Annotated in this window: 45 protein-coding genes and 2 pseudogenes (2 of these 47 cut by a window edge); 31 read left to right on the top strand and 16 right to left on the bottom strand. The window is 73.5% G+C overall.

The genetic code is table 11. The features are described 5' to 3' along the window. Positions 1-341: the 3' end of an AMP-binding protein gene (locus OG802_RS27295; RefSeq protein WP_329414586.1), read on the top strand. Its footprint begins 1,273 nt before the window's first position; the window shows 341 of its 1,614 coding nt (coding positions 1,274-1,614); its start codon lies off the left edge, out of view; its stop codon occupies positions 339-341. 15 nt (positions 342-356) lie between these two features. After that, positions 357-1,169 (top strand): PaaX family transcriptional regulator, encoded by an 813-nt coding sequence (locus OG802_RS27290; protein WP_329414582.1) that lies wholly within the window; start codon positions 357-359, stop codon positions 1,167-1,169. Positions 1,170-1,432: 263 nt separating this feature from the next. On the opposite strand, the gene OG802_RS27285 is transcribed toward OG802_RS27290, so the two are convergent. Further along, entirely contained in the window at positions 1,433-3,742 is a 2,310-nt protein-coding gene (locus tag OG802_RS27285; protein WP_329414580.1) for a bifunctional salicylyl-CoA 5-hydroxylase/oxidoreductase, read from the bottom strand. Next, positions 3,727-4,554 (bottom strand): enoyl-CoA hydratase family protein, encoded by an 828-nt coding sequence (locus OG802_RS27280; protein ID WP_329414578.1) that lies wholly within the window; start codon positions 4,552-4,554, stop codon positions 3,727-3,729. Before OG802_RS27280 ends, OG802_RS27285 begins: the two co-directional genes overlap by 16 nt. Before the next feature lie 312 nt (positions 4,555-4,866). On the opposite strand from OG802_RS27280, the gene OG802_RS27275 reads away from it, so the two are divergent. After that, entirely contained in the window at positions 4,867-5,328 is a 462-nt protein-coding gene (locus OG802_RS27275) for an ATP-binding protein (RefSeq protein ID WP_329417428.1), read from the top strand. Between the two features lie 81 nt (positions 5,329-5,409). Here the strand turns inward: OG802_RS27275 and argF are convergent, their stop codons facing one another. Together argF and OG802_RS27265 are read right to left on the bottom strand one after the other, a co-directional pair. Further along, entirely contained in the window at positions 5,410-6,417 is a 1,008-nt protein-coding gene (argF, locus tag OG802_RS27270; protein ID WP_329414576.1) for an ornithine carbamoyltransferase, read from the bottom strand. 109 nt (positions 6,418-6,526) lie between these two features. Then, positions 6,527-7,750 carry an arginine deiminase gene (locus OG802_RS27265; protein ID WP_329414574.1) on the bottom strand — a complete coding sequence of 408 codons (1,224 nt, stop codon included), beginning with the start codon at positions 7,748-7,750 and terminating at the stop codon, positions 6,527-6,529. Between the two features lie 195 nt (positions 7,751-7,945). On the opposite strand from OG802_RS27265, the gene OG802_RS27260 reads away from it, so the two are divergent. Further along, positions 7,946-9,082, top strand: a complete 1,137-nt coding sequence (locus OG802_RS27260) for an SPFH domain-containing protein (protein WP_329414572.1) — start codon at positions 7,946-7,948, stop codon at positions 9,080-9,082. Next, the gene (locus OG802_RS27255) at positions 9,079-9,993 is read left to right on the top strand and encodes a hypothetical protein (RefSeq protein ID WP_329414570.1); all 915 of its coding nucleotides are present in this window, start codon (positions 9,079-9,081) and stop codon (positions 9,991-9,993) included. Before OG802_RS27260 ends, OG802_RS27255 begins: the two co-directional genes overlap by 4 nt. Positions 9,994-10,050: 57 nt before the next feature. On the opposite strand, the gene OG802_RS27250 is transcribed toward OG802_RS27255, so the two are convergent. The 4 genes and pseudogenes from OG802_RS27250 to OG802_RS27235 all read right to left on the bottom strand — a co-directional run. Further along, a complete protein-coding gene (locus OG802_RS27250; protein ID WP_329414568.1) occupies positions 10,051-12,645 on the bottom strand; it encodes a polynucleotide kinase-phosphatase in 2,595 nt (864 codons plus the stop codon). Further along, positions 12,642-14,336 (bottom strand): 3' terminal RNA ribose 2'-O-methyltransferase Hen1, encoded by a 1,695-nt coding sequence (locus tag OG802_RS27245; protein WP_329414566.1) that lies wholly within the window; start codon positions 14,334-14,336, stop codon positions 12,642-12,644. Before OG802_RS27245 ends, OG802_RS27250 begins: the two co-directional genes overlap by 4 nt. A 174-nt stretch (positions 14,337-14,510) precedes the next feature. Next, the gene (locus OG802_RS27240; RefSeq protein ID WP_329414564.1) at positions 14,511-15,524 is read right to left on the bottom strand and encodes a DUF4232 domain-containing protein; all 1,014 of its coding nucleotides are present in this window, start codon (positions 15,522-15,524) and stop codon (positions 14,511-14,513) included. 165 nt (positions 15,525-15,689) lie between these two features. Beyond that, positions 15,690-15,857, bottom strand: a pseudogene (locus tag OG802_RS27235) (LLM class F420-dependent oxidoreductase); the annotation flags it as partial. Positions 15,858-16,008: 151 nt separating this feature from the next. Here OG802_RS27235 and OG802_RS27230 point away from each other — a divergent pair. Continuing rightward, positions 16,009-16,419: a hypothetical protein gene (locus OG802_RS27230; RefSeq protein WP_329414562.1), complete on the top strand. Its 411-nt coding sequence runs from the start codon at positions 16,009-16,011 to the stop codon at positions 16,417-16,419. Here the strand turns inward: OG802_RS27230 and OG802_RS27225 are convergent, their stop codons facing one another. From OG802_RS27225 to OG802_RS27200, 6 genes and pseudogenes are all read right to left on the bottom strand, one after another. Then, entirely contained in the window at positions 16,420-18,195 is a 1,776-nt protein-coding gene (locus tag OG802_RS27225; protein ID WP_329414559.1) for a recombinase family protein, read from the bottom strand. A gap of 16 nt (positions 18,196-18,211) precedes the next feature. Further along, positions 18,212-18,319: pseudogene (locus OG802_RS27220) on the bottom strand (LLM class F420-dependent oxidoreductase); the annotation flags it as partial. A gap of 173 nt (positions 18,320-18,492) precedes the next feature. Beyond that, positions 18,493-18,972, bottom strand: a complete 480-nt coding sequence (locus tag OG802_RS27215; protein WP_329414556.1) for a DUF6099 family protein — start codon at positions 18,970-18,972, stop codon at positions 18,493-18,495. Positions 18,973-19,187: 215 nt separating this feature from the next. Further along, positions 19,188-19,517 carry a nucleotide pyrophosphohydrolase gene (locus tag OG802_RS27210; protein WP_256911853.1) on the bottom strand — a complete coding sequence of 110 codons (330 nt, stop codon included), beginning with the start codon at positions 19,515-19,517 and terminating at the stop codon, positions 19,188-19,190. Continuing rightward, the gene (locus tag OG802_RS27205) at positions 19,514-20,620 is read right to left on the bottom strand and encodes an ATP-binding protein (RefSeq protein ID WP_329414551.1); all 1,107 of its coding nucleotides are present in this window, start codon (positions 20,618-20,620) and stop codon (positions 19,514-19,516) included. The genes OG802_RS27210 and OG802_RS27205 overlap by 4 nt, the downstream gene beginning before the upstream one ends. Before the next feature lie 1,203 nt (positions 20,621-21,823). Then, the gene (locus OG802_RS27200) at positions 21,824-22,219 is read right to left on the bottom strand and encodes a cell division protein SepF (RefSeq protein WP_329414549.1); all 396 of its coding nucleotides are present in this window, start codon (positions 22,217-22,219) and stop codon (positions 21,824-21,826) included. 787 nt (positions 22,220-23,006) lie between these two features. On the opposite strand from OG802_RS27200, the gene OG802_RS27195 reads away from it, so the two are divergent. From OG802_RS27195 to OG802_RS27090, 22 genes are all read left to right on the top strand, one after another. Further along, entirely contained in the window at positions 23,007-23,363 is a 357-nt protein-coding gene (locus OG802_RS27195; RefSeq protein WP_329414546.1) for a hypothetical protein, read from the top strand. 1,481 nt (positions 23,364-24,844) lie between these two features. Beyond that, positions 24,845-26,323, top strand: coding sequence for a sugar transferase (locus tag OG802_RS27190; protein WP_329414544.1), 1,479 nt, complete (start codon positions 24,845-24,847; stop codon positions 26,321-26,323). 82 nt (positions 26,324-26,405) lie between these two features. Next, entirely contained in the window at positions 26,406-27,722 is a 1,317-nt protein-coding gene (locus tag OG802_RS27185; RefSeq protein ID WP_329414542.1) for a nucleotide sugar dehydrogenase, read from the top strand. After that, positions 27,703-28,983, top strand: a complete 1,281-nt coding sequence (locus tag OG802_RS27180) for a glycosyltransferase family 4 protein (RefSeq protein ID WP_329414540.1) — start codon at positions 27,703-27,705, stop codon at positions 28,981-28,983. Before OG802_RS27185 ends, OG802_RS27180 begins: the two co-directional genes overlap by 20 nt. After that, a complete protein-coding gene (locus OG802_RS27175) occupies positions 28,973-30,349 on the top strand; it encodes a Wzz/FepE/Etk N-terminal domain-containing protein (RefSeq protein ID WP_329414539.1) in 1,377 nt (458 codons plus the stop codon). Before OG802_RS27180 ends, OG802_RS27175 begins: the two co-directional genes overlap by 11 nt. Then, positions 30,346-31,899 carry a Wzz/FepE/Etk N-terminal domain-containing protein gene (locus tag OG802_RS27170; protein WP_329414538.1) on the top strand — a complete coding sequence of 518 codons (1,554 nt, stop codon included), beginning with the start codon at positions 30,346-30,348 and terminating at the stop codon, positions 31,897-31,899. The genes OG802_RS27175 and OG802_RS27170 overlap by 4 nt, the downstream gene beginning before the upstream one ends. 3 nt (positions 31,900-31,902) lie before the next feature. Further along, positions 31,903-33,828: an asparagine synthase (glutamine-hydrolyzing) gene (asnB, locus tag OG802_RS27165; RefSeq protein WP_329414536.1), complete on the top strand. Its 1,926-nt coding sequence runs from the start codon at positions 31,903-31,905 to the stop codon at positions 33,826-33,828. 25 nt (positions 33,829-33,853) lie between these two features. Continuing rightward, positions 33,854-36,046 carry a bi-domain-containing oxidoreductase gene (locus OG802_RS27160; RefSeq protein ID WP_329414534.1) on the top strand — a complete coding sequence of 731 codons (2,193 nt, stop codon included), beginning with the start codon at positions 33,854-33,856 and terminating at the stop codon, positions 36,044-36,046. Beyond that, on the top strand, positions 36,043-38,025 hold the full coding sequence (locus OG802_RS27155; RefSeq protein ID WP_329414531.1) for an alginate lyase family protein: 1,983 nt from the start codon (positions 36,043-36,045) through the stop codon (positions 38,023-38,025). Before OG802_RS27160 ends, OG802_RS27155 begins: the two co-directional genes overlap by 4 nt. 46 nt (positions 38,026-38,071) lie before the next feature. Further along, positions 38,072-39,601, top strand: coding sequence for a right-handed parallel beta-helix repeat-containing protein (locus tag OG802_RS27150; protein WP_329414528.1), 1,530 nt, complete (start codon positions 38,072-38,074; stop codon positions 39,599-39,601). Position 39,602: 1 nt separating this feature from the next. Further along, positions 39,603-40,853 (top strand): O-antigen ligase domain-containing protein, encoded by a 1,251-nt coding sequence (locus tag OG802_RS27145; RefSeq protein WP_329414525.1) that lies wholly within the window; start codon positions 39,603-39,605, stop codon positions 40,851-40,853. Further along, positions 40,826-42,106, top strand: coding sequence for a glycosyltransferase (locus OG802_RS27140; protein WP_329414522.1), 1,281 nt, complete (start codon positions 40,826-40,828; stop codon positions 42,104-42,106). Before OG802_RS27145 ends, OG802_RS27140 begins: the two co-directional genes overlap by 28 nt. After that, on the top strand, positions 42,103-43,338 hold the full coding sequence (locus tag OG802_RS27135) for a class I SAM-dependent methyltransferase (RefSeq protein WP_329414519.1): 1,236 nt from the start codon (positions 42,103-42,105) through the stop codon (positions 43,336-43,338). The genes OG802_RS27140 and OG802_RS27135 overlap by 4 nt, the downstream gene beginning before the upstream one ends. Beyond that, positions 43,335-44,144 carry a glucose-1-phosphate cytidylyltransferase gene (locus OG802_RS27130; protein WP_329414518.1) on the top strand — a complete coding sequence of 270 codons (810 nt, stop codon included), beginning with the start codon at positions 43,335-43,337 and terminating at the stop codon, positions 44,142-44,144. Before OG802_RS27135 ends, OG802_RS27130 begins: the two co-directional genes overlap by 4 nt. Further along, positions 44,141-44,788 (top strand): PIG-L deacetylase family protein, encoded by a 648-nt coding sequence (locus OG802_RS27125; RefSeq protein ID WP_329414516.1) that lies wholly within the window; start codon positions 44,141-44,143, stop codon positions 44,786-44,788. The genes OG802_RS27130 and OG802_RS27125 overlap by 4 nt, the downstream gene beginning before the upstream one ends. Positions 44,789-44,791: 3 nt before the next feature. Further along, positions 44,792-45,817, top strand: a complete 1,026-nt coding sequence (locus OG802_RS27120; RefSeq protein WP_329414515.1) for an NAD-dependent epimerase/dehydratase family protein — start codon at positions 44,792-44,794, stop codon at positions 45,815-45,817. Further along, a complete protein-coding gene (locus OG802_RS27115; protein ID WP_329414513.1) occupies positions 45,814-47,088 on the top strand; it encodes a DUF4910 domain-containing protein in 1,275 nt (424 codons plus the stop codon). Before OG802_RS27120 ends, OG802_RS27115 begins: the two co-directional genes overlap by 4 nt. Before the next feature lie 5 nt (positions 47,089-47,093). Continuing rightward, positions 47,094-48,392 (top strand): hypothetical protein, encoded by a 1,299-nt coding sequence (locus OG802_RS27110; protein WP_329417426.1) that lies wholly within the window; start codon positions 47,094-47,096, stop codon positions 48,390-48,392. Then, positions 48,389-49,336 (top strand): glycosyltransferase family 2 protein, encoded by a 948-nt coding sequence (locus OG802_RS27105; protein ID WP_329414511.1) that lies wholly within the window; start codon positions 48,389-48,391, stop codon positions 49,334-49,336. The genes OG802_RS27110 and OG802_RS27105 overlap by 4 nt, the downstream gene beginning before the upstream one ends. Further along, positions 49,333-50,580 (top strand): polysaccharide pyruvyl transferase family protein, encoded by a 1,248-nt coding sequence (locus tag OG802_RS27100; RefSeq protein ID WP_329414508.1) that lies wholly within the window; start codon positions 49,333-49,335, stop codon positions 50,578-50,580. Before OG802_RS27105 ends, OG802_RS27100 begins: the two co-directional genes overlap by 4 nt. Continuing rightward, positions 50,577-51,137 (top strand): dTDP-4-dehydrorhamnose 3,5-epimerase, encoded by a 561-nt coding sequence (gene rfbC / locus OG802_RS27095; RefSeq protein ID WP_329414506.1) that lies wholly within the window; start codon positions 50,577-50,579, stop codon positions 51,135-51,137. The genes OG802_RS27100 and rfbC overlap by 4 nt, the downstream gene beginning before the upstream one ends. Positions 51,138-51,300: 163 nt before the next feature. Then, positions 51,301-52,647 (top strand): glutamate-1-semialdehyde 2,1-aminomutase, encoded by a 1,347-nt coding sequence (locus OG802_RS27090; protein ID WP_329417424.1) that lies wholly within the window; start codon positions 51,301-51,303, stop codon positions 52,645-52,647. 656 nt (positions 52,648-53,303) lie between these two features. Here OG802_RS27090 and OG802_RS27085 read toward each other — a convergent pair. Next, positions 53,304-54,086, bottom strand: coding sequence for a phosphatase PAP2 family protein (locus tag OG802_RS27085; RefSeq protein WP_329414503.1), 783 nt, complete (start codon positions 54,084-54,086; stop codon positions 53,304-53,306). A gap of 445 nt (positions 54,087-54,531) precedes the next feature. On the opposite strand from OG802_RS27085, the gene modA reads away from it, so the two are divergent. The 3 genes from modA to OG802_RS27070 are packed head-to-tail and all read left to right on the top strand — an operon-like array spanning position 54,532 to position 57,382. Continuing rightward, a complete protein-coding gene (gene modA / locus OG802_RS27080) occupies positions 54,532-55,359 on the top strand; it encodes a molybdate ABC transporter substrate-binding protein (RefSeq protein WP_329414500.1) in 828 nt (275 codons plus the stop codon). Next, on the top strand, positions 55,356-56,231 hold the full coding sequence (gene modB / locus OG802_RS27075) for a molybdate ABC transporter permease subunit (RefSeq protein WP_329414497.1): 876 nt from the start codon (positions 55,356-55,358) through the stop codon (positions 56,229-56,231). The genes modA and modB overlap by 4 nt, the downstream gene beginning before the upstream one ends. Further along, positions 56,228-57,382 (top strand): ABC transporter ATP-binding protein, encoded by a 1,155-nt coding sequence (locus OG802_RS27070; RefSeq protein ID WP_329414495.1) that lies wholly within the window; start codon positions 56,228-56,230, stop codon positions 57,380-57,382. The genes modB and OG802_RS27070 overlap by 4 nt, the downstream gene beginning before the upstream one ends. 223 nt (positions 57,383-57,605) lie before the next feature. Here OG802_RS27070 and OG802_RS27065 read toward each other — a convergent pair whose 3' ends face one another. After that, positions 57,606-57,671: the 3' portion of a helix-turn-helix transcriptional regulator gene (locus tag OG802_RS27065; protein ID WP_329414493.1), read on the bottom strand. The gene runs 540 nt beyond the window's last position; the window shows 66 of its 606 coding nt (coding positions 541-606); its start codon lies off the right edge, out of view; the stop codon is at positions 57,606-57,608.

The following is a 57,671-nucleotide window of genomic DNA, read 5'->3' as shown; positions in this document are numbered from 1 at the left end:
GGTACGTCGCCCGCGCCGACGACATGATCGTCTCCGCCGGGTACAACATCGCCGGCCCCGAGGTGGAGGAGGCGCTGCTGCGCCATCCGGACGTGCTGGAGACGGCGGTGGTGGGACGGCCCGACGAGCGCCGGGGTCAGGTGGCCGTCGCGTTCGCCGTGCTGCGCGAGGGCGCTCCGCGCGACACGGAGGCGCTGCGCGCGTTCCTCCGGCGGGAGCTGGCGCCGTACAAGTGTCCGCGCGAGTTCGTCCTGCTGGACGCGCTGCCGCGGACCGCGACCGGGAAGCTCCAGAGATTCCGGTTGCGAGCAAGCGGTTGCACCGAAGGTGACCAGCAGTGATGCCGACGACCTAAGATGATCTACGTGTCCGACCAGCCCGCACCTCGGTCTCTCATCGTCACGCTCTACGGCGCGTACGGACGCTTCGCCCCGGGCCCCGTGCCCGTCGCCGAGCTGATCCGGCTGCTCGCCGCGGTGGGCGTCGACGCGCCCTCCGTCCGCTCCTCGGTCTCGCGGCTGAAGCGGCGCGGTCTGCTGCTGCCGGCCCGCACGGCGCAGGGCGCGGCCGGCTATGAACTCTCGGACGAGGCGCGTCAGTTGCTCGACGACGGCGACCGCCGCATCTACGCCGGCACGCCCGCCGCCGACGAGGGCTGGGTGCTGGCGGTGTTCTCCGTGCCGGAGTCGGAGCGGCAGAAGCGGCACGTGCTGCGGTCGCGGCTGGCGGGTCTGGGCTTCGGCACGGCCGCCCCGGGGGTGTGGATCGCCCCGGCGCGGCTGCACGAGGAGACCCGGCACACGCTGCGGCGACTGCGTCTGGACGGGTACGTGGACCTCTTCCGCGGGGAGCATCTCGGTTTCACGCCGACCGCGGAGGCCGTCGCCCGCTGGTGGGACCTGGCGGCCGTGGCCAAGGAGCACGAAGCGTTCCTCGACCGGCACGCGCGGGTGCTGGACGCCTGGCGGGAGCGGCGGGACACCCCGCCGGAGGAGGCCTACCGCGACTATGTCCTCGCCCTGGACTCCTGGCGCCACCTGCCCTACGCGGATCCGGGCCTGCCCGAGCGGCTGCTGCCGCCGGACTGGCCGGGCACCCGGTCGGCGGCCGTGTTCCGGGGACTGCACGAACGACTGCGGGACGCGGGGGCGCGGTTCGCCGGGGTGTGAGGCCCCCCGGAGCCCGTCCCCGCCCCGAGGGGGCTGCCTGGGCGTCCGGTGCGGGGTGGGCGGGCCGTCTGCGGGGATCCGACGGGACGTCAATTTGTTGGGTGCAGACGGCGTTTGAGGGTGGCTTGGCGTCCGGTGCAGGGGCGGGCGGCTGCCTGGGTGGATCCGACGGAACGTCAATTCATCAGGCGCAGCCGAGGTTTGAGGGTGGCTTGGCGTCCGGTGCAGGGGCGGGCGGCTGCCTGGGTGGATCCGACGGGACGTCAATTCATCAGGCGCACGCGGGGTTTGGGGGCGGCTTGGCGTCCGGTGCGGGGTGGGCGGCTGCCTGCTCGGTACGGTGCCGGCCAGGGTGCGCCGGGGCCGGTGTAGCCCTGTTCGGCGGCCGCGTGCAGGGTCCAGTGCGGGTCGTAGAGGTGGGGGCGGCCCAGGGCGCAGAGGTCCGTACGGCCCGCGAGGATCAGGGAGTTGACGTCGTCCCACGAGGAGATCGCTCCGACCGCGATCACCGGGACGCCCGCCTCGTGCCGTATCCGGTCGGCGAACGGCGTCTGGTAGGAGCGTCCGTACTCGACCTGCTCGTCGGAGACGACCTGTCCGGTGGACACGTCGATCGCGTCGGCGCCGTGGGCGGCGAAGGCCCGGGCGATCTCGACGGCGTCGTCGGCCGTGGTGCCGCCCGGCGCCCAGTCGGTGGCGGAGATGCGGACGGTCGCCGGGCGTTCCGCCGGCCAGACCTCGCGGACCGCGTCGAAGACCTCCAGGGGGAAGCGCAGCCGGGCGGCGAGCGAGCCTCCGTAGGCGTCGGTGCGGCGGTTGGTGAGCGGGGAGAGGAAGCCGGAGAGCAGGTAGCCGTGGGCGCAGTGCAGTTCGAGCAGGTCGAAGCCGGAGCGGGCGGCGCGGCGGGCGGCGGACACGAACTGCTCGCGCAGGTCGGTGAGCTGGGCCCGGCCGAGTTCGCGGGGTGTCCGGCTGTGCGGTGTGTACGGCAGCGCGGAGGCGGCGACGAGGGGCCAGCCGCCGTCGGGCAGCGGTTCGTCCATGCCCTCCCACATGAGTCGGGTCGAGCCCTTGCGTCCGGAGTGGCCGAGTTGGACGCCGACGGCGGTCCCCGGCGCCCGCTCGTGCACGAAGTCGGTGATCCGCCGCCAGGCGTCGGCCTGCCGTGCCGTGTAGAGGCCGGTGCAGCCCGGTGTGATGCGCCCCTGCGGGGAGACGCACACCATCTCGGTCATCACCAGCGCCGCCCCGCCGAGGGCGCGGGCGCCGAGGTGGACGAGGTGGAAGTCGTCGGGGACGCCGTCGCGCGCCGAGTACATGTCCATGGGCGAGACGACGATCCGGTTGCGCAGGGTGAGGCCGCGCAGCCGGAACGGGGTGAACATGGGCGGGGTGCCCGGCGGGCAGCCGAACTCGCGTTCCACGGCGTCGGTGAAGCGGGAGTCGCGCAGGCGCAGGTTGTCGTGGGTGACCCGGCGGCTGCGGGTGAGGAGGTTGAAGGCGAACCGGCGGGGCGGCTGGTCGAGATGGAGGCCGATGTTCTCGAACCATTCCAGGCTGGCCGCGGCGGCGCGCTGGGTGGAGGCGACGACCGGCCTGCGCTCCGCCTCGTAGGCCGTGGCCGCGGCGCGCGGATCGGGGTGTTCGTCCAGGCAGGCGGCGAGCGCGAGGGCGTCCTCGACGGCGAGCTTGGTGCCGGAGCCGATGGAGAAGTGGGCGGTGTGGGCGGCGTCGCCCAGCAGGACGACGTTGCCGTGCGACCAGCGCTCGTTGACCACCGTGCGGAACCTGGTCCAGGCGGAGGCGTTGGATCTCAGGGGGCGTCCGCCGAGCGCGTCGGCGAAGACCTTGGCGCAGCGCTCCGCCGACTCCCGCTCGTCGAGGGCGTCGAGGCCGGCCGCCCGCCACACCTCCTCGCGCATCTCCACGATGACGGTGGAGGCGTCGCGCTCGTACGGGTAGCCGTGCAGTTGCATGACGCCGTGCTCGGTCTCGGCGATCTCGAAGCGGAAGGCGTCGAAGGCGAAGCCGGCGGCGAGCCAGATGTAGCGGCAGCGGTGGCCGGTGAGCCGGGGGCGGAAGACGTGCGCGTAGGTCTGGCGGGTGGTGCTGTGCACGCCGTCGGCGGCGATGACGAGGTCGTACCGCGCGTACAGCGACGCGGTGTCCGGGGCCTTGGTGCGAAAGCGCAGGTCGACGCCGAGGGAGCGGCACCGTTCGTGCAGGATGCGCAGGAGGCGTTTCCTGCCGAGGGCGGCGAAGCCGTGCCCGGTGGAGGTGTGCCGGGCGCCCCGGTGCACGATGTCGATGTCGTCCCAGCGGACGAAGTGCCGTTGCAGGGCCGCGTAGACGTGCGGGTCGGCGTGTTCGATGCCGCCCAGGGTCTCGTCGGACAGGACCACTCCGAAGCCGAAGGTGTCGTCGGGGGCGTTGCGTTCCCACAGGGTGACCTCGCGGGCGGGGTCGAGGCGTTTCAGCAGGGCCGCCGCGTACAGCCCGCCGGGGCCGCCGCCGACGACCGCGACGCGCAGGGGCGCCCCGGCCGCCCCGGCCGCCGTCACCGTCCCCGCCATACGGGCGGGCGCTTCTCGGTGAACGCGGCGTGGAACTCGGCGTAGTCCTCGCCGTTCATGAGCAGGGCCTGGGTGGCCGCGTCGAGTTCCACCGCGGCCGCCAGCGGCATGTCCAGTTCCGCCGTGAGGAGGGCCTTGGTCTGGGCGTGGGCGAGGGCGGGGCCGTCGGCCAGGCGGCGGGCCAGGGCCCGCGCGGCCTCGTCGGCCCGCCCCTCCTCCGTCAACTGGCTGATCAGGCCGATCCGTTCGGCCTCGGGGGCGTGGACCGGCTCGCCGAGCATGAGCAGCCGGGTGGCGTGGCCGAGGCCGACGACGCGGGGCAGGAGGTAGGCGGCGCCCATGTCGCCGCCGGAGAGGCCGACGCGGGTGAAGAGGAAGGCGAAGCGGGCGCCGGGGTCGGCGACGCGGAAGTCGGCGGCCAGCGCGAGGACCGCGCCGGCGCCCGCGGCCACGCCGTGGACGGCCGCGATCACCGGGAACGGGGCCTCGCGCACGGCGCGCACGACCTGGCCGGTCATCCGGTTGAAGTCGAGGAGGCGGGCGGTGTCCATGCCGAGGGTGGCGCCGATGATCTCGTCGACGTCTCCGCCGGAGCAGAAGCCGCGGCCCTCGCCGGTCAGGACCAGGGCGCGCACGGCGCGTTCCCGGGACAGTTCGGCGAGCAGGTCGCGCAGGTCGGCGTAGGCGCCGAAGGTGAGGGCGTTGAGTTTGCCGGGCCGGGCGAGGGTGACGGTGGCGACGCCGTCGGCGAGTTCCACGTGCAGATGGCGCCAGTCGGAGGTGCGGGCGGCGGAGCCGGTGAAGGGACTCATGAGGGCGGCCTCCTCGACAGTCCCTCGAAGTTATCACCCTCTCGTGACTGCCGTCATGAGTACGCGATAGAGGGGGCGGGAAGAATCGCCGTGTCACCGCACGGCATGCCCTCGTCACACACGTCACCGGTCGTCGATAACGCGGTAACAACGGGATCGGGCGCGCGAGGGCGGGCGTTGTCCCGGGTAAGCCGACCGGCAACGGGGCGCACGTCCCGTGCGACGCCCGCCGAGCATTTCTGCCGGAGGCCGCCGTACCATTCCTGAAGCCGAAGGCAGGACCGTCCGATGTCGATCGCGGGAACCTGCGCCATGAACGGACTCGCCGTGCACGAACGCCCCTCCGACGCAGCCGCCTCCTGGCGGATCGCGCTGCCGCACTCCGCCGCGGCCGTGCCGGTGGCCCGTGCCCTGGTCCGTACGGCGCTGGCCGAACTGAAGCACGTCGCGGACAGCGACACGGCGGAGCTGCTCACCGCCGAGCTGGTGGCGAACGCCGTGGAGCACACCGCGGGGGACGCCCCGATAGAGCTGGTGGTGGAGCTGCGGCCGACCGGCTGCCAGATCGAGGTGCACGACCCGGACCCGGCGGCGCCGGGCGATCTCACCCGTCCGTCCGGCGAGGAGCCCGACCCCTGGCAGGAGCACGGGCGCGGGCTGCTGCTGATCCGCGCCCTCAGCTCGTCCTGCGGGCACCGGCCCACGGAGCAGGGCAAGGCGGTGTGGTTCCGGCTGGCCGCCGTCCCGCCCCAGCGCGGCCCCGAGCGGACGTGACCGGGTCGCCCGGGCCGTCCGGGTCCGGCCACGGGCGGGTGGTGCGCCTGCGGGGGCGGGGGCACGGGCGGCCCCGGGGTGTCAGGCGAGGGTGGCGACCAGGACGGCCTTGATCGTGTGCAGCCGGTTCTCGGCCTCGTCGAAGACGACGGAGTGGGCCGACTCGAACACCTCGTCGGTCACCTCCAGGCAGTCCAGGCCGTGGCTCTCGTGGATCTCGCGGCCGACCTTGGTGCCGAGGTCGTGGAAGGCCGGGAGGCAGTGCAGGAACTTGACGTCGGGGTTGCCGGTGGCGCGCAGGACGTCCATGGTGACCGCGTAGGGGCCGAGGGCGGCGATCCGCTCGTCCCAGACCTCCTTGGGCTCCCCCATGGACACCCATACGTCGGTGGCGACGAAGTCGGCGCCGCGGACGCCCTCGGCGAGGTCCTCGGTGAGCGTGACGCGGGCCCCGCTCGCCTCGGCCAGCTCGTGGGCGCGGTCGACGACCTCCTGGGCGGGCCAGTAGCTCTTCGGGGCCACGATCCGCACGTCCATGCCGAGGAGGGCGCCGGTGACCAGGTAGGAGTTGCCCATGTTGAAGCGGGCGTCGCCGAGGTAGGCGAAGGCGATCTCCCCGAGGGGCTTGGCGCTGTGCTCGGTCATCGTGAGCACGTCGGCGAGCATCTGGGTGGGATGCCAGTCGTCGGTGAGGCCGTTGTAGACGGGGACGCCCGCGTGGGCGGCGAGTTCCTCGACCTTGTGCTGGCTGTCGCCGCGGTACTCGATGGCGTCGTACATCCGGCCCAGCACGCGCGCGGTGTCCTTCACCGACTCCTTGTGGCCGATCTGCGAGCCGGCAGGGTCGAGGTAGGTGGTCGACGCGCCCTGGTCGGCGGCGGCGACCTCGAACGCGCAGCGGGTGCGCGTCGAGGTCTTCTCGAAGATCAGCGCGATGTTCCGGCCGGCCAGGCGCCGCTCCTCGGTCCCGGCCTTCTTGGCGGCCTTCAGCTCGGCGGCCAGGGCGACCAGACCGCGGAACTCCTCCCCGGTGAAGTCCAGCTCCTTGAGGAAGTGGCGGCCGGCGAGGGCGGTCGGGACTGTCGCCATGGGGGTCGCTCCAAAGACGCGGTGAGAACTGCCGTGAAGGGTCGCTGCGGTGACACAGACGTCGGAAGTCTATACGACCGTTGGCATTTTTATACAGACGGGTGTACGTCTATACGGCGCTCCGTTCGACCGGGCAGCTCATGCAGCGCGGGCCGCCCCTGCCCCGGCCCAGTTCGCTGCCCGGGATCTCGATCACTTCGACGCCCTGTTTGCGCAGGTGCGTGTTGGTGGTCACGTTGCGCTCGTAGGCGACGACGACGCCCGGTTCGACGGCGAGGACGTTGCAGCCGTCGTCCCACTGCTCGCGCTCGGCGGCATGGACGTCCTGGGTGGCGGTGAGCACGCGGATCTCGCTGAGCCCGAGAGCCGCGGCGATCGCGCGGTGCATGTGCTCCGGCGGATGGTCGGTGACCTTCAGCTCCTTGTCGGCGGCGCCCGGCTCGATGGTGTACGACCGGAGCATGCCGAGGCCGGCGTACTGGGTGAAGACGTCGGCGTCGACCATCGTCATCACGGTGTCGAGGTGCATGAAGGCCCGCCGCTTGGGCATGTCGAGGGCCACGATGCTCCGGGCCGAGCCCGCGGCGAACAGCTTGTGGGCGAGCATCTCGACGGCCTGCGGGGTGGTGCGCTCGCTCATGCCGATCAGCACGGCGCCGTTGCCGATGACGAGGACGTCCCCGCCCTCGATGGTGGACGGGTAGTCGGCCTGCCCCTCGGACCACAGGCGGAACGTCTCCGCGCGGAAGAGCGGATGGTGGCGGTAGATGGCCTCGAAGTGGACCGTCTCGCGCTGTCTGGCCGGCCAGCGCATGGCGTTGATGGCGACGCCGTCGTAGATCCAGGCGGAGGTGTCCCGGGTGAAGAGGTGGTTGGGCAGCGGGTCGAGGAGGAAGTCGTCCAGCTCCATGACGTGGAAGCGCACCGAGGTGGGCTCGGGATGCGCCTGGAGGAACTCCCGCTTGGTCATGCCGCCGACGAGGGCCTCGGCCAGTTCCGGCGCGGGGAGGGTCTCGAACGCGGAGCGCAGGTGGTCGGTGGCGAGCACCCCGTACTCCTTCTCGTCGAAGACGCGGTCCAGGACGAGCGCGCGGGCCGCCGGGATCTCCAGGGCCTCGGTGAGCAGGTCGCCGAAGAGGTGGACGGCGACGCCGCGGTCGCGCAGCACGTCGGCGAACCCGTCGTGCTCGGCGCGCGCCCTGCGCACCCAGAGCACGTCGTCGAAGAGGAGGGTGTCCTTGTTGCTGGGGGTGAGCCTTTTGAGCTCGAGATCGGGCCGGTGCAGGATGACGCGGCGCAGCCGCCCGGCCTCGGAGTCGACATGGAATCCCATGCCTCCATCCTGACCACCGAAGACCGTCTTCACCCCCTGCTCGGCCTTCTTGGGACCGTTTCCGCGCCGGGTCCGCCCACGCCGGTTCCGTCTTTGCCCCCGCCCTCCTTCTCGTCCCCTTGACGACAAGAGGAGCCGTCGCTATCGTTTTCTTATCGTCGCAGTGACGAGAAAAGGGAACGAGGGGGGCCTCACATGGCCGACATCACCCGGCGCCTGGGCTGGCGCCATCTGCGGGGCGCTCCGACGGCCCATGTGCGCCACCACCGCTCCGGCAGACTCGCGCACGACGGGCCCGGGCTCAGCTTCTGGTTCCGCTCCCTGAGCGCCGCCCTCTCCGAGGTGCCGGTGGACGACCGCGAGCTGGCCATGACCTTCCACGCCCGCACGGCGGACTTCCAGGACGTGACGGTGCAGGCGACGGTGACCTACCGCGTCAGCGACCCGGCCCTGGCCGCCGCCCGCCTCGACTTCTCCATCGACCCCGACACCGGGATCTGGCGCGGCGCGCCCCTGGAGCAGCTCGGCACCCTGCTCACGGAGACGGCACAGCAGCACGCGCTGGACGTCCTCGCGCGCACCTCGCTGTCGTCGGCCCTGGTGGACGGCGTGACGGCGGTGCGGGAGCGGGTCGCGGCCGGGCTGGCGGCGGAACCGCGGCTGCCGGCCACCGGCATCGAGATCGTGGCCGTCCGGGTCGTCGCTCTGCGCCCGGAGCCCGAGGTCGAGCGGGCGCTGCGCACCCCGGCGCGCGAGCAGATCCAGCAGGAGGCCGACCGGGCCACCTACGAGCGGCGGGCTGTCGCCGTCGAGCGGGAGCGCACGATCGCCGAGAACGAGCTGGCCAGCCAGATCGAACTGGCGCGCCGCGAGGAGCAGTTGGTCGAGCAGCGGGGCACGAACACCCGCCGTGAGGCCGAGGAGCACGCGGCCGCGGACAAGGTGCGGGCGGAGGCCGAGGCCCAGCGGTCCGTGCGGCTGGCCGAGGCGGAGGCCGCGCGCTCGGTGAAGCTGGCCGAGGCGGAGGCCGACCGGCAGGTGCGGCTCGGGGAGGCGGAGGCCCGGCGCACCGAGCGGCTCAGCGAGGCGGAGGCGGCGCGCACGGTGCGGGTCGCCCGCGCCGAGGCGGTGGCGGCACGCGAGGTCGGCGAGGCGCGGGCGCAGGCGCAGGAGGCCTGGCTGCGGGTGCACGGCGACGTCGACGTGGCGACGCTGCACGCGCTCACCGGGACGCGTCTCGCGGAGAACCTGCCGCACATCGACAGCGTGACGATCTCGCCGGACGTGCTGACCGGCCTGCTGTCCAGGCTCGGGGCCGGGGAACGGCAGTGAGCCTGGCCCCGCGGGCCGTGCTGGTCCACCGCACCACGGAGTACGAGGAGCTGGTGGCCCGGCACGGCACGCACGGCCAGGCCGCCTTCTTCCTCTCCTCGCGGGGCCGGGACATCGAGGAGGTCGCCGAACGGCACCGGCGCACGAGACGCGCCCTGGCGGAGGTGACGGCGGCGATCCCGCTGACCTGGCGGCAGAGCCGGGTGGAGCGCGCCGACCTGGACCGCTTCCTGTTCGCCCCGGAGGACGTGGTGGTGGTCGTCGGCCAGGACGGGCTGGTGGCGAACGCCGCCAAGTACCTGTCCGGGCAGCCGGTGGTGGGCATCGACGCCGACCCGGGCCGCAACGCCGGCGTCCTGGTCCGCCACCGGCCGTCGGACGCGCCGGTGCTGCTGCCCGGCGCGCTCGCCGCCGGCACCGGCACGACCGAGCTGACCATGGTCGAGGCCGTCGCCGACGACACCCAGCGCCTGCTGGCCCTGAACGAGATCTACCTCGGCGCCGCCGGCCACCAGACCGCCCGCTACCGCCTGGGCCTCGACGGCGACGGGGGTGCCGTCGAGGCCCAGGCCTCCTCCGGGGTGCTGGTGGGCACGGGGACGGGGGCGACCGGCTGGATCCGGTCGGTGTGGCAGGAGCGGGGCGGCGCCGGGGCGGACGGCGGTCCGCGCCTGCCGTCCCCGACGGAACAGCGGCTGGTGTGGTTCGTGCGGGAGGCCTGGCCGTCCCCCGCCACCGGCACGTCGCTGGTGGCGGGCGAACTCGCGGCCGGCCGCCGGCTGACCCTCACCGTTGAGTCGGAGCGACTCATCGCCTTCGGCGACGGCATCGAGACCGACGCGGTGGAGCTGACGTGGGGACAGCGGGTGCGCGTCGGGGTGTGCGAGCAGCGGCTGCGGCTGGTGGGGTGAGGCGGGGCCGGGTCGCGCGCCGCCGGGCCCGCGCCGGGGCACGGACCGGGCGGCGTCTCACAGCCGCGGGTCGACCGGCTCCGACTCCAGCGCCAGGACGCCGAACACCGCCTCGTGGACGCGCCACAGCGGCTCGCCCTGCGCCAGCCGGTCCAGGGCCTCCAGGCCGAGGACGTACTCGCGCAGCGCCAGCGACCGCTTGTGGCCGAGGAAGCGGCCGCGCAGCCGGGCGAGGTTCTCGGGCCGGGTGTACTCGGGACCGTAGATGATCCGCAGGTACTCACGGCCCCGGCACTTCACGCCCGGCTGGACCGGTCGCCCGTCCTCGCCGCGGACCAGGGCGCCGAGCGGCTTGACGACCATGCCCTCGCCGCCCCGGCCCGTCATCTCCAGCCACCAGTCGACGCCGGCCGCGACCGACCCGGCGTCGCCCGTGTCGACGTACAGGCGGCGGGTGGTCCGCAGCAGACCCGTGTTGTCGTGCTCCACCAGGCGGTCCAGGAGCGACAGCTGCTCGTCGTGCGGCAGCGCCGCGAGGCTGCGGCCCTGGACGGCGAGGATCTGGAACGGGGCCAGCCGTACGCCGTCCAGGCCGTCGGTCGTCCAGCAGTAGCGGCGGTAGGCCTCGGTGAACGCGGCCGCGTCCGACGCGCGTTCACGCTGGCGCGACAGCAGGTCCCCGACGTCCACGCCCCTGGCCGCGGCGGACTCCAGGGCCGACAGCGCACCCGGGAGGACCGCGCCCGACGCGGCCCCGACCGCCGCGTACTGCGAGCGCAGCAGTCCCGACGCCTTCAGCGACCACGGCATCAGCTCGGCGTCCAGCAGCAGCCAGTCGGTGTCCAGTTCGGCCCACAGGCCTGCCTCGTCCACCGCCGTGCGCACCCGGCCGAGGACCTCCTCCGTCACCGTCCCGTCGTCGAAGAACGGGCGGCCGGTACGGGTGTAGAGGGAGCCGGTGGGGCCTCCCCCGCCGTCGGCCGCGCCCGCGTCGCCGGCGCCGCCGACGCCGAAGCGCCTGCGGGCCGTCTCCGCGTCGCGGCAGACCAGGACCACCGCACGGGAGCCCATGTGCTTCTCCTCGCACACCACCCGGGCGACGCCGTCGCCGGCGTACTGCGCGAACGCCTCCGCCGGGTGCTCCAGGTAGCCGTCCACGCGGCTGGTCGCCGTGGGGGCCATCGTCGGGGGCAGGTAGGGCAGCAGGCGCGGGTCGACGGCGAAGCGGCTCATCACCTCCAGGGCGGCCGCGGCGTTCTCCTCGCGCACGGAGACCCGGTTGTGGCCCTCGTAGCGGGTCTCCACGACGCGCTTGCCGTGCACGTCCGCCAGGTCCAGCGGACGGCCGTCGTGGCCGCCGGGCGCCTCGGAGCGCAGCGGCTTCGCCGGCTCGTACCAGACCCGCTCGGCCGGCACGTCGACCAGCTCGCGTTCGGGCCAGCGCAGCGCGGTCAGCCTGCCGCCGAAGACGGCTCCGGTGTCCAGGCAGATCGTGTTGTTCAGCCAGGTCGCCTCGGGAACCGGCGTGTGCCCGTAGACGACGGCGGCGCGACCCCGGTAGTCCTCCGCCCATGGGTAGCGCACCGGCAGGCCGAACTCGTCGGTCTCGCCGGTGGTGTCGCCGTAGAGCGCGTGGGAGCGGACCCGGCCGGAGGTGCGGCCGTGGTACTTCTCCGGCAGGCCGGCGTGGCAGACGACGAGTCGGCCGCCGTCCAGGACGTAGTGGCTGACCAGTGCGTCGATGAACCTGCGCACCTCGGCGCGGAACTCCTCGCTCTCGCCCTCCATCTGCTCGACGGTCTCCGCGAGCCCGTGGGTGTGCTGCACGTTGCGGCCCTTGAGGTACCGGCCGTACTTGTTCTCGTGGTTGCCGGGGACGCACAGGGCGTTCCCGGACGCGACCATCGACATCACCCGCCGCAGCACTCCGGGGCTGTCGGGCCCCCGGTCCACGAGGTCGCCGACGAAGACGGCCCGGCGGCCCTCGGGGTGCACGCCGTCCGCATAGCCCAGCTTGCCCAGCAGCGACTCCAGTTCGGAGGAGCAGCCGTGGACGTCGCCGATGATGTCGAAGGGGCCGGTGAGGTGGGTCAGGTCGTTGTAGCGCTTCTCGGTGACGACCGAGGCGCTCTCGACGTCCTCGACGCCCCGCAGGACGTGCACCTTGCGGAAGCCCTCGCGCTCCAGGTGGCGCAGCGAGCGCCGCAGTTCGCGGATGTGGCGCTGGATGACCCGGCGGGGCATGTCGGCGCGGTCGGTGCGTGCCGCGTTGCGTGCGGCGCACACCTCCTCCGGCACGTCCAGGACGATGGCCACGGGCAGCACGTCGTGCTGCCTGGCCAGGTCGATCAGCTGCTTGCGCGCGTCGGACTGCACGCTCGTGGCGTCGACCACCGTGCGGCGGCCGGCGGCGAGCCGCTTGCCGGCGATGTAGTGCAGGACGTCGAACGCGTCCCGGGTCGCGCTCTGGTCGTTCTCGTCGTCGGAGACCAGAGCGCGGCAGAAGTCGGAGGAGATGACCTCGGTGGGCTTGAAGTGACGCCGCGCGAACGTGGACTTGCCGGAGCCGGACGCGCCGACGAGCACGACGAGGGAGAGATCGGTGACGGGCAGGACGCGGCCCGCCTTCGCGGATACCTGGATGTCGTTCATGCCGCCTCCGCCTCCTTCTCGCCCTTCTCGCCCGTCTCGCCCGTCTCGCCCGTCTCGCCCATCTGGTCCGTCCCGCCCATCTCGTCGGTCCCGCTCGTCTCGTCGGTCCCGCCCGTCTCGTTCATCCCGGTCGTCGCAGCCTTCCCGGTCGTCCCGGTCGTCCCGGTCGTCGCAGTCTTCGCGGTCTTCGCGGTCGTCCCGCCGCGGTTCCCGGCGTTCCCGCGCCGCGCGGCCTCGTTCTCCGCGCCGGCCGCCTTCCTCTCGAAGACGGCCATCTGGGTGGGCGGGCCGACCTCGGGTTCGTCCGGTCCGACGGGCAGGAACGCGACGTCGTAGCCGTGCCGCCCGGCGACCGCGGCCGCCCAGGCGCGGAACTCCCGCCGGGTCCACTCGAAGCGGTGGTCGCCGTGCCGGACGTGGCCGGCCGGGAGGCTCTCCCAGCGGACGTTGTACTCGACGTTCGGGGTGGTCACCAGGACCGTGCGCGGACGGGCCGAGCCGAACACGGCGTACTCCAGCGCGGGCAGCCGGGGCAGGTCGAGGTGTTCGATCACCTCGCTGAGCACGGCCGCGTCGTAGCCCTTGAGCCGGCTGTCCGTGTACGCCAGCGAGCCCTGAAGCAGCTGGACGCGGGAGGCCTGCCGCTCCCCCATGCGGTCCAGCTTCAGCCGGCGCGCGGCGACGGTGAGCGCGCGCATCGACACGTCGACGCCGACGATCTCGGTGAACCGCGGGTTCTTCAGCAGCGCCTGCACCAACTGGCCCTGCCCGCAGCCCAGGTCGAGGACGCGGGCGGCTCCGGCGCGGGTCAGCGCCGTGACGAGCGCCTCGCGGCGCTGCTCGGCCAGCGGCGTCGGCCTCTCCTGCGTCTCGGCGTCCGCCGCGACGGCGTTGTCGATGTCCTCGACCTCGCTGTCGTCGGCCTCGGCGAGCCGGACCAGCTCCAGCCGCTCCATCGCCTGCCGGGTCAGCGACCAGCGGCGGGACAGGAACCGGCTGGTGATCAGCTTGTGCTCGGGGTGGTCGGGCAGCCAGCCCTCACCGGCGCGCAGCAGCTTGTCGACCTCGTCGGCCGACACCCAGTAGTGCTTGGCGTCGTCGAGGACCGGCAGCAGGACGTACAGCTGACGCAGGGTCTCGGCGACGGTGAGCTTCTCCGACTCCAGCGTCAGGCTCACGTACCGCGAGTCGCCCCACTGCGGGAACCGCGCGTCGAGGGCCACCGGTTCGGCGCTCACCCGCCAGCCGAGCGGTTCGAACAGGGCGTGCACCAGGGCGGGCCCGCCGCGCGCGGGCAGGGCCGGTATCTCCACCCGCAACGGCCGCGGTTGCGCCGGCAGTTCGGGCCTCGCCGCGCACACACCGCGCATCGCGCTGGAGAACACGCCGCTCAACGCGACCGCGAGCAGCGAGGAGGCCGCATAGGGGCGGTCGTTGACGTACTGGGCGAGAGCCGCGTCGGGAGCGCCGCCGCGGCCCTTGCCCTTGCCGCGCCGGACCAGCGCCACGGCGTCCACCTCCAGCAGCAGCGCCGCCGTGCAGCGCTCGGCGTCGGCCTCGGGGTAGAGGACGTGGGCCGTTCCGTAGGAGGTGGAGAACGCCTGGGACTTGCCGGGATGCTTGTGCAGCAGGAAGCCCAGATCGGTCGCGGGGCGTTCAGGGGTGCCGGTGGTGCCGATGGTCAGGAACACGGTGGGCGCCTAGGAGAGGTGGGATGGGAACGGGAGCGGCAGCGCGCTCGCCCGTCCGCACAACGTACCGAGAACCGGCCTGCGGCACCCGGGAATTTCCGGCCGCCGGGAGCCTGTCCGGGCTGGTCGGACGCGGTGTGGGCGGCGGAGGGAGGGGGCGGACGGGGACGGTCGTCAGGGGGAGGCGGTGGCGCGGGTCCCCTGCGGCTCCGCCGCCGCGCGCCAGGCGCTGACGGCGAGCTTCCCGGTGGTGCCGAGGTCGAGGTGCGGGGTGATCATCACCGGCGCGGCGTCCGGCCTGGCGCGCACCCTGACGTACGGGACGCCCACGGCCGTGCCGAAGCCGGTGGTGTTGCGCCACATCAGGCCGGATGTGGCCCGCTCGCCGGGTGCCAGGGTCACGGTGCGCGGCGGGTCGTCGAACCCTGTGACGGTGGCGATGCCCCCGCCGCCGTGGACGATCGTGACGCCGTCGACCGGCTGGCGGTCGTCGTCCAGCAGGGTCAGCCCCGGGTAGCCCTTGACGGTGTAGTCCCGGTCGCCGCAGTTCTCCAGGAACAGTCCCACCACGCGCAGCCCCATGGCGGCGTCGCCGTCGTCGGCCGTGACACGGATTCCGGAGGGCGGGCAGGCGTCCGCCTCGGCCGGCGCCTCGGCCGCGGGGACGCTGGTCACCTCGGCGACCTTCACCCCGGTCACCGGCGGCGCTCCCGGCGGCAGGGGTTCCGGTCGCACCGTTCCGCGCACCGTCCGGCCCGGCCCGACCGGGCCCACGGTCACCTTGCGGTTGCTCATGGCTCCGCCGTCGTCCGAGGTGAAGACGAAGAGCACGGTGTAGGTCAGGGCTCCGGCGGTGGAGTTGACGACCTCGTAGTCCGCCGAGACGCCCGAGCCGGCCGAGCCGGCCGGGGTTCCGGTGGGCAGGGGCTCGGCCCGGACCATGCCGCCCCCGGCACCGGGGCTCGCGGAGACGGAGTGAGAGGCGGAGGCGGAGGCGGAGGCGGAGGCGGACGGGATGGTCACCGAGGTGATCCGCACTCCGTGCACCGCGGGCTGGGAGACAGCGGTCCGCGGCGCCGAACCGCTCGCGCCGACGCCGCCGTCGTGGGTGCCGGCACGTTCCGCTCCGCACGCGGTGAGCAGCAGGGCGGCGGTGAGGGCCGGGAGGAGAGGGGCGGTTCTGCGCATCCGGCCACCTCATCAGGGCCCCGGCCGCACGACTGTGACGGAAGCCATAGTTCCGGTCACAGCCGTGTCACAGAGCCCGTGACGCGGACGTCCTCCGGGGGGCGCCCCGTCTGTCGTCCACCTTCCACCGTCCGCCGTCCGCCGTCCGCCGTCCGCTGCGTCGCGCTACGGCAGGTGGGCCTGTACCTGGGCGGAGATCAGCTCCAGGTGGTCCAGGTCGTGCAGGTCGAGGAGCTGGAGGTAGACCCGCTCCACACCGATCTCGGCGTAGCGGCCGATCTTGTCCACGACCTCGGCCGGGGAGCCCGCCAGCCCGTTGGTCCTCAGCTCGTCGACCTCACCGGACGCGCCTGTAGGCCCCGCTCCGCGGAGGCAATCGCCTGTGCGCCCTGAACCTGTGCGTCGCGTACCTTGGCCTGCGCGTCGGCGACGGCGCGGGACTGGTCGGCAACCTTCCGTTCGCCTCTGCGACGCGCTCCACGGCATGCTGAACCTGTTTGTTGCCGTCGACGCCGGCCTTCCTGGCATCGGCGACGGACTGTGTCAGCTCGCGGTTCTTGGCCTTCTGCTTGTCAGCGTTGCGAAGGGCCTCGTCCAGGGAGAGCTTCGCGCGCTCCCGCTCCAGCTCCGTAGCCTTCGGGTCGGCGAGAGTCTTGTTCAGTTCCTCCCGCGCTTCCTTGACGCGGAGAGTCGTTTCGCGCGCGTCGAGCATGCCGTCAAGGAGTTGGTCGTTCAGATCCTTGAGTTGCTGCGTCGCGTCCTTGCGCGCCTGCGTGAGGTCCGCCTCTGCCTGGCGGGCGCTTCGCTTAGCGTCGGAGAGAGCCCGCTCCGCGTCCTCTACCTGACGGTTCGCCTGCGCTACGCCCTGCGCGGCCTGGCGGTGAGCGGAGGCTAGCTAGCCTGTTACCGATTCGTTATCGGAATCGCTCTCTGCGGGCGTCGCCCACTCGATTTCGACCCGCCCGTTCACCCGCTCCCACGCCGTCCCGCGTCGCGTTGTATTCGGATTGACTGTGACACGGTCGACGAAGAGGGCCAGGAACGAGCGCCGGTCCTCGATGCTCCATCGGCTCCAGAGGCCTCCCGGCTCCATCGGGTCGCTGTTGTCGGAGTCTGCCGCCCACTCGTCGAGGGGGAGGCGGGTAGCGGTGGTGGCTGCGGCCCTCAGCTCGTCGATGCGCGCCGCACAGGCGGACTCGTGAGCCTGATACTTGAGGATCGTGTCCTTGAACGCCTGACGCCCCGTGGCCCCTTCATACAGGCCGTCTTTACGGTCGGCGTAGAGCTCTTTCATGCTCTTCTGCACGTGCTCAAATTGCGCTTCCTGCTCAGCGAGCTCCGCAGCCGCCTCCGGGTCCGCTCCCTGGACGGCAAAGCGTTCTGCGGCGGCAGTCAGTAGGGCTACGTCGTTGTCGTCCTCCGGGTCGAGCGTTGCCACCTTCGCCCACAGGCGTGCGGCGACAACGGCGTCCGTGTCCGCCATGCTGATGCCCAGAACGTGTTTCGGCGCGTCGCCAACGCTGCGGCGCAGGTTGCACACGTACACCCCGTCAGTGTTGGCGACGGTCATGCCGGACGCGCATGTTCCGCAACGCAGGACACCCCAGGAACCGAGGAAAGTCATTGAGCCTCCACGGGATCGCTTGTGGGTCCGCTTGCGGCCGTCGACGAGCGCTTGAAGGTCATACCAGCGCTTCGGCGTGATGAACCCCTCGTGCGGCTGCACAGGTTGCCCCTCGCTGTTGCGGAGGATCTCCCTGCGCTTCGTCTTCTGGTCGACGGGTCCGATGGCGAAGCCTGCAAGGCGAGGGTCCCGGAGGATGCGAAGGACGACGGTCGACGACCACTCGTAATCCGCGGTGTCCCCGTCGCCGCCCTTCCTGCGCTGCTTCGCTGCCTTTCGGCGTGCTTCCGCGGCTTCGTCGTCCAGGCTTCCGAGGGGAGTCTTCACACGCTTGTCAGTGAGCTGTGACGCGATGGCGTTGGCCGTTGCTCCGCCCTCCGCCTCTTTGACGATATACATCACTGCGTCAGCCGGCGTGGATTTGGGACCGATCTCCGCGTCGCTCGTCACTCCCGGCTTCAGCTTCCGAATCGTGATCTTGTCAACCTGGACGGGCTCCACGTCGAATCCGAACGGTACGGGTCCGGCGGAGTGGGAGCCGCGCGACTGGAGTTCGGCGAAGGCGTCGCGGATGAATTTCGATTTGTTCTTGGACTCCTGATGCGCGAGACCCGCGATAAGCGCGAAGAAAGCCACCCCGAACGGGTTGTCATCGGACGTGTTGATGAACGGCTCTTGCGTCGAGACGAGGGCGACTCCATGGTTCGCCAACTCTTGTTGAATCCTCATCGCCTCCGCGGCTCCCTGACGGGTGAGCCGGGACAGCATGTAGATCACTACGACGTCGAACTTCCGGGCGCGCGCGTCTTCCATGAGCCGCTCGAAGTCGGGCCGGTAGACGTTAGGGTCGTACCCGGAGAGGCCGACGTCCTCGTAGTGCCCGGCGTGGGTCCAGTTGTCCTGAGAGTTGATGTACGCAATCCCCTTGTCGCGCTGCATCTTTGGGGACGCCTGACTGTCGGTCTCGCTCTTATGGCTCTGCCGGCCGTACGTGACTGCCCTGACCATGTCCGCGTGGTCCCTGTCCCCCAGGGAGATGAGCTCCATGGGTAGATACGGTACCGGTTCTGAAGAAGGCGTCGAAGCCGAGGTCCTCGGTGGCCTTCGCCACGGTGAGGAGGGTGTCGTAGGTCGCGCCCTGCTGGGGCTCGGTGAAGATGCGGAGATCCATGCGTTCCATCCTGCACGCCGAAGCCGGTGGCCGTCCCGGCGGGCCTGCGCCGGGACGTCACCCGTCCCGGGCCTCGCCGTGAAGGCCGGGGGCCGGAGGCCGAGGAGGCCGTCATGGTCGAGATCGACGGTGGCGGGGCGGGCGAAGCGGGCGGGGCGGGCTGAGGACGCCGGTCATCTCTCCGGCAACGCGCCCTCCCGCTCCTCCCGTTCCTCTCGCGCCGCCAGCTTGCGCAGCATCTCCAGGACCCGGTCCCTGGACTCGTCCGCCGCGTCGATGGCCTCCATGCACTGCCAGTAGGTGCCCTGGTCGTCGACCGAGCACGCCAGGCCGACCAGGGCGATGCCCACCTCGCCGAGCAGGCCGCCCAGGTCGAGCAGGGCCCGACGGGCGTCGTCCAGATCGGTGAGCCGGGCGGCCAGCAGGTCCCCCGGGTCGAGGTCCGGCGAGCCCAGGACGCCGCAGCCCCGGCCCGCCAGCTCCGTCAGCCCCAGCGCCTCGCCCCGCAGTTCGGGCGGGCCCGAGACCGCGAGCCGGCTGCCGATCGCCTGTGCCAGGGCCTGTGCCTGCCAGACCTCCGTGAGAATCTCCGTGCGTCCGCCGCTGCCGGCGAGCGCGCGCCTGCTCGTCAGGATGAGCCGCACCGCGTCCATGCGCCGCCCCCGTCTGCCCGGCGTGCTTCCGGCACGCCACCCGAACATGACTGTTCACTACCCAGAGTGAGGGCCTGCGGGGCGAAAAGCCAGAGGTGGACCGAAATCTGTGGACAACAAATCGATTTCGGTCCGTTCCTCGACTGCGGAGAGTGAAAACGGATCGAGTCCCTCCTGTCCTGCCGTCCCCACCGCCGAGCGGCGGACCGCGGGCCTCAGGGCGCCGGGAACCTGAGTTCGTTGCGGTCGATCTTCGCGGCCAGTGCCGTCAGCGGGTCGACGCCGAGCACCTCGCACAGTTGCAGCAGGTAGGCGAGGACGTCGGCGACCTCGTCCGTGACCCGGTGCGCGGTGTCCGGGTCGTCCATCACGCGCGCGGACTCCTCCGGCGTCAGCCACTGGAAGATCTCGACCAGTTCGGACGCCTCCACGCTGAGCGCGGCGACGAGGTTCTTGGGGGTGTGGAAGGGCTGCCAGTTCCGCGCGGCCGCGAACTCGGCCAGCCTGCGCTGTAGTTTCGCCACATCGAGGTGTTGTTCTGTCACGGCCCCAGGTGTACCACCGTCACGCCGTCGGTCCGGGCGGCCCCGCTGCCGTCGCCGACCGCGCCGACGCAGCGGATGTGCCCGCGCCCGGCCATCCGCACGGCCAGCCTCAGGAGTTCGCCCGCCTGGCGCTCGTCGAGGCCGCGGTCGAGGCCGTCGGCGAGCAGGGTGAGGGTCTGCATCGCGGCCGGCACCTCGCCGGCCGGGTCCACGTCGAGGACGCCCGGTCCGGTGAGCAGCACCAGCGCGAGGGCGACGTAGCGCAGTTCGCCGTATCCCAGCCGGGCCAGTTCGGTGCGGCCGTCGGCGCGGTCGAGGACCGCCCGGACCGTGCCGTCGGCGAGCGGTTCGGCGCGCAGGTCGACGACCGGTGCGCGGGACCCGGCGGACAGCGCGGCGACCAGTTGCGCGTGCCGCCTGCCGCACTCCTCCCGGGTGCGCCACAGGACGTCGGCGAGGTTGTCGCATCCGGTGAGCAGCCGGCCGGTGCCCGTGGGCACGGGGGCGCCCATCCAGTCGGGCTGGGGGTCGCAGGGGAACACCGACCGCAGCGCGACGACCATCTGCTCGGCCGCCGCCAGCACCTGACGCTGGCCGTCGGTCTTCCCGGCGACGCGCAGCGGCAGCAGCGCGGTGCCGAGCCGGTCGTCGGGCAGCGGCGCGCGCGTGACGGGCGCGGGGCCGCCGGTGTGCCAGGCGGCCTGCACCGTGCGACGCCCGGGGTCGCGCAGGGCCGTCTCCAGCAGGACGACGCCTCCCGCGCTCAACCGCTCCCCCACGATGCGCAGTTCGGGCTCGGCCTGTACGGCGACGTCCAGGCGGACCGGGCCGCCGGGTCCGTCGGCCGTGCATCCGATGCGAAATCCCCGGCGGCGCTGGGCATCGGGCCGCGCGCCCTGCGGCACGCACGCGACCGGATCGGGGAACACCTCCCCCAGCAGAGCCCCGCCGCCGAGCCGCGCCAGCGCTTCGTAGGCGCGCAGCGCACTGCTCTTGCCGCTGCCGCTGGGCCCGGCGAACACCGTGACGGCCCCCAGCGAGAACCGGGCCCGGCGGTGTCCCGCGAACGCCGACAGCCGCAACTCGGTGACGCACGGCCGCACATGACGTGCGGGGACGGCGGTGGCACGGGGCTCCTGCCCGGCGCCCGACCGCGTCGCGCCTGACCGCGTTGCGTCGGATCGCGTCGCGCCGGGGGGCGGCTCGACGTCCGACGAAGGCGCCGGAGTGCGGGCCGCGGCACGACCCGCCGCCGACGGCGAGCCGGCATTCCCCGCGGAGCCCGGCGGGACGGGTGCCGGCACGACGGGTGCCGGCACCCGGTGCGGCTCCGGGCCGGACGCTCCACGTGGATCGGCGCCGCACGAGGCGCAGCGCACCGGGGAGGACGGCGCCCCACCGGTCGCCGTCGTGCCGAGGGGACCCGCGGACGGACGGCCGGGCCGGTCCTCCGGCGGCGACGCCTGAGCGGGCACGGTGGGAGCGGAGTGCACGGGCGCACGACGACCGTCGGACGCGGACGAGCGGGACGGAGAAACGGCGGAGGACGCCGGGGCGGAAACCGCAGGGACCGCAGGGCCCGCGGGAGTCGCGGGAGTTGGTGGAGCCGCGGGGGCGTCGGAGGGGAACGGAAGGAGCGGGGCCGAGGGAGTCGAGGGCGCGGGGGTCGGCGGCGACGTGGAAGGAGCAGCCTGCGACGGAGTGGAGGGAGCGGTCTGCGACGGAGTGGAGGAGGGGGGCGAGGGCATATGCGGACGGTAGGACTCCGCCGCCGGGCGAACCGTTCCGCCCGGACAAGCTTCCTACGATCGGGGGATCACGCGAGCCGCGCCGACCCCCACACGGCAGCGGCGCGACGACGCGTGAGTCCGACGACGATGCACGGTGCCGACGGCGCGCCGTCCGCCGGGCGACCGGACCGCCGGGCCCCTCCGGTCGGCCCGCGGAGTCGCCGGACCTTCTGATCGCCGGACCCCGGACCGCCACATCGCCGGACCTCAACGCGACCGGACCGCCGGGCCCCTCCGGTCGGCCCGCGGAGTCGCCGGACCTCCTGATCGCCGGACCCCGGACCGCCACATCGCCGGACCTCAACGCGACCGGACCGCCGGACCCCGGACCGCCGAATCGCCGGACCTCATCGCAACTGGACCGCCGGGCCCCTGCCCCCGAAGTCGCCGGGCGTCCGCGCGGGCGGACCGCAGAGCCGCCGCGCGGCCGCGTCGCCCGCGGCAGGGCACGCGGCGCGGCGCGGTGGTCCGGCGGCGCGGCGGACGGTCCGCCGAGGGCGGTGGGTCGTCCGCGGCTCAGATGCCCGGTGCTCCGGCCCCCTCCATGAGTCCGCTCACCTCGGTGCCCGGCGGGGTGAGGAGGAAGACGTTGCGGTCGACCCGGTGCATACCGCTGGCCAGGCCGAACACCACCCCGGTGGAGAAGTCCAGGACGCGTTTGGCGGTGTCGGTCTCGGCTCCCGTCAGGTCGAGCAGCACGGGTATGCCCGACATCAGCGTCTCGGCGACCTCGCGGGCGTCCGCGAAGACGTTGACCCGCAACACGACGAAGCGCCGCCTGGTCTCCGTCTCGGCGTCCGGGAGCGAGCGGTGGTCCACCGCCGACGGCCACGCGTCCCGCCCGCGCAACGGAACGACCTGAGCGAGCCCTTCCCACTGTTCATCGGTGACGTCGTAACGGTTCACCGGCACCCCCCGGACTGACTCGCCTTCAATGCATGCACCAGTCATTCTTACGCCAAGTCACCCGTTCGGCCCAACAGCGACACGGTCCGCCACAGGACGGGACGTCGGCCGCCGGTCCGGGATGCCAGCGTGCCGGGCCCGCCGCACGGTCGAGGGGCCCCGGCGTCGTGCTGACACCGGGGCCCCGAAGGAGCTGTTACACCATCTGCCGGCCTTGCTCACGCACCGGCCTGTTGTGTCCGCGGGCCCGACCGAGACGCTGTCGGGGGCGCGGGGATCGCTGCTGTTGCCTGACCGGAGACCACCTCACTGTCGATGTCCTGCGGTACCCGGGCCGACACTGCCGCCCGGGCGATCCTGATGGCGCTGACGTCCTCCGCTCTTCCCTCTGAACCGATCACTTGCCTGTACCGCTGTCGGCGGCCCCTGATCACCGCGGGCCGCCCGGTGCGGTCGTCAGTCCCGTCGCCGTCCTGCGAGAACCCTGGCTTCGGAACTCCACCACCGCACCGCCTTGCTGACTACCGAACGCAGGTACTGCCTCCCCGGCGCTTCGTCACTGCCGGGCCCTGCTCGATCTCTCGGCTACGAGTGAAACCATAACCACCGCCCTGCACAATGTCTACTACGACGGCTACAGATTTCCGCGCGCTGGAGGATGAGGTAAACCGTCGCGGCCGGCTCCTCCGCGTCCCGGGCCGACGGCCCCCTCGACGGCCCCTTCGACGACCCCTGCGCCCCGGCGGGGGCCACCGGCCGACCGCGCGGACGCACGGTGAATACAATCTGTCCCGTGTCGAAGCCTGACGAACTGCTGGTCGCCGTCGCCGCCCTGGTGGAGTCCGAGCAGAGCAACCAGATGTCCCTGACCGTGGTCACCGGTGGCGCTGTCATCACCGGTCGCTTGGCTCCCGAGGCGGTGTGGAGACAGCGGGTGTCCGAAGTGCTGACGGATTCGGCCCGCCTGGGCGAGTTCTCCGCCGTCTTCGCCCCTCCCGGACCGAAGGGGCCGCCGACGCATCTGCACTTCCACGTCGCCCGGATCCTCCAGGGCACGGTGGGGATTCCGGAGACGGGCGGCATGTACCGCGTCGCGATCGAGGACGTGAGCGCCTGGACGGTGGGCGACTTCAGCTACTCCGACCGCTGAACGGCCGTCGGCCGCGCCCGCGACGCGGCCGACACCCTCCCCGCGGCCCGGCACGGCGCGGCCCGGCGCGGCGCGGCCCGGCACGGCGCGGTTCGGCGTCCGTCGCGGCGGGCTCCGACAGGCGCGCGCGGGCCGGACCCGCACCGCCGTCGGTCACGGCGTCGGGCCGCGCCGCCCATGACCAGCGCCCACGACGGGCGCCCACAGGCCGGACGCCGACCCCACCGAGGACCGTCCCCTGCGGCGCGCCCGACGCCCCTCGGCCACGGTCCCGCCGACGACCGCCGTCTCGCCGTCTCGCCGTCTCGCCGTCTCGCCGTCTCGCCGACAGTCGCCGGTCGCCGGTCGCCATGCAGGTCGGCGGACGTCAGCCGCCGCGTCACCGCCAACGGGTGGCGGCGCGCCACCGTCGAGCGTGCGCGGGTCTGTTGGCGCTCGCGCCCCTCGTCTCGCCGACGTGCGGACGCTCGGCACCGGGGCGTCCGCGCGACCCCCGGGAAGAAACGTCCGCGCCCGCCCGTCGCCTTGCGTCTCGTCTGCCTGGCGCCTCCTTCCGCTCCTTTCCCCTCCCTCCCGCCTTCTTCCCACCCTCTTTCCGCCGGTCACAGGCTTGGGCCGGCCAAAGAGACGATCTTGAATTCGGGCTCGTCGAGGCGACGTCCACAGCGTTATGGAATATGACGCATACATATCCAGAAATGGCGTCCGCGCGCGAAATGGCCGCGCATTCCACGGGGTGAATCCGCGGATCAGACCGCATTCGGCGGCTTTTCGGCCAGGATCACGATGCGTTCGGGCCAGGTTCCCAACGCGGCGTCGCGGCAGGCGTCTTGGGCCGGACGATGCCCGGCGGCACCGGGCCGCACCGGGCGGTGGACGCGGTCGCGCGTGACCGCGTGGGGCCGTCGCACCGGGGCCCGGCGGACTGCTGGAACGCGTGGTGACGACGAGGTGGCCACATGCGGTCACCGACGATGGATCAAGAATCAAAGCTTAAGCACAAATTACACACATCCTCTCTTCATACTGGCCGCGATGGTCTAGATTGACCTTGCTTCAGCCGTTCGGACATGAGGCGACGCGTAAATGATCAATAGGTCCGGCACCGGGGAAAGCCCTTAGTCGCTTTTCCGGCGTCAGACACCAGGGGGAGTCACTTCACGGGACCCGAGGCGGCCTTGAGTGCGGGGAGCACGCGAGGCCGTGAAGGGGTTCCGCGCATCTCGGGACTCGGACGGCACAGGCATGCCCGTTGCCGTGGGAGGGGCTTGCCCGAGTGGCTCCGCACCGGCCGGTATCCGGTTTGTCGTGCACGGGAGGCGGGGGCCTCCCGGGGGAGGGACAGCGCGGCGCGGGAGGCGGGGGCCTCCCGCGGAGCGACAGTGCGGGAGGCGGGGGCCTCCCGAGGGGAGGCACAGTGCGGGAGGCGGGGGCCTCCCGGCGGCGAACACGTCGACATCACTGGGAACCTGGGGGGTTCTGTGCGGCAAGGGGAATTGGTCAGCCCGTTTCCGGCGCGCGGCGGTCGTCTGGCGGACGGGGCGGTCAGCCGGCCCGCGAGCGACTGGGAGCAGCGGTACCGCCGTACCGTGATCACCAGCGACACCGTGACCACCGCGTTCGTGGTGGCGGGGATAGGCAACTTCTTCGGGGCCCGCGACGCGGCCAACTGGCACGAGAAGTGGGGGATTCTCGCGTTCGGCACCGAACTGCTGGTGCTGGGGTCGCTCGCGGTGAGCCGGGCCTGGACCCCGGCCGTGCTGGGCCAGGGCGCGGAGGAGTTCCGCCGGCTGGGGCGCTCGCTGTTCGCGGCGACCGTCGTCCTGGCGCTCGGCGGGATCGCCCTCACCTCGCGCAACATCAAGCTCTGGATCTTCGTCGCGATCCCGGCGATCGCGCTCGTCACCATGACGGCCAGGTACGTGCTGCGTCTCGGGCTGCACAAGCAGCGCAAGGAGGGGCGGTGCCTGCGGCCGGTGCTCGCCGCCGGCAGCCCGGACACCGTCCGCGATCTGATCACCCGTACCCGCAAGTTCCCGCACCTCGGGTGGCGGGTGGACGCGGTGTGCACGACGGACGGCGGTGTACTCGACGGCGACCTGCTGGACGGGGTGCCGGTCGTCGGCCGGCTCACGGACGTCGCCAAGCACGTGCACGCCGACGGCTACCGCGTCGTCGCGGTCACCCCGGACCCGCACTGGTCGCCGCACCGGTTGCAGCGGCTGGCCTGGAACCTGGAGGGCAGCGACGCCGAGATGGTCGTGGCGCCCGTGCTGATGGAGGTGGCCGGCCCGCGGCTGCATATCGACGCGGTGCTCGGCATCCCGCTCCTGCGGGTCAGCATGCCGACGTTCACCGGGGGCCGCCGGGCGGTCAAGGGCGTTGTCGACCGGCTGGGCGCCGCGGTCCTGCTCGTCGTGTTCGCTCCGCTGATGGCGTTCGTCGCGCTGCTCGTGCTGCTGGACAGCCGCGGCGGGGTCTTCTACCGGCAGCGCAGAGTCGGCAAGGACGGCGGCGAGTTCACCATTCTCAAGTTCCGCACCATGGTCGCCGACGCGGACCGGGCGCGGGACCGGCTGGCCGCCCTCAACGAGGGGGCCGGCCCGCTGTTCAAGCTGCGCCGCGATCCCCGGGTGACCCGGGTGGGAGCGGTGCTGCGCCGGTACTCCGTCGACGAGCTGCCGCAACTGTTCAACGTGCTCACGGGATCGATGTCGCTGGTCGGTCCGCGGCCCCCGCTGCCGGAGGAGTCCGCCTCGTACGGCCCGGACATCCGGCGGCGGTTGCTGGTCAAGCCGGGGCTCACCGGGCTGTGGCAGATCAGCGGGCGCAGCGACCTGTCGTGGGAGGAGGCGGTCCGGCTGGACCTGCGGTACGTGGAGGACTGGTCGCTCGCTCTGGACACGGTGATCTTGTGGAAGACGCTGCGTGCGGTGCTCTACGGGCAGGGGGCCTACTGATGGGCCGGAAGCGGCAACTCGACGTTTCCGCCGGTGCGCGGACGGCAGGCCCGAGCGGGTCTGCCCGGGGGAGGAACGGGTCATGAGGGTCAGCGTTTTCGGGCTCGGCTACGTGGGCTGCGTGTCGGCCGCGTGCCTGGCCGGCATGGGGCACGAGGTCGTCGGCGTCGACGTGAACCAGGTGAAGGTCGACCTGGTCAACGACGGCAAGGCTCCGGTGGTCGAGGAGCGGATCGGCGAGCTGATCGCCGAGGTCGTGGGCGCCGGAGCGCTGCGCGCCACCGCCGACGTCCGCGAGGCGATCATGAACAGCGAGATCTCGCTGGTCTGCGTGGGCACGCCGTCGGAGCCCAACGGCAGCCTGTGCACGACGTATCTGGAGCGGGTCACCGAGGAGATCGGCGCGGCCCTGGCCGAGCGCGGCGGCCGGCACACCGTGGTGTTCCGCAGCACCATGCTTCCGGGCACCTGCCTGAACCTGCTGGTGCCGATCCTGGAGAAGTACGTCGGCGGCACGGCCGGGGTGGACGTCGGGGTCGCGGTCAACCCGGAGTTCCTGCGCGAGGGCACGAGCGTGCGGGACTTCTTCGACCCGCCGAAGACGGTCGTCGGCGAGCTGGACCCGGCGAGCGGCGACGCGGTGCTCGCGCTGTACGAGGGGCTGCCCGGCGAGGTGTTCCGGGTGCCGGTGCCGACCGCCGAGGCCATCAAGTACGCGGACAACGCCTTCCACGGTCTAAAGATCGGCTTCGCGAACGAGCTGGGCGCGGTGTGCCAGGCGCTCGGGGTGGACTCACATCAGGTGATGGACGTCTTCCTCGCCGACCGCAAGCTGAACATCAGTGCCGCCTATCTGCGGCCCGGCTTCGCCTTCGGCGGCTCCTGCCTGCCCAAGGACCTGCGCAGCCTGGTCCACGCCGCGCAGCGGGCCGACGTGTCGGTGCCGATCCTGTCCCATGTGCTGCCCTCCAACTCCGACCATCTCCAGCGCGCGGTGGAGCTGGTCGAGCGGACCGGGAAACGGCGGGCGGGCCTGTTCGGGCTGTCCTTCAAGCCCGGCACCGACGACCTCCGCGAGAGTCCGCTGGTCGAGCTGGCGGAGCGGCTCTTCGGCAAGGGGTACGACCTGAAGATCTACGACGCGAACGTGAGCATGTCCCGGCTGCTCGGCGCGAACCGCGAGTACATCGAGACGCGGCTGCCGCATCTCGCGCAACTGCTCGCGGACTCCGTCGAGGAGGTGCTCGACCATGCCGAGGTGTGCCTGGTCGGGACGAAGGATCCGGCCGTGCTGTCGGCGCTGCCGCACGGCGACGCCCCGGTGATCATCGATCTCGTCCACCTTCCCGACGCCGACGCGCGCCGGGCCGAACAGGGGTATGTGGGCCTTGCCTGGTGACGCGGGAAGCGGCGGCCGGCCGGGCCGGCGCGCGCTGATTCTGGTGGAGAACCTGTCGGTGCCGTTCGACCGGCGGGTGTGGCAGGAGTGCACGACGCTGCGCGACGCGGGCTGGACGGTGCACGTCATCTGTCCGCAGGGCGGCAAGCGGGACACGGAGCCGGAGGCCGTGATCGACGGGGTGCGGATCCACCGCTACCCGCTGCGCGCGGCCACCGGGGGTCCGGCCGGCTATCTGCGGGAGTACGGGACGGCGTTGTGGCACACGGTCCGGCTGGCCCGCAAGGTCGGACCCGTGGACGTGGTGCACGCCTGCAACCCGCCCGACCTGCTGTTCCTGCCCGCCCTGTGGCTCAAGCGGCGCGGGGCGCGGTTCGTCTTCGACCAGCACGACCTGGTGCCCGAGCTGTACCTGTCCCGGTTCGGCCGCGGCAAGGACCTGCTCTACCGCGCCGTGTGCGCGCTGGAGCGGCGCACCTACCGGGCCGCGGACGTGGTGATCGCCACCAACGAGAGCTACCGGGACGTCGCGGTGCGCCGCGGCGGCAAGCGTCCCGCGGACGTCTTCGTGGTGCGCAGCGCGCCCGACGTCGACCGCTTCCACCCCGTGCCGCCCGAGCCGGAGCTGAAGCGGGGCAAGCCTCATCTGCTGTGCTATCTCGGCGTGATGGGCCCGCAGGACGGGGTCGACTACGCACTGCGGGCCCTGGCGAAGCTGCGCGACGAGGTCGGGCGCAGCGACTGGCACGCGGTGTTCGTCGGCGGCGGCGACACCTTCGACGCGATGGTGGAACTGGCCGGTCGGCTCGGGCTGTCGGAGCAGGTGCAGTTCACCGGGCGCATCCCGGACGCCGACCTGGTGCGCTACCTGTCCACCGCGGACGTGTGCCTCTCCCCCGACCCGCACAACCCGCTCAACGACGTCTCCACCATGAACAAGGTCCTGGAGTACATGGTGATGGGCCGGCCGATGGTCTCGTTCGAGCTGCGGGAGGCGCGCGTCTCCGCGGGCGAGGCCGCGCTGTACGCGCCGGCCGACGACGAGAGCGAGTTCGCCCGGCTGGTCTCCGTGCTGCTGGACGATCCGGAGAAGCGGGCCCTGATGGGCAAGACCGGTCAGGAGCGGATCGGCGGCGCGCTGTCGTGGCGGAACTCCCAGCGCGCGCTGCTGGCCGCCTACGCCGCAGCCGTCCGCGACCGGTCCGCGGGGGCGGCCCGGGACCCGGACCCGGCAGGGGAAGGCCGCACCATTGAGCGATGACACGATACGTCTGGTCACCATCGGGCGGATCGTCCGCCGGCGTCTGAGGCTGCTCGCCCTGGTCGCCCTGGTGGGCGCGCTCGCCGGATACGGCGTCTCCGCGCTGTTCCCGCCGCGCTACACGACGTCGGCGTCGGTGCTGCTCCCGGGCACGTGGGAGGAGCGCGAGCTGCTGACCCAGACCGAGGTGGCGACCAGTTCGGTGGTGGTCGACCGGGCGGCCGCCAAGCTCGGCTGGGCCGGGGTGAGCGGCAGCGACCTGCGGGACCGGGTGGGCGCCAAGGCCACCGACGGCAACATCATCAAGATCTCCGGCACGGCCGAGTCCCCGGAGCGTGCGCAGCGGCTCTCCGACCAGGTGGCCGGGGAGTTCGTCTCGTACGCCACCCGGATCGCGAAGGACACCGCCGATCCGGGGGCGGCGGAGGAGCTGGCCGCGCTCCAGAAGTCGGTGCGCGACACCAGCCGGCGCATCAGCGAGCTGGCCGACTCGACCGATCCCGGCGACACCGTGGAGAGCGTGCAGACCCGCACCGAGCTGGAGAAGCTGCGCACCGCGCTGCGGGAGGCCATCACCACCATCAAGCAGGCCGACCCGGCCGACGACGAGGCGAAGAACATGGTCGTCATGGGGGCGGCGGCCCGGCCGGCGGGCGAGGCGCCCCCGACGAGGACGCAGCTCGTCGCGGGCGGGGCGCTGCTGTTCTTCCTGGTCGCGGTGCTCGGCCATCTCACCGCCGCGCGGATGAGCCGCCGGCTGCGCGGCGAGGCGGAGATCACCGCGGCGCTGGGCTCGGCGCTGCTGGGCACGGTCGACGTCCCCGTCGAGCGGGGCGCGCTCCGGACGCCGGGCCGTGGTCCGGCGGTGCTGCTGCGCAGGCTGCTGGGCACGGACGTCCGGTGGGACATCCCGGCTCCGCAGACGTCCGGCGACGAGGCCAGCCGGCGGATCCGCTACCGGCGGGTGTGCTCGCGCCTGCGGGAGCGGTTGCCGGCCCCGCAGCGGCTGCTGGCCGTCTTCCCCGACGGTGACGAGATCGCGCGCCGGGCCGCCGGGCAGCTCGTCGCGGAGGCCGGGAAGGACCCGGGGCTGCGCGCGGTCGCGGTCCCGGTGTCCCGGCCGATGGTGCCGGACCGCGGCCATGAGGCCGGGGCCCTCGTCGTGGTGAGCGCCGGCCACTGGACGGCGGCGGAACTCGCCGGCCTCGCCGAGGCGTGTGCGGACGCCAAGCACGCCGTCGTCGGGGTCGTCCTGGCCGGTCCGGTGCGCGCGGTGCGGCCGGCCGGCCGCTCGCGGGGGGCCGCCGCGCCTGCGCTGGAGAGCCTCGACGGCGAACGGGACGAAGCGACGGGAGTCACAGGGTGACGACGAGTACGACCGCGCAGTCGTCGGCCGCCACGCCGCTGCTGGATCTGCAGGTGCTGGTGGCGGCGGTGCGCAGACGGCGCCGTCTGTGGTCGTCGCTCGCGCTGCTGGGGCTGCTCGCCGGCGCGGCGGCGGGTCTGCTGATGCCGCGGCCGCCGACCGCGGTGACCAAGATCCTGGTCGCGCACGAGGAGGACCAGCCGAACGACCCCGGCACGCTGATCCGCACCGACGTGGCCCTGTTGCAGACCACGCGGATCGCCGGGCAGGCACTGAAGGCCCTCAAGTCCCCGGAGAAGGCAGAGGACTTCATGCGGGACTACAGCGGGACGGGGCTGACCAACAACGTGCTGCAGATCACCGTGACCGGCGACAGCGACGCGGAAGCGGTGGCCCGTGCCCAGGCGTTGGCCGACGCGTTCGTCGCGGACCACGTGCAGCGGATCCGGGAGTCCTCGAAGGCCGAGTCGAAGGCCCTGCTCGACCAGCGCGACCAGCTGAAGGCACAACTGGCCCAGGTCAACAAGGCGATCGGGGACGGAACGGGGCAGAGCGGGCCGGAGTCGTCGGCGGACCTGGAGTCCCTGTACGCCCGCCGGGCCGAACTCACCTCGCAGATCACCGACTTCAGCCAGCGCGCCGGGGAGGCCGGCATCGGCGCCCCGCGGCTCGTCGTCGGCACGCAGATCGTGGACGCCCCGTTCGCGGTGCACACCTCGCTGCCCAGGACCGCCGCCGCGGACGCCGCGATCGGGCTGTTCCTCGGGCTCTTCCTCGGGCTCGCGGCGGCCGCGGTCGGCGCGGTCGTGGCGGACCGCCCGGTACTGCGCCGGGACATCGCCGCGAACCTGGGCGCCTCGGTGATCGCCGAGCTGCCCCACCGGCTGGGCGGGCGGTGGCGGCGCCGCCGGGCCGGGGCGGCGCGCGAACGGCTCGTCACGTCCCTGACCCGCATCGTGCGCGGCTCCGCGGAGCCCGTGTCGCTGCTGGAACTGGGCTGTGCGCGCGAGACGGGCGTGATCGCGCTCGCTCTCGCCGGGGCGCTGGCGGCGGACGGGCCGGTGACCGTCGTCGACGGGCTGCCCGGCCCGCAGCTCTCCGGCCGCCGCCCGAAGCCGGGCGACCCGGCGGTGGTCGGCGGCGAGCGGGCCGCGGCCCTGCCGCCCGAGGAACGCCGGCTGGGCGTGGGCTCCGTGACGCCGGGCACGGCGTGGACCGACCTGCGCCACCTCGGCACGCGGACCGTGCTCGTCGTGCGGGCCGGGCACGGCAGCGCCGCGTGGCTGCACACCGTGGCACGGCAGCTCGCGGACCAGCGCGTCGCGGTGGCCGGGGTGGTGCTGATCGACCCCGACCCGCGGGACCGGACCGACGGCACGCTGTGGAACGGGCCGCACACCGCGCTGCGCGGCCACGGCGAGCGGCCGACACGGCAGAGCGGCGGGGGTGTCTCCCCCGCCGTCCAGGCGGTGGGCGAGGGACGGCGGGGGACGGAGCGGTCGCCGACGTGGGCGGCCCGGGTCCCGGACAGCGACCAGGAGGCGCGGTAGCACATGTGTGGCATCGCAGGCACATACCGGTGGCCGGACGGGAAGGCCGTGACGGACCGGCTCACCGAGACCCTCGCCCACCGAGGCCCGGACGGGGCGGGCCGTTACGGCCACTCCCTCGGCGACGGCGAGGTGCAGCTCGGGCACCGACGGCTGGCCATCGTCGACCTGTCCGCGACGGGCGCCCAGCCGATGGTCTCGGACGGCCTCGTCCTGACGTACAACGGCGAGCTGTACAACGCGCCCGAGCTGCGCAAGGAGCTGGCGGCCGCCGGGGTGCGCTTCCGCGGCACCTCCGACACCGAGGTGCTGCTGGAGGCCTGGCGGCGCTGGGGCACGGACTGCCTCCCCCGGCTGCGCGGCATGTTCGCGTTCGGCGTCTTCGACGAGCGCACGGGCGAGCTGGTCCTCGTCCGCGACCAGCTCGGCATCAAGCCGCTTTTCCTGGTCCGGCGCGGCGAGGGGCTGGTGTTCGCGTCCGAGCTGAAGGCGCTGGCCGCCGTGACCGGCGGCTCGCTGGAGGTGGACCACGCGGCGCTGGTGGCGTCGCTGCTGTACTACTGGGTGCCCGACTCGCGGTGCGCGCTGCGCGAGGCGGAGAAGCTGCCGCCGGGGACCTGGCTGCGGTGCCGGCCCGACGGCCGGGTGGAGCGCGGCCGGTTCTGGAACCTGCGCGACGTCGCGGCCGAGGGCGCGGAGCGCGCCCGCGCCGGTGAGCGGCCGGACATCGCGGCCGTCGTCGAGGAGTCGACGCGGCGCCACCTGCTCTCCGACGTTCCCGTGGCGACGTTCCTGTCGGGCGGTCTCGACTCCAGCTATCTGACCGCGCTGGCGGCCCGCGACCGGCCCGGGATCTCCGCCTACACGATCGGGTTCCGCGCCGAGGACGCCCGCTTCGAGGCGATGCCGGACGACCTGCGCTACGCCCGGCAGGTGGCCGAGCGGTTCGGCGTCGACCTGCACGAGATCGAGATCGCCCCGGACGTCCTCGACCTGCTGCCGCGGATGACGTACCACCTGGACGAGCCGATCGGCGACCCGGCCGCGATCAACACGTTCCTGATCTGTTCGGCCGCCCGGGAGGCCGGGGTGAAGGTGATGCTGTCGGGGATGGGCGCCGACGAGCTGTTCGCCGGGTACCGCAAGCACCTGGCCAACCTGCTGGCGGTGCGCTACCGGCGCGTCCCGCGGCCGCTGCGGCGCGGCCTGTCCGCGGCGGTGGACCGGCTGCCGGTCGCCTCGGCCCGCCGCGGGTACCGGTCGGTGCGCTTCGCCAAGCGGTTCCTGTCCTTCGCCGACCTGCCGGAGGAGGCGGCGTTCCGGCGCAGCTACACCATGTACGACCGGGACGAGCTGATCGGCCTGATCGACCCGGACCTGGCCGGGACGGTCGACGACGTGCTCACCGAGCACGCGGACGTCTACCTCGACAACGAACTGGACGACTTCGTCAACCGCATGTGCCTGGGCGACTCCCGGATGTTCCTGCCGGGCCTGAACCTCGCCTACACCGACCGGTCGAGCATGGCCGCGTCGACGGAGGTGCGGGTGCCGTACGTGGACGTCGACGTGGTGCGGGCGGCGTTCGCGGTGCCCGGCGACCGCAAGATCGCCGGGCGGCAGGGCAAGGCGGTCCTGAAGGAGGCGGCCTGCTCGATCCTGCCGCGGGAGATCGTGTACCGGCCCAAGGGCCTGTTCAGCGCCCCGCTGCGGGCCTGGATGAGCCGTGATCTGGCGCCGCTGGTGCGGGAGGTCGTCAACGACGGCGTGCTCGTCCGCTCCGGGTTCCTGCGCCGTGAGGCGCTTCAGCGGCTCGTCGCCGAGGACGCCGCCGGACACCGGGACCACTCCAAGCATCTGTGGCATGTGCTGACCCTCGAGTACTGGTACCGCGGCGCGACCTCCGGGTCGGCCCGGACCGCACCCTGACGGCGTAGAGACAAGAGGACTTCGGGTGAAACAGGTTGTGCAGAACTACAAGAGCGGCGAGCTGGCCCTGCTCGACGTGCCCGAGCCGGGGTGCAAGCCGGGCGGTGTGCTGGTCCGGAGCGCCTTCTCGCTGATCTCGACGGGCACCGAGCTGATGAAGGTGTCCGAGGCGGGCATGTCGATGGTGGGCAAGGCCCGCTCCCGGCCCGACCAGGTGGCCAAGGTCGTGCAGAGCGTCGCCGCCAACGGGGTGCCCGCCACCTACCGCAAGGTGATGGGCAAGCTGGACTCCTACACGCCGCTGGGCTACTCGCTGTGCGGGGTGGTCGAGCAGGTCGGCGCCGGCGTCGACGACGTGAAGGCCGGCGACCTGGTGGCCTGCGCCGGCAACGAGCACGCGCTGCACGCCGAGCTGAACTGGGTGCCGAAGAACCTGTACGCCCCGGTGCCGGACGGGCTCGCGCCCCGGCACGCGGCGTTCGGCACCGTCGGGTCGATCGCGTTGCAGGGCGTGCGCCAGGGCGAGTCGCGGCTCGGCGAGGTGGCGCTGGTCGTCGGGCTCGGGCTGATCGGGCAGCTGGTGGTGCAGTTGCTGACGGCGTCCGGGGTGCGCGTCGTCGGAGCCGATCCCGACCCGGCGCGCTGCGAGCTGGCCGAGCGGCTGGGCGCGGCGGCGTGCGGCGATCCCGGCTCCGCGGCCGTGGAGGGGGCGGTCGCCGAACTCACCGGCGGGCACGGCGTGGACCAGGTGTACCTGGCGGCGGGCGGCGGCAGCAACCAGCCCGTCGAGCTGGCCGCCCGGCTGAGCCGGGACCGCGGCCGGGTCGTCGACATCGGCAAGTGCCGGCTGGACCTGCCGTGGAACGCGTACTACGAGAAGGAGCTGGACGTACGGTTCTCCCGCAGCTACGGCCCCGGGCGCTACGACCCGGCGTACGAGCTGGAGGGGCGGGACTACCCGATCGGCTATGTGCGCTGGACCGAGCGCCGCAACCTGGCGTGCTTCCTCGACCTGGCCGCCCGCGGCCGCGTCGACGTGGAGCCCCTGATCTCCCATGTGGCCGGCTTCGACGACGCCGTCGAGACGTACCGGAGCCTGAAGGACGGCGAACTCAAGGCCGTGGCCGTGCTGTTCGAGTACCCCGGGCGGCCGGGGGCGGCTGCCGGGGCGCGGGCCCCGGCGGTGACCGTGCCCGCGGTCGTGCGCCCCGGCGGCGCGCGGCCCGCCGCGGCCCGCGCCGTCAGGTCGCCGGTGCGGCTCGCGTTCGTCGGCGCGGGCAACTACGCGTCGTCGATGCTGCTGCCGCACCTGGCGCAGCGCGAGGGCGTGGAGCTGTCCACGGTCGTCACCACGACGGCGCTGTCCGCGGCCAACGCGCAGCGCAAGTTCGGCTTCGGGCGGGCGACCACCGACCTGGACGCCGTGCTCGGCGACGACGCGGTCGACGCCGTGTTCGTCGTGACCCGGCACAGCTCGCACGCCGAGCTGACCCGCAGGGCGCTGCTGGCCGGCAAGACGGTGTTCGTGGAGAAGCCGCTCGCGCTCGACGAGGACGAACTGGCCGGTGTGCTGGCGGCGGTGGAGGAGTCCGGCAACGACCGGATCCAGGTGGGCTTCAACCGCCGGTTCGCGCCCCTCCTCCAGGAGGCCGGGAAGCGGTTCGGCGTGCGGACCGGCCCGGCGAGCCTGCGCTACCTGGTCAACGCGGGCCGCCTGGACCACGGCAGCTGGTATCTGCGGCAGGGCACCGAGGGCTCGCGGTTCGCGGGCGAGGGCGGCCACTTCGTCGACACGGCGAGCTGGCTGCTGGGGGCCGATCCGGTGTCGGTGTACGCGGTCGCCACGCCCGGCGACGAGGACCTCCAGGTCGTGCTGCGCTACCCGGACGGCTCGACCGCCACGATCAGCTACGTCACCACCGGCGCGTCCGGCTTCCCCAAGGAGACGCTGGACCTCGTCGCGGACGGCAAGGTGCTGCGGCTCGACGATTTCGTCCGCGCGTCGGTCCACAGCCGCAAGCGGTGGGTCAGCTCGCGGCTGCCCAAGGCCCGCGACAAGGGTCAGTCGGCCGAACTCGCCGCGTTCGTGCGAGCGGTGCGGACCGGTGGCCCGATGCCGGTGCCGCTGGAGTCGCTGGTCGCCACCACGGCGGCCACCCTCGCCGTGCGGACGGCGCTGGCCGCCGGCGCGCCCGTGACGCTGGCGCGGCCGCGATGACGGTCGCCTCGGGAAGCCCCGGCTGGTACCTGCGCCGGCTGTCCCGGATGGGTCCGCGCGAGATCGGCGGCCGGGTGGGCGACACCGTGCGCAGGCGGCGGTGGCGGCGGTCCGCGCCGCCGGACGCGCCGGCCGTGAGCGGCGCACGGTTCACCGCGGTGCTGCCCGCGGGCGCGCTCGACGCGGTGGAGCCGGACGCCGTGAAACGCCTCGTCGCGGAGGCGGACCGGCTGATGTCCGGGCACGCCGTGTTCTTCGGGGTGCGGCGCGACGACATGGCCGACCCCGACTGGTGCCACGACCCGAAGACCGGGCGCCGCGCCCCCTGGGGCTACGCCTTCGACGTGCCGTACCGCGACGAGGACGCCGTCGGCGACGTCAAGCAGATCTGGGAGCCGTCGCGCCACCAGTACCTCACCGTCCTCGCCGCCGCCTACGCGCTCACCGGCGACGAGCGGTACGCGGAGCGGGTGGCCGCGCACCTGCGGTCCTGGTGGGCGGCCAACACGCCGCTGCGCGGGGTGCACTGGACCAGCGGCATCGAGCTGGGCATCCGGCTGCTGTCCTGGGTGTGGATCCGCCGGCTGCTCGACGGCTGGCCGGGCGCGGCCGCCCTGTTCGAGCACAACCCGGCGGCGCTGAACCAGATCTGGCACCACCAGCGCTGGCTGGCCGCGTTCCCCAGCCGGGGTTCGTCGGCGAACAACCACGCCGTCGCCGAGGCCGCCGGGCAGTTCGCCGCGGCCTGCGCGTTCGGGTGGTTCCCGTCCTCGGCGCGCAGGCGGGCCGACGCCCTGCGCTCGCTGGAACGGCACCTGCGCGCCAACACGTTCGGCTCCGGCCTCAATCGCGAGCTGGCCACCGAGTACCACGGGCTGGTGCTGGAGCTGGGCCTGGCCGCGCTGGCCGAGGCCGACGCCGCGGGCGTCGCGGTGCCCTCGGCGGTGCGGCTGGTGCTGCTGCGGATGACCGACGCGCTCGCCGCCGTCGTGGACGACCGGCTGCGGCCGCCGCGCCAGGGGGACGCGGACGACGGGCACGGTCTGGTCGTGGACGGCCCCGGCACCGACCGCTGGGCCTCGCTGCTGGCCACCGGGGACGCCGTGTTCGGCCGGCTCGACTGGTGGCCCGCGGTGAGCGGCGCCGATGTGCGCACCCCGCTGCTGGCCGCCCTCGTCCGCCCGTACGCCAGGGGCGCGGCGGCGTCGGCGGTGCCGCGTCCGGCGAGCCGCCCGGCGCACTTCGCCGACGCCGGCCTGACGATCCTGCGCGGTCCGGACGGGATGTGGTGCCGCTGCGACGGCGGTCCGCACGGGTTCCTGTCGATCGCCGCGCACGCCCACGCGGACGCGCTGTCCGTGGAGGTCCGCCACGACGGGGTCGACGTGCTCGCCGACCCGGGGACGTTCTGCTACCACGGCCAGCCCGGGTGGCGGCGCTACTTCCGCTCGACGCTCGGCCACAACACCCTGGAGCTGGACGGCGCCGACCAGTCCGTGTCCGGCGGCCCGTTCCTGTGGACGCGGCAGGCCCGCAGCCGGGTCCTGGCCGTGGACACGTCCGGCGCGCCGGGCGGGGGGACGGTCCGCTGGGCCGCCGAACACGACGGCTACCGGCCCTCGGTGCACCGGCGGCGGGTGGAACTGGCGCCCGCGGGCCGGGAGCTGAGGGTGGTCGACGAGGTGCGCGGCGGCCCGCGCCGGGCCGTGCGCCTGGCGTTCCACCTCGGCCCGCGGATCACGGCCGAGCTGACCGGGAACCGCGCGCTGCTCACCTGGACGCGGGACGGCGAGGACCGCTCCGCGGTGCTCGACCTGCCCGGCGCGCTGTCCTGGACGGCGCACCGCGGGGAGAGCGAACCGCCGCTGGGCTGGTACTCCGCCGGGTTCGGGCGCAGAGAGCCCGCCACCACGCTGGTCGGCACGGGCTTCACCGACGGCACGGAGGGCTTCACCACCGTGCTCGGGTTCCAGGGTTAGGGAGGAGGGAGGACGCATGGGAACAGGGCGCGTGGGGACAGGGCGCATGAGGGCCGCACGGCGGCGGGCGCTGCCGGCGGCGGCGCTGGCACTGGCGCTGGCGGCGGCGACCGGCTGTGACGACGGCGGCACGACGGACGCGACGCCCGGACCGACCGCCGCGCCCTCCGCTCCCCCGGCGTCCGCGGCCCGCCTGTGCGCCGAGCCCGCCGCCGGGCCCGCGAAGGCGCCGGCGGGCGCGGTGACGGTCGACCCCGCCGTCCCCGGCGACCTGGCCGCGAAGAGCGAGAGCAGCCCGCCGCACACCACCTTCTGGCTCCGGCCGGGCCGGCACACCCTCCCGTCGAACCGCTACGACCAGGTGATCCCCAAGGAAGGGGACGTCTACCTCGGCGCGCCGGGCGCGGTCCTCGACGGCCGCCGCAGCAACCACTACGCGTTCGGCGGCTCCGCGCCCGGCGTCGCCATCCGCTATCTGACCGTGCGCGGGTTCGTCGCGCCCCGCGACGAGGGCGTGGTCAACCACGACTCGGCCGACGGATGGGTCGTCGAGCACTCCACGATCCGCGACAACTCCGGCGCCGGGCTGATGGCCGGCTCCCGTCAGCGGGTCCGCGCCAACTGCCTGCGCGACAACGGCCAGTACGGGATGAACGCGTACAAGGAGGGCGGCGTCCGCGGCCTGGTGGTCGAGGGCAACGAGATCACCGGCAACAACAAGGACGACTGGGAGCGGCAGCGGCCGGACTGCGGATGCAGCGGAGGCGTCAAGTTCTGGGCCGTCGACGGCGCGGACGTGCGCGGCAACTGGGTGCACGGCAACCGCGGGACCGGGCTGTGGGCGGACACCAACAACAACGACTTCCTCATCGAGGGCAACCTGATCGAGGACAACGACGGCGCCGCGCTGATCTACGAGATCAGCTACAACGCGGTCATTCGCAAGAACACGATCCGGCGCAACAACTGGGTCGAGGGCCGCGCCTACGCGGCCTCCGGCGACACCTTCCCCTTCGCGACCGTCTACCTCTCCGAGTCCGGCGGCGAGCCGCGCGTGCGGGCCCGCACGGACCGCATCGACGTCTCCGGCAACGTCCTGGAGAACAACTGGTCGGGGATCACCCTGTGGGAGAACGCCGACCGGTTCTGCAACAGCCCGGCCAACACCTCGTCCGGCGACTGCACACTGCTGGTGAAGGACATCCGTCGCTGCGCGCAGCCCGCGATCGCCGGCCCGCCGCTGTACTCCGACTGCCGGTGGAAGACCCAGCGGGTGGACGTCCACGGCAACCGCTTCGTGCTGGACGGGTCCGTCCCCGCGTGCGCGGGCAGGTGCGCCCGGATGGGGGTGCTGTCCAACTACGGCACCTATCCGGACTGGTCGCCGTACCAGGGCGAGCGGGTCGCCCGGGCGATCACCCAGGACCAGCACAACAGCTGGCACGACAACGTCTACGTCGGCCCGTGGACCTTCGTCGTCCACGACGCGAGCCGCGCGGTCGGCTTCGAGCAGTGGCGCGAAGCCCCCTACCGGCAGGACGCGGGCAGCACCCTGCGCGCGAAGGACGGTGGCTGAGATGACGCCCGCGAACACCGGCACGGACCGCACGCCGAAGATCGTCGGGGCGGTCTGGGGCCTGCTCGTCCTCAACACCCTCGGCTCCGCCGGGGCCGTGACCATCGTCCCGCTGCCGCGCTCGCTCATCCAGATGGTCACCATGGGCTCGCTGGCCGCCGCGTTCGCGCTGGCGCTCCTGGCCAACCCCCGGGTGCGCCTGCGGGCCAGCTCCTACGTGTTCCTGCTGACCCTGCTGCTGGTGCCAAGCCTGATCTCCAGCGTGCACCAGGGGGCCGGGTTCGGCGCGCTGTTCCGCTGCGGCCGGCTGGCCCTGTTCGTCGCCACGCTGTGGCTGCTCAGCCGCTGGTGGGACGGCGGCACGACGTTCGTGCGGCACCACATCCGGATGTACTTCGCGGTGCTCGGGTCGGTCGCGGCCGGCCTGGTCGTCTCCCCGGGCGCCGCCCTGCCCGACCTGTACGGCGGGCGGCTGGTCGGCGCGCTGTGGCCGCTCACCCCGCCGCAGATCGGACAGTACGCCGCCGTCATCACCGGGCTGACCGTGCTGCTGCTCCTGGGCCGCCGCACCGACGGCAGGAGCGCCGCCGTGGTCGTCGTGCCCTCTCTCGGCCTGCTCGCGCTGACCCACACCCGCACGGCCACGCTCGGCCTGATCGTCGCGCTGGTGCTGGCGATCACCTCCCTCGTCCTGACCAGCGCCGCCGCCCGCCGGGTCTTCTCCTGGGGCGTGCTGTGCTCGGCGGTGGCGGCGGTGGGGTTCAGCTCCGCGCTCCAGGCGTGGTTCCTGCGCGGGCAGAGCCAGGAGAACTTCGCCAGCCTCACCGGCCGGGCCAAGGTCTGGCACGCCCTCCTGGCGGCGCCCCGCACGACGTCCCAGCACCTGTTCGGCACCGGTCTGGGCGACAAGTCGTTCGGCGGGCTCCCCATCGACAACAGCTGGCTGGCCGTCTACAACGAGCAGGGCGTGACCGGCATCGCCCTGGTGGCGGCGATCGTCGTCGTGCTGGGCGGCGTCGCGCTGCTGCGGCCGCCGTCGCTGTCGAGGGCCTGCGCGATCTTCCTGATCAGCTACTGCGCGATCGCGTCGTACACCGAGGCCGGGCTGGGCGACGCCTCGCCGTATCTGCTGCACCTGGCCGTGGCCGCCTCGCTGCTGGCGGTCCCCGCCGAGGCCGAGGCCGCTGTGGCGGTGCCCGAAACCCCTCGACGACACGTCCCGCGATGGGCCCGGACAACGGAGGTGACCTGAGCGTGGACGCCCTTCACGTGCTGGTGGTGCACAACCGCTACGGCTCGGCCCAGCCGAGCGGCGAGAACAAGGTCGTCGACCAGGAGGTCGCGCTGCTGCGCGCGGCCGGCCACCGGGTCGACGTGTTCGAGCGGCGCAGCGACGACATCGCCGCCCGGTCGCTGCCGGGCAAGGTCGCGGTGCCGCTGCTGGTGCCGTGGAACCCGGCGGTCCGCTCGGAGCTGGCCGCGAGGCTGCGCGCCGGGCGGCCGGACGTGGTGCACGTCCACAACGTCTTCCCGCTGCTGTCGCCGGCGGTGCTGGCGGCGTGCGCGGACGCCGGCGTGCCCGTCGTGGCCACCCTGCACAACTACACGCAGGTCTGTCCGCCCGGCACCCTCCAGCGGGACGGCCGGCCGTGCGCGGAGTGCGTGGGGTCCTCGCCGCTGCCCGCCGTGCGGCACGGCTGCTACCGGGGCTCCCGGCTGGCGACCGTGCCGCTCGCGATCGGTCTGGCCGTCAACCGGCGGCGGTGGTGGTCGGGCGTGGAGCGGTTCTTCTGCATCTCCGCGGCGCAGCGCGACGTCCTGGCCGGGGCCGGGATGCCGGCCGGACGGCTGGCGGTCAAGCACAACTTCGTGCCCGAGCCGGGCGTGCGGCGCACGGGCCCCGGCGAGCACGTGCTCTTCCTGGGCCGGCTCGCGGAGGCCAAGGGCGTACGGCTGCTGATGGCCGCGTGGGACGAACTCGCCGCGGGCGGCGGGCCGGGCGTGCCGCTGGTGATCGCCGGCACCGGGCCGCTGGAGCCGGAGGTGACCGCGTGGGCGGCGGGCCGCGACGACGTGCGCTACGTCGGCCTGTACGACACGGCGCGGTGCCGCGAGGCGATCGCGCGGGCGACGGCCGTGGTGGCGCCCTCGACGTGGCTGGAGGCGTTCGGCCTGGTGGTCGTGGAGGCGATGGCGGCCGGGGTCCCGGTCGTCGCCGCCGGTCACGGCGCGTTCACCGAACTCGTCGAGGACGGGGTGACCGGGCTGCTGCACCGGCCGGGCGACACCGCCTCGCTGGCGGCCGCGCTGCGCCGGATCACCGCCGACCCGGCGCTCGACCGGGAGATGGGACGGGCGGCCCGGCGCCGGTACGAGCAGGGCTTCAGTCCGGCCGTCGGGCTGGAGCGCCTGGAGGAGGGGTACCGCTCCGCGATCGCGGGTCGGTCAGTACCGGCTCACGGCGGGGACACCCGCGTGAGCAGGGGGGATGGGGACAGCACATGACACGATGCCGACTGTGCGGCTCGGAGGCGATGGCGAGCGTCGTCGACCTCGGGGCGACGCCGCCGTGCGAGAGCTTTCTCGCCGCGGACCGACTGGACGATCCCGAGCCGGCGTACCCGCTGCACCTGCGGGTCTGCACCGACTGCTGGCTCGCGCAGATCCCGCCGCTGATCTCGCCGCGGGAGACGTTCGAGGAGTACGCCTACTTCTCCTCCTTCTCGACCTCGTGGGTGGAGCACGCGCGCACGTTCGTCGCCGACGCCGTGGAGAAGGCGGGCCTGGGGCCCGACGCGTTCGTCGTCGAGGTCGCGAGCAACGACGGCTATCTGCTGCGGCACGTGGTGGACCGCGGGATCCGCTGCCTGGGCGTCGAGCCCTCGGTGAACGTCGGCGCGGCGGCGCGGGAGGCGGGCGTGCCCACGCTCACGGCGTTCCTGGACCCGGACACCGGCGCCGCCGTGCGCGCCGAGCACGGCCCGGCGGACCTGGTCGTGGCCAACAACGTGTACGCGCACATCCCCGACGTGACCGGCTTCACGCGGGGGCTGCGGGCGCTGGTCGCCGACGACGGCTGGGTCTCCGTCGAGGTGCAGCACCTGCTGACCCTGATCGAGGAGAACCAGTACGACACGATCTACCACGAGCACTTCCAGTACTACACGGTCGCCTCCGCGATCCGGGCGCTGGACAGCGGCGGACTCGCGCTCGTGGACGTCGAGCTGCTGCCCACGCACGGCGGCTCGATCCGGCTGTGGGCCCGGCCGGCCGAGGCGGCCGGCGAGCCCACCGCGCGGGTGGCCGACGTGCTGGCCCGCGAGAAGGCCGCCGGACTCCAGGAGCTGTCCGGGTACGCCGAGTTCTCCGCCCGGGTCGCCAAGGTGCGCCGGGACCTGCTGAAGTTCCTCGTCGAGGCGGCCGAGCGCGGCGAGACGGTCGTCGGCTACGGCGCCCCCGGCAAGGGCAACACCCTGCTCAACCACTGCGGCATCCGGCCCGACCTGCTCGCGTACACCGTGGACCGCAACCCCTACAAGCACGGCAGGTTCACCCCGGGCACCCGCATCCCGGTCCTGGCGCCCGAGCAGATCGCCGCCGACAAGCCGGACTACGTCCTCGTCCTGCCCTGGAACCTGCGCACCGAACTGGTCGAGCAGCTGTCCTACGTGCACGAGTGGGGCGGCCGGCTGGTCTTTCCCATCCCGGAACTGAGCATTGTCGAGGTCACGCGATGAAGGTCGTCCTGTTCTGCGGCGGTTACGGGATGCGGATGCGCAGCGGCGCCGCCGACGACGTCCCCAAGCCGATGGCGATGGTCGGCCCCCGGCCGCTGATCTGGCACGTCATGCGCTACTACGCGTACTACGGGCACACGGAGTTCATCCTGTGCCTGGGCTACGGGGCCCACCACATCAAGAACTTCTTCCTCACCTACGAGGAGACGACGTCCAACGACTTCGTGCTGCGGGGCGGACGGACCGAGCTGCTGTCCACCGACATCTCGGACTGGACGATCACGTTCGCGCAGACCGGCATCGAGTCGCCGATCGGGGAACGGCTGCGCCGGGTGCGCGAACACCTGGACGGCGACGACATGTTCCTCGCCAACTACGCCGACGTCCTCACCGACGCCCCGCTGCCGCAGATGATCGACTCCTTCGCGCGGCGCGACGCCGGCGCGTCGATGATGGTGGTGCCGCCGCAGTCCTCGTTCCACTGCGTGGACCTGGGCGAGGACGGCCTGGTGGGCGGCATCACCGCGGTGAGCGAACTGCCCCTGTGGGAGAACGGCGGCTACTTCGTCCTGCGCCAGGAGGTCTTCGACCACATCCCGGAGGGCGGCGACCTGGTCGCCGACGGCTGCGCCCAGCTCGCCAAGCGCGGACGGCTGGTGGCGCACCGGCACCGCGGGTTCTGGAAGCCGACCGACACCGTCAAGGAACGGGCCGCGCTCGACGAGGCGTACGCCCGGGGCGACCGGCCGTGGGCCGTGTGGGAACACGACGGCGCCCCGGCGCCCGCCCCGGCGAGGACCGCGTGATACGTCTCGGGGCCGGGCGCCCCGACCGGATCGTCGCCGTGGGCGCGCACTGCGACGACATCGCCATCGGCGCCGGCGGCACGCTGCTGACACTGTGCCGGGCCCGGCCGGGCGTCCGCGTCGACGCGCTGGTGCTCTCCGGTGGCGGAACCGAGCGCGAGCAGGAGGAACAGGCCGCGCTCGCCGCGTTCTGCCCCGGCGCCGACCTGCGCCTGACCGTGCACAAGCTGCCCGACGGCCGGCTGCCCGTGCACTGGGACGAGGCCAAGGCCGCCGTCGAGGAACTGCGCGCCCGGACCGAGCCGGACCTGATCCTCGCCCCGCGCACCGACGACGCGCACCAGGACCACCGCGGCCTGGCCCAGCTCGTTCCCACCGCGTTCCGCGACCACCTCGTGCTCGGCTACGAGATCGTCAAGTGGGACGGCGACCTCGGGCGCCCCACGGCCTACCAGCCGCTCCCGGACGGGGTCGCCGAGCAGAAGGTGCGGCTGCTTCAGGAGCACTACCCCTCGCAGCGGCACCGGCCCTGGTACGACCGGGAGGCCTTCCTCGGGCTGGCCCGGATCCGCGGCATCGAATGCCACGCGCGCTACGCCGAGGCGTTCGCCGTCACCAAACTCACTCTCGATCTGGGGGAATGACCTGTGCGCGTACTGCTGACGGGACACCAGGGCTACCTGGGCACCGTGATGGCCCCCGTGCTCGCCGCCGCGGGACACGAGGTCGTCGGTCTCGACGCCGGCCTGTTCGCCGACTGCGTCCTGGGGCCGGAGCCCGCCGACCCCGACGGCCACCGGGTGGACCTGCGCGACGTCACGGCCGAACACGTGGCCGGCGTGGACGCCGTGATCCACCTGGCCGCGCTCTCCAACGACCCGCTGGGATCGCTGGCGCCGGAGCTGACCTACGACATCAACCACCGGGCGTCGGTGCGGCTGGCCCGGCTGGCCCGCGACGCCGGGGCGCGGCGCTTCCTGTACGCGTCGACCTGCTCGGTGTACGGCGCCGCCGGCGGCGACGAACTCGTGGCCGAGGACGCCCCGTTGCGCCCGGTGACCCCGTACGCGGAGTCGAAGGTGCGGGTGGAGGACGACGTGCACGCCCTCGCCGACGGCGACTTCAGCCCGGTGTACATGCGCAACGCCACCGCCTTCGGGTACTCGCCCCGGCTGCGCGCCGACATCGTGCTCAACAACCTGGTGGGGCACGCCCTGCTGTCCGGCGAGGTCCTGGTCCTCTCCGACGGCACGCCCTGGCGCCCGCTCGTGCACGCCGCCGACATCGCGCGCGCCTTCGCGGCCGCGCTGACCGCGCCCCGCGAGGCGGTGCACGACCGGGCGTTCAACATCGGCAGCGAGGTCAACAACGTCACCGTCGCCGAGATCGCCGGGCAGGTCGCCGAGGCGGTGCCCGGCTCCGAGGTGGTGATCACCGGGGAGAACGGCGCCGATCCGCGGTCCTACCGGGTGGACTTCTCCCGGTTCCGCGCCGCCGTCCCCGGCTTCGACTGCGAGTGGACGGTCAAGCGCGGCGCGCTCGAACTCGCCGACGCCTACCGCACCCACGGACTGACCCGGGAGGCCTTCGAGCAGCGCTTCACCCGGCTGGCCGTGCTGCGCACGGCGTCCGAGGCCGGCTCTGTCGACGACACCCTGCGGTGGCGCCGATGACCGCGCCCGGCGACGAGATGCACGCGCTGGTGCGGCGGATGTACCCGCTGTGCCGCAGCATCACCGGCGACGGGGTGCGCGCCACCCTGGACATCGTCGGCGAGTACCTGCCGCTGACGGTGCACGAGGTGCCGACCGGAACCCGGGTCCTCGACTGGACGGTGCCGCAGGAGTGGAACATCCGCGACGCGTACATCGCCGACGCCGCCGGGAGGCGCGTCGTCGACTTCGCCGCGTCCAGCCTGCACGTGCTCGGCTACAGCGTGCCGGTGTCGGCGAGGATGCCGCTCGCCGAGCTGCGCGAGCACCTGCACACCCTGCCGGAGCACCCGTCCTGGGTGCCCTACCGCACCAGCTACTACCAGCCGCAGTGGGGGTTCTGCCTGTCCCAGGAGACCCTGGACGCGATGCCGGACGGCGAGTACGAGGTGTGCGTCGACTCCACGCTCGCCGACGGCCACCTCACCTACGCCGAGCACGTGGTCCCCGGCGAGGTCACCGACGAGGTGATCGTCTCCTGCCACGTCTGCCACCCGTCGCTGGCCAACGACAACCTGGCCGGCGTCGCGGTGGCGGTGTTCCTCGCACGGGCGCTGGCCGAGCGGAGGCCGCACTACACCTACCGGTTCATCTTCGCGCCCGGCACCATCGGCGCGGTCACCTGGCTGGCCCGCAACGCGGAGCGGGTGGAGCGGGTCAGGCACGGCCTCGTGCTGGCCTGCGCCGGCGACCGGGGGCGTCTGACGTACAAGCAGAGCAGGCGCGGCGACGCGGAGATCGACCGGGTGCTGCGCCATGTGCTGGCCTCCTCCGAACGCCCCCACGACATCAAGGAGTTCACCCCCTACGGCTACGACGAGCGGCAGTACTGCTCCCCCGGGTTCGACCTCGGCGTGGGCTCGCTCAGCCGGACCCCCTACGCCGGCTACCCCGAGTACCACACCTCGGCCGACGACCCGGACTTCGTCACGCCCGAGGCGATGGCGGACACCCTGGCCGTGTGCCGCGAGGCGTTCGCCGTCCTCGACCGCAACCGCAGGTACGTCAACCTCAGCCCCTACGGCGAACCGCAGCTGGGCCGGCGCGGGCTCTACGACTCGCTCGGCGGCCGCAGCGACGCCAAGCAGGCCCAGCTGGCCATGCTGTGGGTGCTCAGCCTCTCCGACGGCGAGCACACGCTGCTGGACGTCGCCGAACGGTCCGGGCTGCCGTTCGACGCCGTCGCCGCCGCGGCCGACGCGCTGCGCGACGCCGAGCTGATCAAGGCGTGAAGCCGGTGACCGCCGAGGGGGAGAATCCGCGGACGACGGCGCCGCCGGCCGGATCCGCCAAGCGCGCCCTCCTCGGCCGGCTGTCCTGGGGCCTCGCCGACCAGGCCGCCTCCAGCATGTCCAACTTCGCGGTGGGCATCTACGTGGCCCGCTCGCTGGGGGTGACCGCGTTCGGCGTGTTCAGCCTGGCCTGGGTGACCTACGGCGTCGTGCTCAACGTCTCCCGCGGACTGGCCACCGACCCGCTCGTGGTGCGCTTCAGCGGACCGCCGGACGCGTCCTGGCGGGGGGCGGTGGCCCGCTCGACGGGCACCGCGCTCGGCGTCGGCACCGGCCTCGGCGCGGCCTGCCTGGTGATCGGCCTCGCGCTGGGCGGCCGGGTGGGGCCCGCGTTCGCCTGCCTCGGCGTCATGCTGCCGGGGCTGCTGCTCCAGGACGCCTGGCGGTTCTCGTTCTTCGCCGCCGGCGCCGGCCGCAAGGCGTTCCTCAACGACCTCGTGTGGGGCGTCGCCCTCGTCCCGGCCATGGTCGTCGCGGCCCGCGTGGGCAGCGTGGCCGCCTTCGTGCTCGCCTGGGGCGCGTCCGCCGCCGCGGCCGCCGCCTACGGCTGCCTCCAGTCCGGCATCCGGCCCCGGCCGGGCGGGGCGCGCGGCTGGCAGCGCGAGCAACGCGACCTCGGATACCGCTACCTGGTCGAGAACGTCAGCCTCAGCGGCGCGAGCCAGCTGCGGGCCTACGGGCTCGGCGCGATCGTCGGCGTCGGCGCGGTCGGCGCGGTGCGCGGCGCCGAACTCCTCCTGGGCCCCTTCCTCGCCGTCCTGATGGGGCTGTCGCTGGTCACCGTCCCGGAAGCGGCCCGGGTGCTGCGGCGGGCCCCGCACCGGCTCGGCGCGTTCTGCCTCCTCCTCGGCGGCGGCCAGGCCGTCGGCGCGCTGTGCTGGGGCGGGGCACTGCTGCTGATGCCGGACCGGTTCGGCGCGGCCGTGCTCGGCGCGGTCTGGCACTCCGCCGCCCAGCTCGTCGTGCCCATCACCCTCGGCGTCGCGGGCGCGGGGCTCGGCACCGGCGCGGCCGCCGGGCTGCGCGCCCTCGGCGCGGCCCGGCGCAGTCTGCGCTCCCAGCTGTTCGCGTCCGCCTGCTACGTCGGCGGCGGACTGGGCGGGGCGGCCCTGGCCGGCGCGGTCGGCTCGGCCTGGGGCGTCGCCGCCGCGACCGTCAGCGGCTCGGCCGTCTGGTGGCTGCAACTGCGGTCCGCCCTGGGCGAGCGGCACCACCACCCCGTTCCCGAAGTGAGGACCACATGAGCGACCGTCCCAGGCTGAGCATCGGCCTGCCCGTGTACAACGGCGAGGAGTACCTGGCCGAGTCCCTCGACGCCCTGCTCGGCCAGAGCTACGAGGACTTCGAGCTGGTCGTCTCCGACAACGCCTCCACCGACGGCACCGAGGACATCTGCCGCCGGTACGCGGCGAAGGACTCGCGCATCCGGTACCTCCGGCTGCCCCGCAACATCGGCGCCGCCCCCAACCACAACCACGTGTTCGCCGAATGCCGGGGCGAACTGTTCAAATGGGCCTCGCACGACGACCTGTACGCCCGGGACCTGCTGCTGCGCTGCGTCGAGGCGCTGGACGAACGGCCCGACGTGATCCTCGCGCACAGCGGCCAGGCGGTCATCGACGGCGACGGCCGGGTGACGGTCCCCTACGAGTACACCCTCGCCACCGACTCGCCGCACGCGCCGGAGCGCTTCCGCAGCCTGCTCTTCGAACCCGGCGGCGACGACTTCTACGGGGTGATGCGCGCCGACGTGCTGCGCCGGGTGAAGCCGCACGACAGCTACCACCACGCGGACCGCACGTTCGTCGCCGAGATCACCCTGCACGGCCCCTTCCACCAGGTCCCGGAGCTGCTGTACTTCCGCCGCGACCACCCCACCCGCGCCGAGCGGGCGAACCCCTCCAAGCGCTCCCGCTGCGTCAACCTGGACCCGCGCCGGGCAGGCCCCCTGCACCCGACGCCCCGGCTGCTCGCCGAGTACGTGTGGGGCTTCGCCTCGGCGATCCGGCGGGCGCCGCTGTCGCCCGCCGACCGGCGCGCCTGCTACCGCCACCTGGCCGCATGGCTGACCAGTCGCTCCCGGCCGGGCGCCGGCGAACGGGTCGAGGACCGCGCCCCGGTCGTCCCCGAGGGACTCGCCGTGTCCGTGGACGCCCTCGTCCCCGGCCGCGAGGGGAGGCGGACATGACACCGGCGGACGCCGCGCCCGTGCGCGTCGGGGTGTTCGGCCTGCTCGGCTCGGGCAACCTCGGCAACGACGGATCGCTGGAGGCCGTCCTCGGATACCTCCGCGCCGAGCACCCGGAGGCCGTCGTGGACGCGCTGTGCGGCGGACCGGAGGCCGTCACCGCCCGGTACGGCATCCCCGCGACGCGGCTGCACTGGTACCGCGGCGAGTACCGGACCGCCTCGCGGGCGGGCGCGATCGCCGGCAAGGGCCTGGGCAAACTCGCCGACGTCTTCCGCACCGCCGCCTGGGTGCGCCGCCATGACGTGGTGATCGTGCCCGGCATGGGCGTCCTGGAGGCCACCCTTCCACTGCGGCCCTGGGGCTTCCCCTACTCCCTGTTCCTGCTCTGCGCGAGCGGCCGGCTGTCGGGCGCCAGGGTCGCGCTGGTCGGCGTCGGCGCCGCCGGGATCGGCAACCGGGCGACCCGCACACTGGTGCGCTGGTCCGCGCGGCTCGCCGCCTACCGGTCCTACCGCGACGCCCCGTCCCGCGAGGCGCTGCGCGCGATGGGCGTGGACACCTCGCACGACGAGGTCCACCCCGACCTCGCCTTCGCCCTGCCGGCGCCGCCGGCGGGCGCGCCCACCGAACCGCCGGGCCGGGTCTGCGTGGGCGTCATGGCCTTCCACGGCGGCGACGACGACCGCGCGCGGGCCGAGGAGATCCACCGGCGCTACCTCGACGGCACGATCCGCTTCGTGCGCGCGCTGGCCCAGGAGGGCAGGCAGGTCCGGCTGCTCACCGGCGACGCCTGCGACGCGCCGGTGGTCGCCGCGATCCTCGACGCCGTGGACTCGCCCCTCGTCACCGCCCCCGAAACGGCGTCGCTCGCCGACCTGATGCGGGAGACGGCCGCCGCCGACGCCGTGGTGGCGACCCGCTACCACAACCTGATCTGCGCGCTGAAGGCCGGCACGCCGACCCTCGCGGTCAGCTACGCGGCCAAGAGCGACGCCCTCATGGCCGAGATGGGGCAGGGCGCGTTCTGCCACCCGGCCCGCGAGGTCGACGCCGACCGGCTGCTGGAGCAGTTCCGGACGCTGGAGAAGAACGCGGCGGACGTCCGGCGGACCCTCGCCGAACGCAACCTGGTCGCCACCGAACGCCTGCACCACCAGTTCGCCGTCCTGACGGCGGCCCTGTTCCCGCCGCCCGACCCCCATCACGCCCAGCCCGCCCACCCCGCCCGGGAGAGCGCATGAAAGCCACCGAGGTCCCGGCCATCGCCGGCGCGTACCTGTTCGAGCCGACGCCGTACGCCGACGAACGCGGCTTCTTCAGCCGCACCTTCGACGCCGACGTCGTCCGCTCGGCGGGCCTCGACCCGGACGCCTTCGTCCAGGACAGCCTGTCCCGCTCGGTGAAGGGCGTGCTGCGCGGCCTGCACCTGCGCTCCGGCGCGGGCGAGGCCAAGCTGGTGCGGTGCTCCTACGGGCGGGTCTTCGACGCCGTCGTGGACCTGCGCCCGGACTCGCCGACCTACCGCAACCTCGCCACCTTCGACCTCTCCGACGACACGCAGCTGACCCTGTACGTCCCGGCGGGCTGCGCGCACGGCTTCCAGGCGCTGACCGACACCGCCGACGTCTCCTACCGGATCGACCGCCGGCACGACCCGGCCGAGGACGTGACGATCGCCTTCGCCGACCCGGAGATCGCCGTGCCCTGGCCGCTGCCGGTCACCTCCATGTCCCGGCGGGACCGGGAGGCGCCGAGCCTCGCCGAGGTCCTGAAGCACCTGCACCAGAAGGAAGGCTGAGGCCACCGTGGACACCACACACACCCCGGCCGCCACGGCGGCCACGTCCGCCGCCGACACCGCGGCAACCGCGGACACCGAGGCCGTCACAGGCCCTGAATCCGCCGCGACCGCTGAAGCCCTCGCGGACGCCGGCGCCGCAGACACCGCGGGCGCCGCAGACATCGCGGGCAGCGCTGCCGACGCCGACTCGGGAGAACTCCGCCTGCCCCGGTCGCGGCAGGCCAACGAGCGGCTGCACGCCATGGTCCCCGGAGGCGCGCACACCTACGCCAAGGGCGACGACCAGTACCCGGAGAACCTGGCCCCGGTCATCAGCCACGGCCGCGGCGCCCACGTGTGGGACGTCGACGGGAACCGCTACATCGAGTACGGCTCGGGCCTGCGGTCGGTCAGCCTCGGCCACGCGCACCCGCGGGTGACCGAGGCGGTGCGACGCGAACTCGACCGCGGCAGCAACTTCGTCCGGCCGTCCATCGTGGAGGTCGAGGCCGCCGAACGCTTCCTGGCCACGGTGCCGACCGCCGAGATGGTGAAGTTCGCCAAGAACGGCTCCGACGCCACCACCGCAGCGGTCCGCCTCGCCCGCGCCGCCACCGGACGTCCACGCGTGGCCCTCTGCGCCGACCACCCCTTCTTCTCCACCGACGACTGGTTCATCGGCACCACCCCGATGGCCGCCGGCATCCCGGCGGCCACCACCGACCTGAACCTCTCGTTCCCCTACGGGGACCTGGCCGCCGCGGAAGAACTGCTCACCCGTCACCCGGGTGATATCGCCTGCCTGATCCTCGAACCCGCCACCCACACCGAACCGCCCCCCGGCTACCTCGCCGGCCTGCGCGACCTCGCCGACCGGCACGGCTGCGTCCTGATCTTCGACGAGATGATCACCGGCCTGCGCTGGTCCGAGGCGGGCGCCCAGGGCCTGTACGGCGTCGTCCCGGACCTCTCCACGTTCGGCAAGGCCCTGGGCAACGGGTTCGCCGTCTCCGCGCTCGCCGGACGCCGCGACCTGATGGAGCGGGGCGGACTGCGCCACTCCGGCGAGCGGGTGTTCCTGCTGTCCACCACCCACGGCGCGGAGACACACTCCCTGGCCGCGTCGATGGCGGTGCTGGCCACCTACTCCGAGGAGGGCGTCACCGCACGGCTGCACGCCCTCGGCGAACGGCTGGCCGCGGGAGTCCGCGGGGCCGCGTCCGCCATGGGCGTCGGCGACCACGTCGTGGTCCGGGGCCGCGCCAGCAACCTGGTCTTCGCCACCCTCGACGAGAACCTCCGGCCGTCGCAGGAGTACCGCACCCTGTTCCTGCGCCGACTGCTGGCGGGCGGCGTGCTCGCCCCGTCGTTCGTGGTGAGCAGCGCGCTCACGGACGCCGACATCGACCACACCGTCGACGCGGTGGCCCAGGCGTGCGCGGTCTACCGCAAGGCGCTGGACACCGCCGACCCCACCCCCTGGCTGGGCGGCCGCCCGGTGAAACCGGTCTTCCGCCGCACAGCGTGAACCGCACCGCCGCCCCGGCACGAGCGGGGGCGGCACCCGGCAGCCGCCGCCGCGGCACGGCGTACGGCGAGCGCGGTGGCGGGCCGTCTCGCTCACTCCCTGACCGTCCCATCCACCGCCCGCCACGCCGTCCGATCCACCGCCCGCCGCGCCGTCCGGCCTGCCGCCTGCCCCGCCGTCCCGCCTACCGCCTGCCGCACCGTCCGACCTACGGCCCGCCACACCGTCCGGCCTACCGCCGCCCCGCCGTCCCGTCTACCGCATGCCGCACCGTCGGGCCTACCGTCCGCCGCGCCGTTCGGCCTACCGTCCGGCCTGCTTTCGGAACCGCCGGTCAGCCTGACGTCCGGCCTGACATGTCGTCCGGCCCGCCGTGCAGGCTCGCGTCCGGCCTGCCGTCTGCCCCGCCGTCCCGCCTACCGCCTGCCGCGCCGTCGGGCCCACCGTCCGCCGCGCCGTTCGGCCTACCGTCCGGCCTGCTTTCGGAACCGCCGGTCAGCCTGACGTCCGGCCTGACATGTCGTCCGGCCCGCCGTGCAGGCTCGCGTCCGGCCTGCCGTCTGCCCCGCCGTCCCGCCTACCGCCTGCCGCGCCGTCGGGCCCACCGTCCGCCGCGCCGTTCGGCCTACCGTCCGGCCTGCTTTCGGAACCGCCGGTCAGCCTGACGTCCGGCCTGACATGTCGTCCGGCCCCCCGTGCAGGCTCGCGTCCGGCCTGTCGTCCGGCCCGCCGTGCAGGCTCGCGTCCGGTCTGTCGTCCAGGCTCACGTCCGGTCTGTCATCCGGCCCGCCTTCCGGTCGGCGGGCCGCGCGGTCGACGAGCCATCCGGTCGCCGGTACCACCGCCAGCGCGGTGAAGAAGCCGCCCAGGGCGTCGGTCGGGTAATGCGCGCCCAGGGCCACCTGCGCCCAGCCCATCGCGGCGCCGGCGACCAGCGCGAAGCCGAGCACGAGTGCCATGCCGGCCGTTCTGCCGAGGCCGAGAAGGCCGGTCGCGAGCAGCGCCACCGCCAGGGCCAGCGCGGTGGCGAACGTGGTGTGGCCGCTCGGGTAGGAGAGGTTGCCGTCACCGTGGATGGTGCGCCCCACCAGGTGCTTGAGCAGCGTCGCGACCGCCACGCCCGCTCCGGCCCCGGCCACGGTCAGCACCGCCGCACGAGGACGCCGCAGCAGCAGACAGCCCGCCACGAGGACCGCCACCAGCAGCACCGACCCCACGGGCTCCCCCAGGAAGTCCAGGGCGAGCGCGAGACGCCGCCACGGCGGACCCACGCCGTCCGCTTCCGGGCTGCTGATCCGCCTGTCCACCCCGCCGGGCTCGCTGCCGCCGGCGTACAGGATCCCGAGCAGGGCGACGGACAGCCCCGCGAGTCCCGCGACCGTCCCGAGCCACCCGCGAAGCACCGGAGGCAGCACCGGGTGCGCCGACCGGCCGGTCACCGGCCCACCGCATCCGGCCGGACGGAACACGCCGCGCGCACACCGCGGCAGACCGGCATCCGCCGGCGCCCACTCCCCACCCACGACCCCCTGACGTCACACCGCCCTACGACGGCGCCCTCTCCTTCTCCAATGACCGAGAAGGCCGAAGGGTTCCCCGACTCGGGGAAAAGCCGTGGAAGCGGAGGGAGGCGCCCGCGAAGGGACGAACCCACGGGCTGCCACATCGGGGACGACCGCACCCGGACCCCTGCTTCCGTGCAAACGCACATGCCATGCCAGAGAACCCTTGACCCGGATCATGCCAAGCCACAAGAGACTCTCACCTCGCACCTGCGGCATCATGGTCAGCGCACGCATACTCACCGGATCGAAGACGCGGACGTCGCTCGGCTCGGGAGACAGCAGACGCGTCCGTCAGGACCAGAGAGAGGGAGCACCCGTGATGACCCGTTCCGCGCGCCGGAGCCGTCGGACGCTGCGGGCGGTCGGTGCGGGCGCCGCGGCCCTGCTGGCACTGAGCGCCTGCTCGTCGTCCGGCTCCGGCTCGTCCGGGACGTCGGGCGACTCAGCTGCGGCCTCCGCTTCGGACAAGCTGTCCGGCACGGTCACGGTCTTCGCCGCCGCCTCGCTGGAGGAGAGCTTCACGACGCTGGGCGAGGAGTTCGAGAAGGCGCACCCGGGCACGAAGGTCGCCTTCAGCTTCGGCGGCAGCGACACGCTCGCCGCCAGCATCACCGCCGGCGCCCCCGCCGACGTCTTCGCCTCGGCCAGCCCGAAGACCATGGCGATCGTGACGGACGGCGGCGACGCGGAGGGCACGCCCGCCACCTTCGTGCGCAACCGGCTGGAGATCGCCACCCTGCCCGGCAATCCCGACGAGATCGCCTCCCTGAAGGACCTCACGAAGTCCTCGCTGAAGGTCGTGCTGTGCGACAAGGCGGTGCCGTGCGGGGCCGCCGCCCACAAGGCCCTGGACGCGAGCGGGCTCGAGCTCACTCCGGTCTCCTACGAGGAGGACGTCAAGTCGGCCCTGAACAAGGTGGTCCTGAAAGAGGCCGACGCCGCGGTGGTCTACAGGACCGACGTGAAGGCCGCGGGTGACAAGGTGGAGGGCGTGGACTTCCCCGAGTCGGCCCAGGCCGTCAACGCATACCCGATCACGCTGCTCAAGGGCTCGGAGAACACCGGGACCGCCAAGGCGTTCATCGCGCTGGTGCGGTCCGCCGTCGGCCAGAAGGTCCTGACCGACGCCGGGTTCCTCCGGCCGTGACCTCCCCGCCCCCCGACAAGGCCGGCGCCGCGGACACCGTGACCGGTGGCCCGCGCCGACGCCGCGTCCGCGGAGCCCCGGCGGGCCGCGGCCTCGGCGGCGCCCCGCTGCCCCTTCTCCTGCCCGCGCTGCTCGGGCTGGCGTTCCTGGTCCTCCCCCTCGTCGCCCTGCTGGTCCGGGCCCCCTGGCGGAGCATGCCCGACCTGCTGACGAGCACCGAGGTGTGGCAGGCGCTCCGGCTGTCCCTGGTCTGCGCGACGGCGGCGACCGCGGTGAGCCTGGTGTTCGGGGTGCCGCTGGCCTGGCTGCTGGCACGGGTCGAGTTCCCGGGACGCGGTCTTCTCCGGGCGCTGGTCACCCTTCCGCTGGTGCTGCCGCCGGTGGTCGGCGGCGTCGCCCTGCTGATGGCGCTCGGCCGCAACGGGGTCCTGGGCCGGTGGCTGGACTCCTGGTTCGGGATCACGCTGCCGTTCACCACCGCCGGGGTCGTCGTCGCGGAAGCCTTCGTGGCGATGCCGTTCCTCGTCATCAGCGTCGAGGGCGCTCTGCGCGCCGCCGACCCGCGCTACGAGGAGGCGGCCACGACGCTCGGCGCCTCGCGCTTCACCGCGTTCCGCCGGGTCACGCTGCCGCTCGTCGCCCCCGGCATCGCGGCCGGCGCCGTGCTGGCGTGGGCCCGGGCGCTCGGCGAGTTCGGCGCGACGATCACCTTCGCCGGCAACTTCCCCGGCCGCACCCAGACCATGCCGCTCGCCGTGTACCTGGCGCTGCAGAGCGACCCGCAGGCCGCGATCGCCCTCAGCCTCGTCCTGCTGGCCGTCTCGATCGCGGTGCTGGCCGGGCTGCGCGACCGATGGATGACCGCCTCATGAGCGACACCGGGAAGACCACGCAGGACGCGCGCCCCGCACCGGGACCGGCCGACGCGCCCGACGCGGCCGGGGAAGGGCTCGACGCCCGGCTGCTGGTCGAGCGCGGCTCCTTCCGCCTCGACGTGGCGCTGACCGCGGCGCCGGGTGACGTCGTCGCGCTCCTCGGCCCCAACGGCGCAGGCAAGACGACCGCGCTGCGCGCCCTCGCCGGCCTCGTCCCGCTCACGGACGGCCACCTCCGCCTGGACGGGGCCGAGTTGCACCGCACGCCGCCGGAGTCCCGCCCGGTCGGCGTCGTCTTCCAGGACTACCTGCTCTTCCCCCACCTCACCGCGCTGGACAACGTGGCCTTCGGGCCGCGCTGCCACGGCGCGACCAAGGCGCAGGCACGCGCGCGGGCCGCGAAGTGGCTGGAGCGGATGGGCCTCGCCGGCCACGCCGGCAGCAAGCCCCGCAAGCTCTCCGGCGGCCAGGCACAGCGCGTCGCCCTCGCACGGGCCCTGGCCACCCACCCGCGCCTGCTGCTCCTCGACGAGCCGCTCGCCGCCCTCGACGCCCGCACCCGCCTCGACGTCCGCGCGCAACTGCGGCACCATCTGGCCGAGTTCGAAGCGGTGGCCGTGCTCGTCACGCACGACCCGCTGGACGCGATGGTCCTGGCCGACCACCTCGTCGTCATCGAGGACGGCCGCATCGTCCAGCAGGGCGGCCCGGCCGACATCGCCCGCCACCCGCGCACCGACTACATCGCCCACCTCGTCGGGCTCAACCTCTACCAGGGCGAGGCGCAGGGCCACACGGTCCACGTCGGGAGCGGCCCCGCGACCACGACCGGGATCACCACCGGGACCGGGACCAGGACCACCATCACGACCACCGAGGACCTCACCGGCCCGGTCTTCGTCGCCTTCCCGCCCAGCGCGGTCACCCTGCACCGGGACCGCCCCACCGGCTCCAGCGCACGCAACCTCTGGCGGTGCGAGATCGCCGGCCTGGACACCCGCGGCGACCGGATCCGCGCCGACCTCACCGGCGAACTCCCCCTCGCCGCCGATCTCACGACGGTGGCGGCGGCCGAACTCGGCCTGCATCGCGGTGTCGCGGTGTGGGCGACGGTCAAGGCGGCCCAGACGCACGCGTACCCGGCCTGAGCGTCCGGGCGGACGCGCGGGGTCCGCGGCGGCCCCGGACCGCTGCCCGGAATGGGCGGTAGACCAGTGGCGTTCCAGCCCTCGAACCGACGGGAGGGCGCAGCCCCCCGGAGTGACGGGAGAGCACAGCCCCTCGGAGGGTGGCGGGGCGCCTACCAGTAGGTGCGCGTGACCCTGTCAGGCAGTCGCCCCTGCCGTTCGCCTTCCTGAAGTACGGCCCCTCTCATCCCGTCCTGCCCCTCGGAGCCTCGTCGGAGTCGGTCCGCACCTGTGGGGGTGAGTGCTCCGC

It is taken from the genome of Streptomyces sp. NBC_00704, assembly GCF_036226605.1.
Taxonomy (GTDB): Bacteria; Actinomycetota; Actinomycetes; order Streptomycetales; family Streptomycetaceae; genus Streptomyces.
This window is presented reverse-complemented; position numbering and strand designations above follow the sequence as displayed.

Excerpts from the sequence above, each read along its gene's own strand:
- OG802_RS27240 (WP_329414564.1), bottom strand. The coding sequence starts at position 15,524 with ATGCGCAGAACCGCCCCTCTCCTCCCGGCCCTCACCGCCGCCCTGCTG.
- OG802_RS27280 (WP_329414578.1), bottom strand. The coding sequence starts at position 4,554 with ATGAGTCCCTTCACCGGCTCCGCCGCCCGCACCTCCGACTGGCGCCAT.
- asnB (WP_329414536.1), top strand. The coding sequence starts at position 31,903 with ATGTGTGGCATCGCAGGCACATACCGGTGGCCGGACGGGAAGGCCGTG.
- OG802_RS27250 (WP_329414568.1), bottom strand. The coding sequence starts at position 12,645 with ATGAACGACATCCAGGTATCCGCGAAGGCGGGCCGCGTCCTGCCCGTC.
- OG802_RS27230 (WP_329414562.1), top strand. The coding sequence starts at position 16,009 with ATGCTGAACCTGTTTGTTGCCGTCGACGCCGGCCTTCCTGGCATCGGC.
- modA (WP_329414500.1), top strand. The coding sequence starts at position 54,532 with ATGACCCGTTCCGCGCGCCGGAGCCGTCGGACGCTGCGGGCGGTCGGT.
- rfbC (WP_329414506.1), top strand. The coding sequence starts at position 50,577 with ATGAAAGCCACCGAGGTCCCGGCCATCGCCGGCGCGTACCTGTTCGAG.
- OG802_RS27265 (WP_329414574.1), bottom strand. The coding sequence starts at position 7,750 with ATGGGATTCCATGTCGACTCCGAGGCCGGGCGGCTGCGCCGCGTCATC.
- OG802_RS27180 (WP_329414540.1), top strand. The coding sequence starts at position 27,703 with ATGTGGGCCTTGCCTGGTGACGCGGGAAGCGGCGGCCGGCCGGGCCGG.
- OG802_RS27140 (WP_329414522.1), top strand. The coding sequence starts at position 40,826 with ATGGGCCCGGACAACGGAGGTGACCTGAGCGTGGACGCCCTTCACGTG.
- OG802_RS27145 (WP_329414525.1), top strand. The coding sequence starts at position 39,603 with ATGACGCCCGCGAACACCGGCACGGACCGCACGCCGAAGATCGTCGGG.
- OG802_RS27105 (WP_329414511.1), top strand. The coding sequence starts at position 48,389 with ATGAGCGACCGTCCCAGGCTGAGCATCGGCCTGCCCGTGTACAACGGC.
- OG802_RS27150 (WP_329414528.1), top strand. The coding sequence starts at position 38,072 with ATGAGGGCCGCACGGCGGCGGGCGCTGCCGGCGGCGGCGCTGGCACTG.
- OG802_RS27285 (WP_329414580.1), bottom strand. The coding sequence starts at position 3,742 with ATGGCGGGGACGGTGACGGCGGCCGGGGCGGCCGGGGCGCCCCTGCGC.
- OG802_RS27130 (WP_329414518.1), top strand. The coding sequence starts at position 43,335 with ATGAAGGTCGTCCTGTTCTGCGGCGGTTACGGGATGCGGATGCGCAGC.
- argF (WP_329414576.1), bottom strand. The coding sequence starts at position 6,417 with ATGGCGACAGTCCCGACCGCCCTCGCCGGCCGCCACTTCCTCAAGGAG.
- OG802_RS27155 (WP_329414531.1), top strand. The coding sequence starts at position 36,043 with ATGACGGTCGCCTCGGGAAGCCCCGGCTGGTACCTGCGCCGGCTGTCC.
- OG802_RS27260 (WP_329414572.1), top strand. The coding sequence starts at position 7,946 with ATGGCCGACATCACCCGGCGCCTGGGCTGGCGCCATCTGCGGGGCGCT.
- OG802_RS27185 (WP_329414542.1), top strand. The coding sequence starts at position 26,406 with ATGAGGGTCAGCGTTTTCGGGCTCGGCTACGTGGGCTGCGTGTCGGCC.
- OG802_RS27215 (WP_329414556.1), bottom strand. The coding sequence starts at position 18,972 with ATGGACGCGGTGCGGCTCATCCTGACGAGCAGGCGCGCGCTCGCCGGC.
- OG802_RS27225 (WP_329414559.1), bottom strand. The coding sequence starts at position 18,195 with ATGGAGCTCATCTCCCTGGGGGACAGGGACCACGCGGACATGGTCAGG.
- OG802_RS27275 (WP_329417428.1), top strand. The coding sequence starts at position 4,867 with ATGAACGGACTCGCCGTGCACGAACGCCCCTCCGACGCAGCCGCCTCC.
- OG802_RS27115 (WP_329414513.1), top strand. The coding sequence starts at position 45,814 with ATGACCGCGCCCGGCGACGAGATGCACGCGCTGGTGCGGCGGATGTAC.
- OG802_RS27290 (WP_329414582.1), top strand. The coding sequence starts at position 357 with ATGATCTACGTGTCCGACCAGCCCGCACCTCGGTCTCTCATCGTCACG.
- OG802_RS27135 (WP_329414519.1), top strand. The coding sequence starts at position 42,103 with ATGACACGATGCCGACTGTGCGGCTCGGAGGCGATGGCGAGCGTCGTC.
- OG802_RS27070 (WP_329414495.1), top strand. The coding sequence starts at position 56,228 with ATGAGCGACACCGGGAAGACCACGCAGGACGCGCGCCCCGCACCGGGA.
- OG802_RS27100 (WP_329414508.1), top strand. The coding sequence starts at position 49,333 with ATGACACCGGCGGACGCCGCGCCCGTGCGCGTCGGGGTGTTCGGCCTG.